Below are 42,687 nucleotides of genomic sequence, written 5' to 3' on the forward strand. Positions count from 1 at the left end.
ATGTTTCAGCTCTTTTTATGCAGCTGAAACATGTGTTTTATTTTGTGGTTTTTTCTTCTGTGGTTCAACTGGTTTGTACGCAAAATGTAAAAGAATACGGTTCTTATAGTTTTTGAAATTACGATAACCATAAGCCACCCGATTTAAGACTTTGATTTTATTATTAATGCCTTCAAAGCGGCCATTATTGTAGGTATAGTTAAAGCTGTTTTGAATGTGTGGTAAATGTTCACGTAACGTCTTTATACTCGTTTTCATATAACTAGAAATATTTACGTCAAGTTTCTCCTTCACGATCTCTTCGAGATCGTCAAAGTTTCTATCACCAAAGGCTTTAAAGAAGCGTTAGAGTAAATCATAATTCGCTTATAGTTCATCAGAATAATCTAACATGGTATCCACAACGGATTTAGATGGCAGTTGCCCAAACAGGGTATAGTGCTTGTACGCTGTACTTGAAAGATCTTCGTTAGGTTTCAGTATGAGTCGCCAGTATCGCTTGAGTCGACGGTATTTCTTTTGATCTTCACCATTTGATGTGTTAAATGCTTGAACGATCTTGATGCGCGTTTTATTCAACGCACGTGTCATTAATTGAACAATATGAAAACGATCAATAATGATTTTGGCGTTAGGAAACAAATCCTTAATCACCCCTTGATAACTGGCATTCATATCAATCGACACTGTCTTTACTCTCTTGCGCTGTTTAAAGGTATAGTACGTCGTAAAGTGGTTACGGATTGTCCGCCCATCACGTTGTGGAAGGATGTCTAAGATATTACCCGCAGCGACATCGATATAGATGAAGGCCAATTGACCTTTTGCGACCTTAAATTCATCGAAAGAAAGGTTTTCAGGTAACGGTCGATTGTATGTTTGAAGCGCTTGACTCGCCTTGTTAATTTCACGTTGAACCGTTGTTGGAGAGACAGCACAATCACGTGCAATATCCTTTATCGAACGAGCTTCAGCTGTCTTTATTACCGCCTGAAGGCACGTATCTTTCGAGATAAAACACCCTTTATTAACTAGCGATGTTTTCGCTACGAACGTTGTCTGACATTGTTTACAATAGAAGCGTTGTTTTCTTAATTCGAGATACGTCTTTTTCGTTCCTCCAGCAGGAATAACAATCGTTGATGTCTTCGTGCCATTTTTTATAATGGTGTAGTCTTCATTTTCGGCGTGACAGCGGTCACAGTGTGTTGGAGTATACGTGAGTGTACCCTTTAGGGAATGTGCAGGCATGACCGTTCTTTGTGCCCGTGCGGGCACAATCCTCTTTAAAAATAATATTTTCATCTTGAATATCAAAAGCAATTCTTATAGTATGAGATATAGACAAGTGAGTTCCCTCCTAAGGATGAGTTTTGGTCGACTTCAATTCTACAGGAAAACTCACTTGTTTTCTAAATTTAGAAAGAAAAAAGGTGCTAGCGAGTTATTTTAGTAAGCAATCTATGCCTCACTTAAAATCCCTTCACCAACACCAAATGTAAGAGGCTATTAGAAAGTAGCTGTTAATAAGAAATGTTTAAGTCGTAGATCGCAGAAAGCAAGCTGTGGTCCACGACTTTTGCTTTTTAGGGGAGTACAACGTTTAGGCGTAAGGGGTATTTAAAACAGGGTATAGTATAGTGAAAGGGGTGATTATTATGCTTCATTCTATCACGAAACTTGCCCCTCATATTCACATTGTACCGATATCAGAAGAGACCGATACTATTCATGTTATAGCATTTATTGAATCAAAAAGCGCCTCATGCCCGCATTGTCGTTACACAAGAGTGATTGATGATTTACCTATTCAAAATAAGGCGGTACGTATTTATCTTAATCGCATAGAGAAAGATACGCTGGAAAACATATCAACACCACAAGAGATACCATTAACTAAAAGTGAAAAAGCTCGAGTAGGAAACGCTAATAAAAAATGGGAGCAGGCTTGTCATATAAAAGAATTGAAAAAACAAGGTTATTCTCTTCAGAAAATTAGCGATATCGTGAACATAGACCGACGAACGGTTAAGAAATACGTTGAGATGACAGAACCACCATCTCTCAAGCGCACAAAACATTCAAAACCTTTAGATGCTTTTCAACAAGAGGTTATACAGTGGGAGACCGACGGTCTCACCATTCGTGCTATGTATCATAAATTAAAAGAAAAAGATTATACCGGAACCTATGGTGCTTTAAAATGTTATGTTGCGAGTATACGCAAAAAGAAAAAGGCTGACCAAACATTACAGTCTGATAGCTACTACGATAGAAAAGACATTAGAAAAATATTATGGCAAAATGATTTAGAAGATGAGAAGAAAAGGAAAATAATGAATGAGATACTAACGGAATATCCTAAGCTTAGACCGTTTTATGTGTTCATCATAAGTTTTCGACAAGCACTAAAGGACAGAGATAGTCTTGAGTTTCGCGAACCCATTTTATATGAGAAAGACCGACAGGATCCATTAACTACACACTTCATTTCAAGACTATTATCTGATTTCCCACCTACTTTAAATGCCATAAACTTGATGAAAACAATGGCTTCCTAGAAGGTAAGGTTAATCGTTTGAAAACAATTAAACGCATGTTGTGTATGGAAGAGCAAGCTTTCCTCTCCTACGTCTAAGAATTCTCTATCAACCATAATTTCAAAAAATAGACAGCCTTATATTTATTAGGCGCATGAACTACCCCGAAAATTGCGTAATAACCATTTCAATTATGCCGTATACACGGTGAGGTTCCCCAAAAGCCTTGTTATGTATGGTTTTTTTCTTTGTACATCACAGTGATGCACAAATGATGTTGCGATAAAATGGGATGAAAACGGATACAAAATTAAAAATAACGGTGTTACAATCAAAATATAAAGAGGTGAGCTACCATGCAACTTGATGATCGAAGTAGTTTATTCATTAACGAGTTAATTAGTAATCCTAACATCAAAACAAAAGATTTAGAAAGGAAATATAACGTAACGAGACGACAAGTAGATTACAGTATGGAGAAAATTAATTATTGGTTAACTACAAAGAACCTACCTGAAATTGAGAGAACAAGACAAGGTGTTTTTGTGATTGATCCAGTTATTATAAAAACTTTTCTATCAAATTCTGAAGAGGAAGCAGTGTCAAAGGTATTAAATAGCGATGACAGAGCTAATATTATCTTGCTAATTTTAGTTAGCGCTTTTGATGAACTATCGATTATTCACTTCACTTCAGAATTAAAAGTAAGTAAGAACACGGTACTAAGTGATCTTAAAAAAGCTAAGGATGTTCTTAAGGAGTATAACTTAGCTATACATTATTCGAGAAAAGAAGGTTATCTGCTAAAAGGTAAAGAGTTTAACATAAGAAAATTGTTAATTTTTGTAATTGATCAATTGCTTAGGTTAAACAATGGGGGGAACATCATTGAAGATATTTCTGATATGCAATCCAGTGAAATAGAAGGAATAAAAAAGAGTATTGAAAAAGCTGAAAATGAATTAAATTTAAAATTCACAGATGAAAAAATTATAAGTATGCCTTATATATTTTCGATTGTATTAAAGCGCATACAAAAAGGTAAGGTTATTAATCAAACAGCAATTAGTTATAAGGAACTCTCAGACACAAGAGAATTCTTAGTAACCGAGAATTTATTACAAAGCTATCCATTTATTCCGATGGTTGAAAGGTTGTATATTACTCTACATTTATTAGCCACTAATGTTTATTGGTCAGAACAGTTAACAACAGATGATGTGCCAGACCTAAGAAGTGCCGTGGATGAGATGCTATTATTATTTGAAAAATCAGCTTGTATCACCATTCAAAATAAAGATCAACTTATAGAGAAACTACTCTTGCATATTAAACCCGCTTATTATCGAATTAAATATCGATTGACCGAGGTTAATCAAGAGGATAGCTTAATCACCAAAAATTTAAGAGAGCTCCATCATTTAGTGAAAAAATCAGTTAGCCCGCTTGCTAGGTTTATTGGTATTGTGATTCCTGATGTTGAAATAGAGTACTTGACAATGTTAATAGGCGGTTGGTTAACCAAGCAGGGGGAAAAGATTGAAGCTAAAATAAAAGCGTTGGTTATTTGCCCGCAAGGTATATCAGTTTCACGTCTTATGTTCGGGGAATTAAAACAACTTTTTCCGGAATTTATTTTCCTGGATTCATTATCAATCCGAGAGTTTAATAATTATCCACTTAATTATGATATTGTATTTAGTCCAGTTTATTTAAAAACTGAAAAGAAATTATATATCACCAGTACTGTATTAGAAATGGAAGAAAAGATCGCATTAAGAAAACAAGTGATGATTGATTTTCATGGCGTTGCATCTCAGGGATTTAAAATTCACGGCATTAAAGATATTATCAATAAACACGCAACTATTCATAATGAAGAATTACTTATCCGTGATTTATATAACTATATAAATGATATTAATCAAGTTTCAACAGATATCACAGATGATAAACCGAGTTATCTGTTACGAGATTTGATAAACGAGGCAACCATCCAATTGGTAAATCATCAAGACACGTGGAGCACCGCAATTAAGTTTGCATCTGAACCTTTACTAAAGAAGGGTGATATAGAACTGCGTTATGTTTCAGCAATGATTGAAAATTGTAGTGATGATCCGTATATCATTCTTGGGAATGGGGTAGCAATCCCACATGCCAGTCCTGAATACGGTGTTAATAAAACATCAATGAGTTTGTTAAGTATTAAAGACGGTATTCATTTTTCATGTGAACACAAAGTGAATATAATCGTTATCATCGCGGCTGTAGATAAGGAACAACATCTTAAGGCACTTATGCAGTTAATGAAATTATCGAACAGTAAAAAAGATGTTAAAAGAATCATTGAAGCAAGGGAAAAAGAAAGCGTAAAAAAAATAATCGAGAAATATTCAAAAGAAAAGTAGATAGAGATAAATATTGGGAGGGACACTACTATGAGTCAGTTAAATTTTAATGAGTCACTTATTTTCACAAAATTAAAGATGGATTCAAAAGAAGAAATTATTCGACATATGGCAGAGAATATGGTTGAAAAAAAATTGGTAAAAAAAGGTTATACAGAAGCGGTTATTGAAAGAGAAAAAGAATTCGCCACCGGTTTACCTACGGGTAGCCTATCGGTAGCTATTCCACATACTGATGTAAAGCATGTGAACAAGAAGTCTATTAGCATTGCCACATTAAGAGAACCTGTGTTATTTGGTGTTATGGGAGACGATGATACTACGCCGGTAAAACTTATATTTATGTTGGCGATGGATGAAGAGCATTCACAACTAAGTCTTCTTCAAAAGCTTATGGCAATCTTTCAAGACGATGAGCTGTTATCAACGATACATCAAGAGGATAATAAAACAACAATTAAAAATATAATTGAAACTAAATTAGATTTAACAATGCAAGAGGGTGAATTAAATGTCTAAACAAAAACAGGTCTTGGTTGCATGCGGTGCAGGAATTGCAACATCGACAGTTGTTAATAATGCAATTGAAGAGATGGCGAAAGAAAATAATTTAAAATTAGATCTTAAGCAGATTAAGATTGCTGAAGTTGGTGGCTATGAAGATTCAGCAGATTTACTTGTTACAACCGCAATGACAAAGAAAGAATACCGCTTTCCAGTCATTAATGCACGATCATTCTTAACAGGTATTGGTGTAGAAGAAACAAAAAAACAAATCTTAGGGGAGTTATTAAAATAACAAAGTAAATAGAAGTAGACAAATGGAGAATTTTAATTGAAAGGAGGTGAATTAAATGTCTAAACAAAAACAGGTCTTGGTTGCATGCGGTGCAGGAATTGCAACATCGACAGTTGTTAATAATGCAATTGAAGAGATGGCGAAAGAAAATAACTTAAAATTAGATCTTAAGCAGATTAAGATTGCTGAAGTTGGTGGCTATGAAGATTCAGCAGATTTACTTGTTACAACCGCAATGACAAAGAAAGAATACCGCTTTCCAGTCATTAATGCACGATCATTCTTAACAGGTATTGGTGTAGAAGAAACAAAGAAACAAATTTTAGATGAACTTATTAAATAGGGGTAAGAGAGCGTCGGGGGAAAGTATTAAAAAGACGTAAAGGGGAGAGATAAAGATGGAAGGATTTGTAGATATTGTACAGGGGTTTTTAGGTTTAGGAGCGACAGTTATCTTACCGGTAGTTATATTTCTATTAGGTTTAGCTTTTGGTCAAAAACCTGGTAAAGCTTTTCGCTCAGGTTTAACAATAGGTGTAGCATTTGTGGGTATATTCTTGGTTGTTGATCTACTTGTTAATAACCTAGGTCCAGCTGCACAAGGCATGGTGGAAAGACTAGGTGTAAACTTAAACGTTATTGATGTTGGGTGGCCAGCAAGTTCTTCAATCTCTTGGGCATCATCAGTAGCTGCATTTATTATACCGCTAGGCTTATTAGTAAATGCGATAATGTTGGTTACAAAAACTACAAAATGTATGAACGTTGATATTTGGAATTACTGGCATTATACATTTACAGCGGCGATGATTTATGCTGTTTCAGGTAGTGTTGTCCAAAGTTTAATTGGAGCTGTATTATTCCAAATTGTTTGTTTGAAAGTAGCGGATTGGACTGCGCCAATGGTTCAAGATTTCTATGAAATGCCAGGTGTTTCTGTGGCAACGGGCAGTACAATTTCTTATGCACCAGGTATTTGGTTAGTTAAGCTATTACAGGTGACACCGGGAATTAAGAACTTAAATGCGGACCCAGATTCAATTCAAAAACGCTTTGGTATTTTTGGAGAATCAATTTTTATTGGTCTAGCATTAGGAGCTGTTATTGGTATCTTAGCAGGCTTTGGCATTGGTGATGTAATTGAAATCGGTATGGCAATGGCTGCAGTTATGGTCTTAATGCCTCGTATGGTAAAGATATTAATGGAAGGATTAATGCCTGTATCAGAATCAGCTCGAGGATGGTTGAATAAACGTTTTGGGGAGAGCGACATCACGATAGGCTTAGATGCCGCTGTGTTACTTGGTCATCCATCAGTTATCGCAACAGCACTAATTCTCGTTCCAGTGACTGTGTTGCTAGCTGTTATTTTACCAGGAAATGCCCTCTTACCATTTGGTGACTTAGCAACGATTCCATTCATAGTTGCGTTTATTGTTGGGGCAGCAAGAGGTAACATTGTTCATTCAGTTATTGTTGGAGCCATTTTAATTGCTATATCATTATATGTTGCCACTGATGTTGCGCCTATAATGACGCAAATGGCTCAAGATGCAAACTTTAATATGCCAGAAGGATCGGCACAAATATCTAGTATTGATCAAGGTGGAAACGTGGTTAACTATATTATCTTTAAGATTTTCGATATTTTTAATTAAGAAGTAATGCTCAATTAGCTTTTCAGTATACCTACCATTTAAAATGTTTTAAAACATAGATAATCAAGGGGGACAAAACCATGAAAGCGTTAGTGAAAACAGAACTTGGGTTTGGTCATTTAGAAGTGTTAGAGGTTGAAGAACCAATTGTTGGAGCAGATGAAGTGAAAATTAAAGTTGAATATGCGGGTGTCTGTGGCTCAGACATCCATACTTATGAAGGACATTATAAAGTGAAAACACCTGTAACATTAGGCCATGAATTTTCAGGCGTGGTTGTAGATACAGGTGAAAATGTAAAAAAATTTAAAATAGGTGATCGTGTTACATCAGAAACAACATTCTATATTTGTGGAGAATGTGAGTATTGTCAAACGAAAGATTATAACTTGTGCAACCATCGAAAGGGATTAGGTTCACAGCAAGATGGAGGATTCACAAAATATTTGGTAGCTCGTAAAGAGAGTGTGCATCATTTACCTGAACATGTGGATTTTCAATCTGCAGCATTAACGGAGCCGTTAGCATGTACATATCATGCTGCTAAGAAGGCGAATATTAATAAAGGTGATGTCGTTGTTGTTTTAGGACCGGGACCAATCGGGATCTTACAAGCACAAGTTGCCAAAACTTACGGGGCAACCGTTATAATAACAGGCTTGGATAATGATAAAATCAGACTAGATAAGGCTGAAGAAATTGGCATTGATTATGCTATTAATATACAACAAGAAGATGTAAAAGAACTTGTAAATACGTTGACAAATGGTTACGGTGCGAATGTAGTATTTGAGTGTTCAGGAGCAGTTCCTGCAGTGAGAATGGGATTAGATCTTTTACGGAAAAAAGGTCAATATGTACAAGTAGGTATTTTTGCAAAAAGTGAAATTCCATTTGACTTTGAAAAAGTCATTCAAAAAGAATTGAGCATTAATGGTAGTCGTAGTCAAAAACCTAGTGACTGGGAACCGTCATTAGTACTTATGAATAATCAATCAGTAAATGCTAAAGCATTAGTAACGCATAATTTTGATATTACAGAGTGGGATGATGCCTATAATGCAATTAAAGGTGGCGAGGCTATCAAAGTAACCCTTACGACTAAAGAATGAGTTGGAGGAGAATGCAGATGAATAAGAGCGAATTTATTGATAAGCTTGACTACACATTATTAACTCCGACAGCAAGTAACAGTGATATCGCAAAGTTTTGCAATGAAACAATTGAGTATGGGTTTAAAACGGTATTTGTTAACCCTTACTATATAAAGCAAGCTTATAATTCCTTGGCGGATTATCAGGTCAAGGTTGGAGCACCAATTGGGTTTTCTCTAGGTGGTATGAGAACAGAAATTAAAGTAGCTGAGACGAAACTAGCGATAGCTGATGGGGCAAGTGAAATAGATATGCTGATTAATTTAGGGGCATTGAAATCGAAAGACTATCAGATTGTAAAACATGATATTTCAGAAGTAGTAAAAGCTTCCGAAGGACTCTTAACCAAGGTTATAATCGAAACGGGTTTACTAACAGAGGAAGAAAAACGTGTAGCCACGGAACTTGTAAAAGAAGCGGGTGCTGACTTCGTTAAAACATCTACAGGTTTTAACGGGGGAGGCGCTACGGCTGAAGATGTAAAGCTATTACGAAGTATCGTTGGTCCAGAAATGGGAGTAAAAGCAGCCGGCGGCGTAAGGTCCAAAAAAGATGTAGAAGCAATGATTGAAGCGGGAGCAAATCGAATAGGGACAAGCAGTGCGGTACTCATTATTAACGGTGGCTACTCCGATAAAAAGTATTAGTTAGGAGAGAACAAAGTGAAAGTATATATTGGGTGTGACCATGGTGGAGTATATTTAAAAGCGGCGGTAAAAGAACATTTAACAGAAGAACACATTGAATTTGAAGATTTAGGTGTTCATGAGACTGTTTCAACCGATTATGGTCCAATCGCTAAGCGTGTAGCCGAGTTAGTCGTGGGTGATGTTGAAGCTTTAGGGATATTGATATGCGGAACAGGTATTGGCATGTCGATCATGGCGAATAAGGTAAATGGTGCTCGTGCAGCAGTGGTACATGATACTTTTTCGGCCGCAGCTACCCGAGGACATAATGACTCGAATATTTTATGTATGGGAGAGCGAGTTATAGGGCCAGGGCTAGCTATAGATGTTGTTAAGACGTGGTTAAGTACAACTTTTGAAGGCGGACGTCATCAGAGAAGAGTAGATTACATTAATAATTATGAAATAAAAGCTTGAGGTAATGTTGTTAGTTTAACGAGAGAACGCTATATCTCAGGGGAGGGGATAACATGATTGAAGCATTTTTAGATTATGCGCTGGGTCCACATGGGAGAGCAATCGGTAATTTTTATTTCGAAAACCAAATGATATTGAATGCTATTGTGGTAATTGGTGCATTGAGCTCAATGGTGCTTAAAAGAAGAGTCACATCAAAAACATGCGAGTAGATATTTTAGGAGGGAATCGGATGATGAAATTAGCGCCGTCAATCCTAGCTTCAGATTTTTCTAGACTAGGAGAAGTTATAAAAGAAACGGGAGATAGTGATGTTGATTTAATTCATATCGATGTCATGGATGGACACTTTGTGCCTAATATTACATTCGGGCCAGATGTAATTAAAGCTGTTCGATCGTATACCGATATACCGTTTGATGTGCATCTTATGGTAGAAGAGCCAGATCGTTATATAAAACAATTTGTTGAAGCTGGTGCGGATATTATCACGGTGCATGTTGAAGCCTGTAAACATCTGCATTCGGTTATTCAACTAATTAAATCTTACGGAGTAAAAGTAGGGGTAGTGTTAAATCCAGCAACACCAGTTGATGTCGTAGACCCATTTTTGGCAGAGTTGGATATGGTTTTATTGATGAGTGTTAACCCTGGATTTGGCGGTCAAACATTTATTAAGAGTACATTAGAAAAGATAAAGCAGTTAAGAAGAAAAATAGCTAATCAGTGCTTAGAAGTCGATATAGAAGTTGACGGTGGAGTGACGACAGAAAACGTAAAAGAAATATTAAATGCAGGAGCTAACGTTATTGTAGCAGGCTCTGCTATATATAATAAAGGAAATATTAGTGAGAGTGTTCGTGAATTTAAAAAACACATATAAAAATAAAGTTTAGTGTTGAGTTTTGGGAGTGATTTATATTGTATACACTGAAACTATATGGAAAAAGAGACATACGTTATGAACAAGCAGAAAAGCCACAAATAGAAAGTTCTGATGAGGTCATAGTAAAAGTGAAAGCGGTAGGGATTTGTGGCTCAGATATATCGCGTTATATGAAGCTAGGTCCATATGTAGAAGGCATGATATTTGGACATGAGTTTTCTGGAGTGATTGAATCTGTTGGGGAGACTGTAAATCATTTAAAACCAGGAGATCGAGTTGCTGGGTGTCCAGCACTTTATTGCGGTGAGTGTGATAGTTGTAAAAAAAGCGAATTTGCACGATGTGAAAATCTAACAGTTATTGGTTCGATATATCCGGGGGCATTCGCTGAATATGTGAAGTTACCAGCGGAAAATTGCGTTAAATTACCAGACAGTGTTGATTTTGATACTGCCGCTATGCTGGAGCCTTCAGCAGTTGTTCTTCATGGTTTTTACAAAACCGCTATACAACCTGGAGCTGATATTGCGGTGATGGGTTCTGGTAATATAGGTTTATTAGCGGTACAGTGGGCGAAAATTTTCGGGGCAAAGAATGTCTATGCAATAGATATTGATGAAGAAAAGTTGACATTAGCTAAGAGACTTGGTGCTAATCAAGTCATAAATTCTAAGGATGGTTTAGTGTATGACCAGATTATGGAATTGACAAATGGAAAAGGTGTGGATTTAGCATTAGAGGCCGCCGGATCAGTTATAACATCTGCACAAGTATTCTCATTGTGTAAAAAGGGAGGAGCCGTTGTTTTTCTTGGTATTCCTTATGGTGATGTAAAAGTTGAACGTTTTTATTTTGAAAAAATTGTTCGTAATGAATTAAAGGTTTACGGATCATGGAATGCAATCTCAGCCCCTTTTCCTGGAAGAGAGTGGGAGACGTCATTACAGTTTATGGCGGAAGAAAAAATATGTGTAAATGAAATGATTTCACATTGCTTACCATTAAGTAAAGGCCCGGAAATGTTTGAAGCAATTGCTAACAAGAGTGAACCAATTGATAAAGTGATATTTTATCCTGAGTTAACACGTTAGCTAAAAGTGACTAAGCTGCATATTTTAATATATCTAAAGAGGAGAATGTAAAATGAATCAACAAGTGGATCAGTTAGCGATAAATACAATTCGAACTTTAAGTATCGATGCTATTGAAAAGGCAAAGTCTGGTCATCCAGGCATGCCAATGGGTGCTGCGCCGATGGCCTATGCTCTCTGGACTAAACATATGAAACAAAACCCATTCAATCCGTATTGGTTTAATCGTGATCGCTTTGTATTGTCGGCAGGGCATGGTTCAATGTTGCTGTATAGTCTATTACATTTATCAGGCTATGATTTAAGCATGGATGATATCAAGTCCTTCCGGCAATGGGATAGTAAAACACCTGGACACCCCGAGTTTGGTCATACAGCAGGAGTTGATGCGACGACAGGTCCGTTAGGGCAAGGGATTGCGAGTGCAGTTGGTATGGCAATGGCTGAAGCGCATTTATCAGCAAAATACAATCGTGAAGCATTTGAGGTAATTGACCACAATACCTATGCTATTTGTGGGGATGGCGACTTGATGGAGGGTGTGTCATCAGAAGCATCATCATTAGCAGGTCATTTAGGTTTAGGGAAATTAATTGTATTGTACGACTCTAATGACATTTCTTTAGATGGTGATTTAGATCGATCGTTTTCTGAGGATGTTGCGAAACGATATGAGAGTTATAATTGGCAAGTCTTAAGAGTAGAAGATGGTAATAATATTGAAGCATTAAATGAAGCAATCACACAAGCGAAAAATAATAAAAATCAACCAACGATGATAGAAGTGAAGACTGTTATTGGTTTTGGTTCACCAAATAAAGGCGGAAAGTCTAGTTCACATGGTGCTCCATTAGGTAGTGATGAAGCAAAGTTATCTAAAGATACCTACAAGTGGACATTTGATGAAGATTTTTATGTTCCTGAAGATGTATATGCTCATTTTAAAGAAGCAGTAAAATTAAAAGGTGAAAAATATGAGGAAGAGTGGGAAAAGCTTTTTGGTGAATATAAAGCTAAATATCCAGAATTAGCAGAAGAGTTAGAGGATAATATTGATGATGTTCTACCTGAAGGTTGGGTAAATAACTTGCCAAAATATGAAGCAGGTGCATCTGTGTCTACACGTGAAGCTTCAGGGGAAATTATTAATTATTTATCTGAAGTATTACCTAACCTTTTTGGAGGGTCGGCTGATTTAGCAGGCTCTAATAAGACGGCAATTAATGATGAAGCGGACTTTTCAAAAGCTGATTATGCCGGAAGAAACATCTGGTTTGGAGTTAGGGAGTTTGCGATGGGTGCTGCTTTAAATGGTATTGCACTTCATAGTGGTTTAAAAACGTATGGAGGGACATTCTTCGTTTTCTCTGATTACTTGAGACCAGCCATTCGTTTGGCAGCATTAATGAAACTGCCGGTTACGTACGTATTTACACATGATAGCATTGCTGTCGGAGAAGACGGACCAACACACGAGCCGATAGAACATTTGGCTTCACTAAGAGCTATGCCAAACCTTTCGATTATTCGTCCAGCAGATGCTAATGAAGCGAGTGCTGCTTGGCAATTAGCGATAGAATCAAAGGATAAGCCAACAGGATTAGTTTTATCAAGACAGAATCTTCCTGTCCTAGCAGGGACAACAGAAAAAGTTTTTGAAAATGTATCCAGAGGGGGGTATGTTCTATCAGCATCTCAGCATGATACTCCAGATGTTTTACTGCTTGCGTCAGGTTCAGAAGTGCACCTGATAGTTGAAGCGCAAAAACAGTTGCGTGAACATGGAATAGATGCATCTGTTGTCAGTATGCCTTCATTTGATTTGTTTGAGTCGCAAACACCTGATTATAGAGAACAAGTCTTACCACGTGTAGTGGAGAAACGTATTGCAGTAGAGACCGGTGCGTCATTTGGTTGGGACCGGTTTGTTGGTTTAGACGGTAAAGTGATTGGTATGGATCGCTTTGGAGCATCAGCACCAGGGGATATTTTAATGAAGAAATTCGGTTTTACAGTTGATAATATTGTTAATGAAGTAAAAGATATTATGAATAGCTGATTTTTATTTAAAGTACTTGTCTCTAATGAAGCAGAGATAGATTACTAAAATAGCTTAAATACACTATTTTGATTATAAAGAAAAACACCCTGAATTATAAAGCCAAATGATTATATTATATAATTATGAGGCCTTGCGTCCCAATGGTTTTGAAGCATAAAAAAGGAAGTACCTCCCCGAGTCTTGTAATAATGGTAAGTAGCCAAACGACTGGGGGAGAACTTCCTATGCCTATTATACGACAAGAGAGTTTATTTGGCATTAATGAATGATATGCAAAGGAACCTGCACAATGATATGACGCTATCATTGCGGTCATTGATATTGACCGCATTTCCCGTGAGGTAAGTAAAAAATCACGTCTTGTAGTTCAGTAGGAGCTTAACTACGCTGCTATGATTATTTCTGTTTTTATAAGATATGTTGAGCGTATTCCTACAATTAAAGACTTGGTCAAACGCCTAAATGAAGATATAGCTTTCAAGATTAACTGTGGATTTCTTGTGTCTGATCATATCCCATCCGAGGCTTCATATTCACGCTTAATGACCAAGCTGAGTGATTCTCATTGTCTTGAAGAGATTCAAGAGCGTATTGTTCTATCTGCCATTCAAGAAGGTTTTATCGTCGACCATACTGTGGCGATTGATTCTACGCACTTTAATGCGCGAGATCAAGCACCACCTAAAGAAGATAAACCTAAGCCAGCCCCTAAGAAACGTGGGCGAAAATCAAAAGAAGAACAAGAAAAGTGGTTGCGAGAGAAAACTGAAAGAGAAGCGAAGCTTTCTCTTTACGAAAAGAAAATTGAAGAACAATTAGACGTTCCGAAGTGACTCAAGAACCTCGATAGGGTGTCAAAAAGAATGAACGCGAGCTCGTAGGGTACGATCAACACTTTGCTCCAACATGTTTCCGTGAACATTCATATCGTTACGACGGCTATGATCCAAAGAATAAAACTTAAAGTACACACGACCTAAAGAATGTAGTGACTGCCCTTTAAATGTCGAAGGCATTTGTAAAAAAGTGTACAAGGTTAAAATAACAACAGGTCTTCAGAAATATTCAGCTTCTGCTCGTCATTCACAGGCATAGAGAACGATTTCTAAACGTTATAGTTCTGTTGAAAGGATAAACGGCTATCTTAAGGTGTTTCTCCAGCTTAATAATGTTCGTTACCGTACAGGAAAACGTACAAAAGTTCACATTGATTTAGTGACGCTTATTTATAATGCATCAAAACTAGCGACAGATTGTTTAGGTTCATTCCTAAAGTAATTTCAAATAGCAAAAAAATTATTTAAGGTAAATATTAAAATTCTGGTCGCACTTGATTATAAAAAAGGAATTGTGAAATTGATTCATTTGAAAGAAAAATAATGCATTTTCCGTTTGTATACGTTAACATAGTAGACAATAAGTGAAGAAGTGAGGTAAGAAGGATGCAGAAAGTAGTTTTTTTTGTTGGGGTTGCAGGAACAGGTAAGACAACGGTGGCAGAAAAAGTAGTCAAAGACATACCTGCTGCTTTTTTAGATCGTGATACGGTAGGTGGACGCTTTGTTGAAGCGTTCTTAAAAAAAGAAGGACTAGACCCAGATGATCGTGATTCAGGCTTTTATAAGGAGCATTTGCGCGATTTAGAATATGACGCAACAAAAGATATTTGTATCGAAAATATTCGGGTTGGCCAAAATGTCTTTATGATTTCACCTTTCACATCAGAATTAAAAAACAGTGACTGGATTGAAGAAGTATTAGCATCAGCAGGTAAAACAAAAGATGATGTCGACGTTAAAGTAGTTGTGGTGACATTAGATGATGTTGACCAACAAAAATCTCGGATTCAAGGCCGCGGAACAGAAAGAGATACGTGGAAATTAGAGAACTGGCAAAGTTATGAGGCGCGTGTAGATTTTGTTCCTGAAATTAATTGGTATATCAGTGAGGATGATATCCTTATTTTCGATAATTCTGGCGATTTAACGGATAAAAAAGTGAAAACACTCGTTGATTTCATTGGTCGATAAAAAAACGCTCTTTTTTCAACATTCAATTAAGTAGAAGTGTTGCTTTTTAGTAATACTACCCATATAATGTACTGGTGGTAAAGCAACACACATTTTTTAGGCTAACTTAACGCATCATTAATAATTGAAATAAAGGGAGTGTACGACGGTGAGTGAACTAAATATCAACCGTGAACAACTAGAAAAGTATTCAATGATTGAACTTGCAGTGACTTTGTTAAAAGAAGAGAAAAAAGCAATGAACTACCGCGATATTTTTGAAGAGATTACAGCACTTAAGCCATTAGAAGGTGCAGAGCGTGATGATGCTTTTGCGCAGTTCTATACAGACTTAAATTTAGATGGACGCTTTTTATACTTAGGTCAAGGTATCTGGGGATTAAAAGTATGGTACCCAGTTGATCAAATTGATGAGGAAATAACTGAAGAACCTAAAAAGAAAAAGAAGAAAAAAGCAAAGAAAAAAGAGATTGAGCCGTCAATCGATAATCCAATTGAGGATGAAGAGGAAGACTTAACAGAAATCCCAATCGATTTCATCGTTAAGAGTGATGATACAGATGATGAAGACGAGGACGACCTGGAACTCGAAGATGACGATCTTTTTGATGAAGATGATGAAGATGATGAAGAGTATGATGAAGATGATGAACTCGATGAAGATGAAGAAGATGAGGGCGAAGAAGAAACAAAGTAGTCTTTCGTTTTTATCTTAACGAAGTGAGCCAATGAAGGGACATGTTTTTTTAAAAAAAGCATGTCTCTTCACTTTTTTATGATGCAGCTACTACACTACAGCCATTAGCACAAATTGCGATTGTTTTAAGCTGAAAAAAGTATAACAGAAACCTTGATTTGATTGGCTTTTACCCGTAAAATTTTACTTGGGCTCAATCAAGATCTATTTTTTCGTCTCCCGTAAGTTGGGAGGCGCTTTTTTTGTTTTATGACGCTGTAAATAGACAATAGAATGATTAATGGAGGGAATAACTATGACAAAGTATATTTTTGTAACAGGTGGGGTTGTGTCATCAATTGGAAAAGGAATTGTGGCTGCATCATTGGGTCGGTTATTAAAAAATCGCGGCCTAGAGGTCACGATTCAAAAATTCGATCCTTATATCAACGTCGACCCAGGCACGATGAGTCCATACCAGCACGGAGAAGTATTTGTGACAGATGATGGGGCAGAAACAGATTTGGATTTAGGGCATTATGAGCGCTTTATAGACATTAACTTATCAAAATTATCGAATATTACAACCGGTCGGGTTTACTCAAGTGTCATTAGAAAAGAACGACGTGGGGATTATTTAGGTGGAACGGTACAAGTTATTCCGCATATAACGAATGAGATTAAAGATCAGGTGTTTCGAACGGGAAAACAAACCGGTGCAGATATTGTCATCACTGAAATTGGTGGAACAGTTGGAGACATTGAATCGTTACCGTTTCTAGAAGCCATTCGTCAAATAAAATCGGATGTTGGAAGAGATGACGTGATGTATATCCATACAACGCTTGTGCCGTATATTAAAGCAGCAGGTGAGTTGAAAACAAAACCTACGCAACATTCAGTAAAAGAACTGCGTTCCTTAGGTATTCAACCAGATGTGATTGTTCTACGTTCAGAACATGAAGTGACAAGAGAGATGAAAGAAAAAATTGCGCTGTTTTGTGATATTAATGAAAGAAATGTCGTCGAGTCACGCGATGCTAAAACATTGTATCATATTCCATTAATGTTGAAAGATCAAGGATTAGATGATATTACGTGTGAACATTTTAATTTAACGACCAATGAACCAGATATGGATGAATGGATGCGACTGGCTGAGCGTGTGGCGAGTTTAAAAAAACAGGTGCGAATAGCGTTAGTCGGAAAGTATGTTGAATTACCTGATGCCTATTTATCTGTTGTAGAAGCATTAAAACATGCCGGGTTCCCAAATGAGGCTGATATCTCGATTGATTGGGTTCATGCCGATATTGTCACACGTGATAATGTGGCTGCTTTACTTAAGAATGCCGACGGCATTCTTGTCCCAGGAGGATTTGGCGATCGTGGTATTGAAGGGAAAATCGAAGCGATTCGCTATGCAAGGGAAGAACAAGTGCCGTTTTTAGGTATTTGCCTTGGTATGCAGCTTGCAACAGTCGAATACGCAAGACATGTCTTAGGTTATCAAGATGCCCATTCAGCCGAAATTAATCCTAGTACGACTCACCCAATGATTGACCTTCTCCCAGAACAAAAAGATATTGAAGATTTAGGTGGTACACTAAGGTTAGGTCTTTATCCGTGTCAGTTAAAAGCAGACACAAAGACAAAAGCAGCTTACGGACAAGACTTAATATATGAACGCCACCGCCATCGCTATGAATTTAATAATAGCTACCGTGCTGAGATGGAGGAAGCGGGGTTTATATTTTCAGGAACAAGTCCAGACGGTCGGCTTGTTGAAACGGTTGAGCTGAAAGATCACCCATGGTTTGTCGCGTCACAGTTCCACCCGGAGTTTAAATCTCGTCCAACGAATCCTCATCCATTATTTAAAGGGTTTATTGATCACGCGATGGTTTATCAACAGAGTTATACGAAAGAGTCATAGTATAATGATAAAAACTCTCTTTACGCTATTGCGCGAGGAGAGTTTTTATAAATACATAGGGGAAAAAGGGTTAATTTTAAATAAATTATGAGAAAAATGAAAAGAAAAGCAGGGAATTTCAAGTTGGCAACGAATAGTAAGTGTAGAAGCAATCATACATCTAAAGAAAAGGAAGCTTGAATAAAAGGAGCGAAAGGTGGAGAAATAAAGTGGCACGTGTACTAATTGTGGATGACCAAGCAGGTATTAGAGGGATGTTGAAGATGTTGTTCCAACATCTAAAGTATGATGTTTTAGTATGTGATAATGCAAAAGAGGCGTTAACGCTTATGCATGACGTCGATGTGATGATCACAGATTATCTCTTACCAGAGTTAACAGGCAATGAAATTGTCCAAAAGGTAAGAGAAGAAAGTCAGTTACCCATCGTTGTTATGAGTGGTCTTATTGATGAAGTGCGCGCGAAAATTGGTAAGACACCACATGTGTTTTATATAGAGAAACCATTTAGTATTATCGACATGGAAAATATCGTAAAAACAGCATTGGCTGGATGTGCAATTTCTGAACAATAAGAAACATTATATAGTGAAAAGTATGAGACAAAGGTCGAAAAATATCGTCAATTTTATGAAAAATATCATAGTAAACGCTTACAATATCAAGCTTTGTGTTGCACCTTTGTCGTGAAATTGGTATGCTTGTAGTGTAACCAATCAAACGTTGTAATTGACTGGCTATACAAGCATGTTTAATTTTGTCTTTTTAGATATGCTTTATACTAAATTTATTTCTTACTATTTTAAGGAGGAACAATTCATGCCATTAGTATCAATGACAAAAATGTTGCAAGACGCAAACCAAAACGGGTATGCTGTAGGACAATTTAATATCAACAACCTTGAGTACATCCAAGGAATCCTTCAAGCAGCTGAAGAAGAAAAATCACCAGTTATCTTAGGTGTTTCTGAAGGTGCAGGACGTTACATGGGTGGTTACGGTGTTGTAGTCGCTATGGTTAAAGCGGTAATGGAAGCACAAGGTACGACAGTACCAGTGGCGATTCACTTAGATCACGGTTCAAGCTTCGAACAATGTGCGAAAGCTATTCATGCTGGTTTCACATCAGTTATGATTGATGCTTCTCACGATCCATTTGATGAAAACATCGCGACAACAGCTAAAGTTGTTGAATTAGCACACTTCCACGGCGTATCAGTTGAGGCTGAGCTTGGAACAGTTGGTGGACAAGAAGATGACGTTGTTGGTGACATTATCTATGCTGATCCTAAAGAGTGTAAAGAAATGGTTGAGCGTACAGGTATCGATACATTAGCGCCAGCACTTGGTTCAGTTCACGGTCCTTACAAAGGTGAACCAAACTTAGGATTTAAAGAAATGGAAGAAATCAACAATCTTGCAGGTGTTCCTTTAGTTCTTCACGGAGGTACAGGTATTCCAACGAAAGATATCCAAAAAGCGATTTCTTTTGGTACGTCTAAGATTAACGTAAACACTGAAAACCAAATCCAACAAACGAAAGTGGTACGTGAAGTATTAGCGGCTAACCCTGATATGATCGACCCTCGTAAATATTTAGGACCATCTCGTGATGCGATTAAAGAAACTGTTATTGGTAAAATGCGTGAATTCGGTTCTTCAAACAGAGCATAATAGATGTTAAATATAAAGAACACTTATCCTTTTAGGGTAGGTGTTTTTTGTTGTGGGTAAGCTAAAAGACTGTAAAGGATATGAATGAAAAAGAAGCCTCTTTTTTATATTCAAGCTAGCAATGTCGATGAGCCTGTAGTAGACTATGAGTGATTCTGTGTACGTTTATATTAAAAGGAATCAAAAATAAACGAGCGTCATATATACCGCTAAAGAGGTGAGGAGATGAAATTAAGGAAATTCGAAACCAAAATAAGAAGAGATTTATTAAGGTTTTCATTTCTCATTATTTTCGTTATGGTAATTATTACTTTAATTACGGTCTTCTTTTTTAATCGCCATCTACAACATTATCGTGTGAATGTTACGATGGCGAAATATGAAGAAGAAGTAACGACCTTGTTTGAAAATCAAAACGAGCAGTTGTATGTAAACGAAGCAATGATTTTTCAGCGGTTTTTAAATAATGAGCTTGATGCAAGCCATTTATTTAGTGCCTTTTATCGATATAATGCGAACCAAAAAATTAAAAGTGATTTATTGGTGTACGATCCCCAGTTTAAGTTGCTTCTACATACTAATCCTGTATTTGAAAACGATAATCGCCTCGTGTATTTTCTGCAATTAGTTATGACAAATATGAGTGCTAATGAAGCTGAGGATGCAATCCGTGTGTTTCAAGGAAGAGACCAGACGTACTTACTTCATTTACAACCCATTAAGCAAGATGAGGCATTACTCGGATACAGTGTAGCACTGATTGAAGGGAGAGAATTTCAGTTGCTGCGTGAAGGGGTTATCGCGGATTTTGTTATGACGGATCAATACCGAAATATCTTAGTATCTAGTCAACCGAAAATAAAAGACGTTGTGACAGGAAAACTAAATGAGGAAGAGTTAATGGATGAAGGGCATTTATTTAAGAAAAGTAATTATGTGCACGCGATAAGCAATCCTGTTGATCACATATTTATCATTACCTACATACAAAAACAAAACTATACGGTTGTTTTTTTAAGTAGTCTTGTCGTCTTGTTTGCTTTTTCTGGAGGTATTTTCGTGCAGTCAGGTATTTTGGCTAAAAGAATTTCTACGAAGATCGGACGTTCGCTCTATTCATTATATGATGAATTAATGTTAGTGAGAGAATCCTTTCCTCATGAGATCAAACTTCAAACAGATGATGAGTTTGAGGACTTAGCAGACTACATTAACGATGTATTAAATGAACTTGAAGAAGCACATAAGCGTAACTTAGATTTAAAAGAATTAAACATGATGTCTGAACGAAGAAAGCTGGCGGCACAATTTCATCCGCATTTCTTGGCGAACACTTTAGAAACTATTCGATCAGCAATCTATATCGACCCGCATATCGCGGAAGAATTGTTGATTCGCATGAATGATATTTTAAGGTATAGTATTACAGATAGTTATGTGGATTTACCCCTGTCAGATGATTTGGTTTACATTGAGAACTATTTAAAAATAAATCAACTGCGGTATGATGAGTTTAATTATCACATTCACGTCGATGCTGAAGTGAATCAGTTGATGATACCTAAACTATTATTGTTGCCGTTGATTGAAAATAGTATCAAATACGGTTTTAAAACGCGAAGAGATTTAACCATTAAACTATCCATACGAAAAAGTAAAGCAGATACAGTGAAAATCAGGGTAATTGACAATGGTAATCTCTTATCAGCTCAAGCCGTGAAAGAATTGAATGCGTATTTAGCACATACGAAAGAAATCACGCGTCATCACGGGTTGTTAAACACGAAGCAGCGTATTGAGTTACTTTACCCTCATTCAACGTTTAGACTCAAAAGTAAGTGCGGGTTTACTATTGTAGAGATGACCATTCCAGGAGGTAAGTATGTATAAATTGCTAATAGTTGAAGATGAATCACTTATTAGAAAAAGATTAGTCTATGGGATGGATTTTGAATCCCATGGCTGTGTCGTTGTAGGAGAAGCAAGAGATGGTCAAGAAGGTAGCGAGTTGATTAAAAAATTAGATCCGGATATCGTTTTAACGGATATCAATATGCCCATCAAAGATGCATTTGATATGTTGGAGGAAACGATTGACTTTAGTTACTGTACGATCATCTTATCAAGTTATAACGAATTCGCTAATGCCCAGCGTGCCATAAAGTATGGTGTAACAGAGTTTATTGTTAAACCCATTAATGAAACAGAACTCTATCAGGCCATTGATCGGGCGGTTGAACAGGTTAAGCAACTACACTTAGTTAGAAGACTCTCGCATACAGAGCTTATTTTGGAAAAAAGTCAGCTGCAAGTCAAAGCTTCTTCCGAAGCTTCAGATGAAGTCGTGCGTCAGATGTTGCGTTATGTGGCAGAGCATTACAGTGAGAAATTTATTTTTGAAGATGTGTCTCGGGCAATTGGTTATAGTGCAGCTTTGTTACATGACCGATTCAAACGCGAAGTCAATACGACATTTAATGATTATTTAAATCAGTACAGGATTAAAAAATCGATTGAATTACTTCTAAAGGGTGACAAGAAGCTTTACGAAATTGCCGAGTTATGTGGTTTTAGTGAGTATAAATACTATAATAAAGTGTTCAAAAAATATATTGGGATGAGTACGACCGAATTTATCGAACAATTATAGGATTGTCCCCTTTACTATGTAAAAATCGGATATGAAAGCGCCGTCATTCCTATATAATTTACGTATAACATATTAAAGGGGCGATGAAAAATGAAAGCGTTTAAAAAGTTGGTTGGGCTTACGTTAGTAAGTATGAGTATGTTTTTAATTTTAGTTGGATGTTCACAAGACAATGGTTCATCACCGGATCGATTGGTTATCTATTCTCCGAACTCTGAAGGGTTAATTAATTCGACCATTCCAGCGTTTGAAGAAAAATATGGTATTCAAGTAGATTTAATTCAAGCAGGAACGGGAGAATTATTTGCGAAGTTAGACAGTGAAAAAGATTCCCCTGTTGCCGATATTGTCTTTGGTGGAGGGTATACACAGTATTCGATGCACATTGACTTATTCGAAGAATATGTCTCTCCTGAAAATGACAATGTGATTGCTGCTTATCAAAACACGACTGGTTTTTATACGCCATATACATTAGATGGTAGTGTGTTAATAACAAATCCAGATATTTTAGGTGACATTGAAGTGAATAGCTATGAGGATTTACTAAATCCAGAATTAAAAGGAAAAATCTCTTCAGGTGATCCATCGAACTCATCAAGTGCTTTTGCGCAGTTGACAAATATGCTTAAAGCAAAAGGTGGGTATGAGTCTGAAGAGGCATGGGCGTATGTAGAAGCTTTGTATACAAACATTGATGGTAAAATCAGTTCAAGTTCAAGTAATGTTTACCGTGCGGTAGCAGATGGAGAAATGGCTGTTGGCTTATCGTATGAAGATCCTGTGGCTAAATTGATTGAAGATGGCGGTAATGTTGAAATTGTTTACCCTGAAGAGGGGGTTGTATTCTTGCCAGCGAGTGCAGCAATAATTAAAGGGGCGAGCAATCAAGAATATGCTGAGAAATTTATTGACTTCATTATTTCTCAAGAGATTCAAAATGTTTTATCAACTACAACAACGAACCGACCTGTTAGAGAAGATGTAGAGACGAACGATGTCATGAAGCCTTTTGCTGAAATTAATGCCTTAGAAGAGGATATGGACTTTGTTTCAGAAAACAGACAAGACTTTGTTAATCGTTATAACGACATCTTTGTAAAAACACAATCAAATTAGTAAAGGGGTATACTTATGACACAAATCAACATTTCCCACGCTAAAAAAGTATTTGACGATGTGACGGTCATTCCTGACCTGAATATTACCATTAACGAGGGGGAGCTTTTTACCCTCCTCGGCCCATCGGGGTGTGGAAAAACGACACTTCTCAGAATGATTGCCGGTTTTAACTCGATTGAGGGTGGCGACTTTTATTTTGATGCCGACCGAATCAATGATAAAGACCCGAGTAAGCGAAATATCGGCATGGTTTTTCAAAATTACGCTATTTTCCCACATTTAACTGTGCGTGAGAACGTAGAATTTGGTTTAAAACAACGCAAGTTAGATAAAAAAGTCGTGCGTGAAACAGCAGAAAAATACTTAAAACTTATTCAAATGGAAAAATACATGGACCGTAAACCGGAACGGTTAAGTGGTGGACAACAACAGCGTGTCGCTCTAGCTAGAGCATTAGCGATTAACCCTGCTGTCTTACTTATGGATGAGCCGTTAAGTAACCTTGATGCTAAATTGCGGGTGGACATGAGAAAAGCAATTCGAGAAATTCAGCGTGAAGTAGGAATCACGACGGTTTACGTGACGCATGACCAGGAAGAAGCAATGGCTATTTCAGATCAAATTGCGGTCATGAAAGACGGAATCGTACAACAAGTCGGCTCACCAAAGGCGCTTTACCACCGACCAGCAAATGAGTTTGTCGCTTCCTTTATTGGACGGACAAATATTGTCATGGCGGAATTAAAGCATAGTAATGAAGGTGTGGCTGAATTACATTTACAAAACGGGCATGTGGTTGTCTATCCTAAGTTAAATCATTTATCTGATCAAACGGTAAGGGTAAGCATTCGTCCTGAAGATTTTATTCGGGTTGAACAAGAGGCAAGCCTAAATACCTTTGTTGGTAAAATAGAGGACAGTGTCTATCTAGGACTAAACACGGAATACGTTGTTGCATTGTCAGACGGGCATTTAGTGCAAGTGACCGAGGAATCAAGTTTTGAAGAAGATCTCACAGTAGGTGAGCAAATTGCTTTAACAATTAATACAGATAAGATTAATGTTTACTGTGCTGAGGGGTTAACGAACCTATCGGAGGTGAAATAATGAAGAATGATAAACGTCTTCGCTTGGATATGTGGGGAATTGCGGGCATTGTCATTCTTGTGACGTATATCTTATTTCTGATATATCCGGTGGGGAATATATTAAAGCAGTCTTTTTACTCAACAAGCATGGGGTTCACTTTAGATAATTTCACGAAATTCTTTTCTATGAGTTATTATTCCAATACCTTATTAAATAGTTTTAAAGTATCAATTACAGCGACAATCTTTGCGTTTATTATTGGTACGTTACTGGCTTACTTATTCGCTATGTTTGATTTTAAAGGCAAGAAGTTACTAAGAATTTTAATCATTATTGCTTCTATGTCAGCGCCATTTATCGGTGCGTATTCTTGGATTTTGTTACTTGGAAGAAGCGGTGTGATTACGCGATTTTTAAGTCAGTTTCTAGGTGTGCAAACTCCTGATATTTATGGATTTTCAGGCATCGTGTTAGTATTTACACTCCAGCTCTTCCCGTTAATTTTCTTATATATTAATGGTGCCTTTAAAAACATTGACCAATCTATCTTAGAAGCAGCAGAAGGCATGGGTGTAACGGGAATCAAACGTTTTATGACCGTTGTGTTACCTTTATTGATGCCGACGGTGTTAGCGGGTTCACTCCTTGTTTTTATGAGAGCATTTTCAGATTTTGGTACACCTATGCTGATCGGAGAAGGCTACCGAACGTTTCCGGTTCTCATATACACAGAATTTATTAGTGAAGTCGGAGGGGACTCAGCCTTTGCTTCAGCGCTAGCCGTTATTGCTATTGTGATTGCCCTATCGATTTTCATGTTGCAACAAATTGTATCATTACGCTTTGCTTTTTCTATGAATGCACTTCACCCGGTAAGTACGAAAAAAGTAAAAGGGCTTAAAAAATTCTGGGTATATGTTATTAGTTACGGTATTGTTTTCACAGCTGTTTTACCACAACTGTATCTTGTCTATACGTCTTTTCAAAATACAAGTGGGATGGTATTTCAGTCAGGCTACTCATTAAATAGTTATAGAGAAGCTTTTTCAAGAATGGGTAATTCTATTTTTAATACATTAAGAATTCCATTTTTTGCGATTATCATTGTCGTCTTGTTTGCAGTATTTATTTCGTATTTAGCCGTTAGAAAGCGGAATACAGTGACCGCAACCATAGACAGCTTAAGTATGATACCTTACATTGTTCCAGGGACAGTATTAGGTATTGCTTACTTAACCTCTTTTAATACCGGGGTAGGTGGTACTGGATTTTTAAGTATTACTGGAACAACGGCCATCTTAGTTATTTCTTTTGCCGTGCGCCGATTACCTTATACGATTCGCTCATCAGTAGCGGCGTTACACCAAATTTCGCCGTCGATTGAAGAGGCAGCTCAAAGTTTAGGAAGTAGTAAGTTAAATACGTTCTTTAGAATTACGGTGCCTATGATGATGCCAGGTATTATTGCGGGGGCTATCTTAAGCTGGATTACGATGATTTCTGAATTATCAACATCGATTTTGTTATACACAGTTAATACGCGGACAGTAACCGTTGCTATTTACACAGAAGTTATTCGAGGTAATTATGGTATTGCAGCCGCACTGTCGACTATTTTAATGATCTTTACGGTTCTTTCGTTACTGCTATTTATGAAAGTCAGTGGCAAGGATGATATCAGTTTATAAACAGGTGCTAGTCATGTTTGATTTACAAGCGCGTCCCTTCAATGATAACTCTATTATTGAAGGGGCGTTTTTTTTGATGTTGTAAAACGTTTTGTTGGGTGTTGATTAGGGGGGTTCTCGCTAGTAATGTACTTGGCCGTGTAGTAGACTTAAGATAGTTAAACTTATTAAAAATGTAACGAGTAAGTCAAAAAGTAATGAGAGGAGACATCATATGCTTGATTCTTTTGAAATTGAACTGATCGGTGTTAGTGGGCACGCGTTTTTCTTTGAACAGCAAAAGCGAGAGATTTTAGTGCGAGCAGAAGATCCGATTGATGCTTATTCTGTTGCGATTTTAACATATGATCGAACGACACAAATGGATATGTCCACACTCGCTATACGCTACGTATTTAAAGAAACGATAGAAGAAGATCCAACCGCTGATATGACCGAGTATTACTTACTCCGATTTGAAGATAATGCGATTCACTGTCAGGTGAAAATGAGTGATGTGTATCAGACGACGCATGTTTTGGGTGAAGAAGAATTATTTGATTTTTTATACGGTCTTATTAAAAAGCTCTATTTAGAATTTCCAAATGAGAAGCCATAAAGTGGCTGAATATCACTATTAATAAACGTCTAAGACAAAAAGAAATGAGGGTCTGTTATGTGTACGGTTATAACATGGGAGAGTCACGGTAAATATTTCGGTCGTAATATGGACTTAGATTATCATTTTGGAGAGACAGCGGTTGTTGTTCCTAGACACTGTCCGTTACATTTTCATCTAGCAAAAGCCCAGCCAACGCATTATGCATTAATCGGCATGGCGAGTATTGTTGATCACACGCCACTCTTTAGTGAAGCAATGAATGAATATGGTGTGGCTATGGCGGGACTTAACTTTCCATCTCAAGTATTCAAAGAGCCAAATCAAGATTATTTAAACTTAACCCCTTATGAAATCATTCCGTATTTGTTAGGGAAAGTTACGTCAGTGAAAGAAGCTAAAACGTATCTGAAGACACTTCAATTTGTGTCTATACCATTTAAAGACGGCTTACCTGTGCAACCACTTCACTTTATTCTAAGCGATCGTTATGAAAGTATTGTGATTGAATCAACATTAAGTGGCATCCAAGTGCATGAAAATACGCTAGGTGTGTTGACTAATGAGCCGGATTTTTACTTTCAGTTAGCTAATTTAACGCACTACATGCAGCTGAGTCCAAAACAACCAGTGAATACATTTGATGAAGCGTTACCCTTAACGCCTTTTGGTCAAGGCGCTGGTAGTATCGGATTACCTGGTGATTCCTCACCGACATCACGCTTTGTCCAAGCGGCTTTTTTGAAGGCGCATGCGAAAAAGACAGCCAGTGAAGAGGGAGATATCACACAAATGTTTCATATGTTAGACCGGGTGAAAATGGTTGAAGGGACGGTCGTTCTACCGAACGAGCGCTTAGATTTAACCACGTATAGTTCTGTGATGGCATTAACAAGTCAGACGTATTATTTTAAAACATATGCGAACAATCAACTACAGGCGATTCGATTACAAGGTGAAAACCTTGATGGCTCCAATTTAATCACATATGAGCTAACTCAAGACCAAGCGATCCGGTTTTTAAACTAAAGGTCTATGCGCGAGGGAAGGGTTCCTTTATGTAAAAATCAAAAAAATGTCATAAAATGATGAAATAAATCATTAAAAAATCATGAGAAAGACTAGATTTACTAGCAACTTCCCCTGTTTATTTGTATAATGAAAATGTCATGGATTTTTCTGTGTCGTATGAAATTAACTACAACGTAAAAACTAATAAATGACGAAACAATTGAACTTAAAGGGGAATATACAGATGGAAAAATTATTTGTTGAAGGTGGGAAGAAACTTAACGGCCGAGTGCATATCGGTGGTGCGAAAAACAGTGCAGTTGCACTGCTTCCAGCAACAATCCTTGCGGATTCTGAAGTAACCATTGAAGGATTACCGGATATTTCTGATGTAGAAACGTTAAGTGCTTTACTCGAAGACATTGGTGGTGTTGTCACTAAGGAAGATCATGCGATTAAAATTGACCCAAGTCAAATGATGGCGATGCCGTTACCGAACGGAAAAGTTAAAACATTGCGGGCATCGTATTATTTTATGGGCGCCATGCTCGGTCGGTTTAAAAAAGCGGTCGTTGGTTTGCCGGGTGGTTGTCACCTAGGTCCACGTCCGATTGATCAACATATTAAAGGATTTGAAGCGCTTGGTGCTGAAGTATCGAATGAACAAGGGGCCATTTATTTAAGAGCAAAAGAATTAAAAGGTGCCCGTATTTATATGGATGTTGTCAGTGTTGGGGCAACCATTAACATTATGTTGGCAGCTGTGCGTGCAAAAGGCAAGACAGTCATTGAAAATGCCGCAAAAGAACCAGAGATCATAGATGTTGCGACGCTGTTAACAAGTATGGGCGCAAAAATCAAAGGTGCCGGAACAGACGTGATCCGTATTGAAGGTGTTGATCAACTCTCTGGTTGTATGCATACGATTATTCCAGATCGTATTGAAGCAGGTACCTACACGATTATGGCAGCTGCTCAAGGTGAAGAAGTCTATATTGATAACGTGATTCCTCAACACTTAGAACCACTAATCGCAAAACTGCGTGAAATGGGTATTGATATTACAGAAGACGAAGAGTCGTTAATTATTCGACCGAAAAAAGCACTCAGTGCTGTCGACATTAAGACACTCGTTCACCCAGGCTTCCCTACAGATCTACAACAACCGTTCACCTCACTTTTAACAAAAGCAGAAGGCACAGCGATTGTGACAGATACGATTTATTCTGCCCGGTTTAAGCATATTGATGAATTGCGCCGGATGAATGCAAAAATTAAAGTCGAAGGTGCCTCAGCGATTGTTCAAGGTCCCGTTCAGTTACAAGGGGCAAAAGTGCGCGCGACAGACCTACGCGCAGGGGCAGCATTAGTTGTTGCGGGATTGATTGCAGATGGTGTCACAGAAATTACCGGTCTAGAACATATTGATCGTGGTTATGAAAACCTCATTGAAAAGTTGGAATCACTCGGGGCAAAAATTTGGCGTGAATCAATGACCAAAGAAGAAATGCTAACGTATCAAAATAATTAAATGTGTTAACCTATGTGCAGAAGGTCAACGGTGATTGTTGTTCGTTCTAAAAACCATCTCTGACGTGTAAAAAGATAAAACCTCATCTTGTGTGAGGTTTTATTCTGCGCATCCTTTACAAACACTATGTTATTTACTACAATGTAAAGTGATAGCTTCGCTATGTATTAACTAACCCTTATCCTCACTTGATTAAACACTCTCCTAGTCAGCGTTCTCAAAAAAAAGTTGCGTTACGAATAGCTTTTCAATCATTGATAATCGCTTGTTTGTGGTTTTTTAAACACTAAGTCTTTAGGATAGTAGATAAGTGTGCGCAGTGACAGAACGTTTAACAGATAAACGAAAGGTGCTTGAACGTTGCTTTAGAAGCTATGGACAAAACAAGTAAAATTCCATACATAACATAATTTAAATAGAATAGGTGATGATCAATGTGCCAGAAGTAACAATTTCAGAATTAGAAACAATGACGTTAAAAGATTTGTATGCGCGTGCACGGGAATTTAAAGTGTCTTATTATGCGAAATTAACAAAACGGGAGTTGATTTTTGCGATTTTAAAAGCTCAGGCAGAAAAGAGCGGCTTTTTATTTATGGACGGTGTGTTAGAGATTATTCCATCAGAAGGCTTTGGTTTCTTACGTCCCATTAACTACTCACCAAGTGCTGAAGATATTTATATTTCTGCTTCGCAAATTCGACGATTTGATTTGCGTAACGGTGACAAAGTTTCAGGTAAAGTCCGTCCGCCAAAAGAAAATGAGCGGTATTACGGGTTACTTCATGTGGATGCAGTGAACGGTGAAGACCCAGAAATGGCAAAAGAGCGGGTGCACTTTCCAGCGCTTACGCCCCTGTACCCAGATCGCTTAATGCATTTAGAGCTAGAACAAAAACAGTTGTCGACGCGCATTATGGACGTGGCAACCCCGGTTGGTTTTGGTCAACGTGGGTTAATTGTGGCCCCACCTAAAGCTGGTAAGACAGTGTTATTAAAAGAAATTGCTAATAGTATTAGTACCAATCATCCTGACGTTAAGTTAATTGTGTTACTTATTGATGAGCGTCCTGAGGAAGTAACGGATATCGAGCGTTACGTCGCTCCGGGTGTAGATGTTGTGGCATCCACATTTGATGAAGTACCAGAAAATCATATTAAAGTATCAGAACTCGTTCTAGAACGCGCCATGCGCCTCGTAGAGCATAAAAAAGATGTCGTTATTTTAATGGACAGTATTACCCGCTTAGCTCGGGCTTACAACTTAGTCATTCCACCAAGTGGCCGTACGCTCTCTGGGGGGATTGACCCAGCGGCTTTCCACCGACCGAAACGTTTCTTCGGTGCTGCCCGTAATATCGAAGATGGTGGAAGTTTAACGATTCTAGCGACGGCGCTTGTTGAAACAGGCTCGCGTATGGATGATGTTATTTATGAAGAATTTAAAGGAACAGGTAACATGGAATTACACTTAGACCGCAATTTAGCTCAGCGCCGTATCTTCCCGGCAATCGACTTGGCGCGATCAAGTACACGAAAAGAAGAATTGCTGTTAAAAGAAGATCAACTAGAAGCGATGTGGATGATCAGAAAAGCAATCCAAGATTCACCAGACTTTGTTGAGCGGTTTATTCGTCGCTTTAAACAGACAAAAGACAATACTGAATTGTATCAAAGTATTTTTGACGAACTTAAGCGTAAAAACAAAAACTAATCTTTTTTGTTTTTATATTGCATTGCGTACTTTTGGCTGTTATAATCTTAACGTATGAAAAAATGCCGTTTGGAGCACTGAGGTGTTGTAAGCGAGCGAAAATTTAACTCTGTTTCTAAAGATTCAGGGCAAAAGGAGTGTAAGACACATGAGAGAAGGCATTCACCCAGAATACCGAAAAGTTGTATTTCTTGATACAAGCTCTGACTACAAATTCTTAACAGGCTCAACTAAGTACTCTGCTGAGACTATTGAGTGGGAAGATGGTAACACTTACCCATTAATCCGTGTTGAGATTAGTTCAGATTCTCACCCATTCTACACAGGTAAGCAAAAAGCTGACAAAGCTGGCGGCCGTGTGGATCGCTTCAAGAAAAAATATAACCTTAACTAATCACGCGACATGTTCGCTAGAGATGAGCCATCCTTATAGGGTGGCTTCTCTTAACTTAAATGGATGAATAAACAGGCAGATCACACTTTTGCCTGTTTTTATTTTTTATAAATGAGCGTATGTAAGGTCATGAACATGGCAACAAGATAATTTAGGAGGCAACCGATATGTATATTATGAAACAAAGTGGTTGGGTAGAACTTATTTGTGGCAGTATGTTCTCAGGTAAATCAGAAGAGTTGATTAGACGAATTAAACGGGCAACGTACGGTAATTTATCTGTCCGTGTCTTTAAACCGGCAATTGATAATCGCTACCATGAAGAATCGGTCGTCTCACATAATGGTCATTCTATTCTTGCGCGCCCAGTAAACAGCGCAATTGAAATATTGGACCATATTTCTGATGATATTGATGTCATTGGGATAGATGAGATTCAATTTTTTGATGATGCGATCGTCTCCATTGTTGATCAATTAGCAGATTTAGGTCACCGTGTCATTGTCGCAGGACTTGATACAGACTTTCGCGGGGAACCGTTCGGTGTCATACCTGAGATGATGGCCATGAGCGAAATGGTCACAAAGCTTAATGCGATTTGTCCACAGTGTGGCTCACCAGCGTCCCGAACACAGCGGTTAATCGATGGTCAACCGGCGTCGTATGATGACCCGATTATTCTCGTAGGTGCTAGTGAATCGTATGAACCGAGATGTCGTCATTGTCACGAGGTACCAAACAAACCGGTTGAACATAAAATTATGCGGGAAGAAACAAAAACGAAGTGAGAAGTAGTGCTAACTCACGTTCTCTAACGAAAGTCTAGCCTGTTTAAAAGCCATACCAAAACACCGGTTAACGAAGGTCGCCCTTTGTTAACCGGTGTTTTTTATAGCGTAGACGCAGGGTGGAATGTGTTTAATCATTGATAATTAGAATGAGGTCGTAATGAAAGAAGCGTCTATTTCTTTTTTTATCGTCTCTATAAATTAAGGATAATGGGACCACACCAAAGCCCTTGGTTATCAAGAATTACTAGTTATGCTACAAGACTAATGAACGAGAGATTGCCGTGAGAAATTAAAGGGATCAGTGTCTGTTGTATAACTGAAGACTAATTCTAAAAAGATGACTAGCTAAATTTAAGACGCTATTTTCAGTGACAAGAAAAACACACACGTCATCAGGCCTCTGGTCATATGTTGTCGATGTGTGGTACTCGCTTTGATGATTGTATTAAAGTCAATGTTTATCTAATGGAGAATGGCATACTTTCATGATATGCATAATGTGTATCAACTATATTTAATGTGTCATTCCTAGTAAGCATGTGTGTGGCCGTGTATGAATGACCACTACAAGTGCAAATATTATAATGCCCAATCACGGCATAACAAATGATCCAAATCTGTGATGTTCATTACATTAAAGGCGCCTAGAGTCATCGACAGACTGGAGTGGGAAGAAGGCAATAAAAAAAGTTTTTAAAAGGTGTTGACAAATAAAAATACATCGTTTAATATATACCTGTAACCGATTACACCTATTTTTTTAAACCAGTGAGTAACCGATTACATATTTTTAAACTGAAATGAGTAACCGATTACACATGAGGGAGGCGTTGTTGTTGGCCACAATCAAAGAAGTCGCAAAACTTGCAGGAGTGTCAGTCGCCACTGTCTCTCGTGTATTAAATAACCAAGGATATGTTCATTTAGATACACGTGGAAAAGTAGAAAAGGCGATTAAGCAATTGAATTACACACCAAATGCGGTCGCTCGTAGTTTGTTTAAAAAAGCTTCTAACACAATCGCACTCATTATACCTGATATTGCGAATCCATACTTTCCGCAATTAGTTAAATGGATTGAAAAAGAACTAACAGAAGCTGGTTACGATTTATTATTATTTAACAGCAACAATGATATAGACAAAGAATTAAGGTTGCTTTACTTACTAGAAGCAAAATACATTGATGGTTTATTGCTTGTATCTAATTATTTAACAAAAGAAGATGTAAAAAAAGTGACGCTACCTATTGTCGCACTCGATCAATTTCTTGATGAAGAGATTCCGTCGGTGACAGTAGATAATTATCAAGGAGCTAAAGAAGCGGTGCGTCATTTAATTGATTCGGGCTGTCAATCGATTGGACACATCGTTGGTCCGCAGGATAGTTATACGTCCAAACATCGATTAAGAGGTTATCTTGACGTGATGGAAGAACAAAATAAAACGCCGCGCATTGTTGAAGGGGAGTATGACCTAACAACAGCGATGGAACAAACAGCGCTTTTATTAGAGCAATATCCAGACATTGACGGCATTTTCGCTGGGAATGATGTCATGGGGATTGGTGCCATTAAAGTGATTCAATCACTCGGTCTAAATGTACCAGAAGATATCGCCGTCATCGGTTTTGATGGTATTGACTGGGGAACAGTGATTACGCCAGAACTGACGACAATGGCACAACCGATTCAATCACTTGCACAAGCTGCCACCCAGCTCGTATTAGATTTGATTAAGAAAAAGGAAACAAACACGCATTATCAATATAAAGCAACATTAGAAAAGAGACAATCAACACATTGAAGGGATGGGGTATGACGTGATTACAGTAGTCGGAAGTTTAAATATTGATTTTATTACGATGGCTGATCGCTATCCGCGATTAGGCGAAACAGTTATTGGTCAGAACTTTAGTCAGGCATATGGAGGAAAAGGGGCAAATCAAGCCGTGGCTGCGGCTAAGCTTGGTAGCCCGGTTAACTTAGTAGGTGCTGTTGGTCAAGATGCATTTGGTGATGGGTACTTAGCTTATTTGAAAGAACAGTCTGTAACAACAACCAATGTGGAACGGGTTACACATCATACAGGAACAGCATCGATTACCATTGCACAAGAAGACAATGCGATTGTTGTCACACCAGGTGCTAATTATAGTTTGTCACCAGAAGATATAACGAAACATCAAGCAATCATTAAGAAAAGTAAACTCATTTTAGTTCAATTAGAAGTAAAAAACGAGACGATTGAACGCACGCTAGAAATTGCGCATCAAGCAGGGATTCCGGTTATTTTAAATCCAGCGCCTTATCGCCGTTTTCCTGATACGTGGTGGTCGATGGTCACGTATTTTACACCGAATGAACACGAACTAGAGCTTATGCTTAAAGAAACAACATTAGATGCTGAGAAAAAGAACAAACTGATTACGACGCGCGGGGAAAAAGGTGTGACGTTTTATGAGCAAGGAAAAGAAGTTGCCATTGCACCGCCAAAAGTTAAAGTAGCTGATACAACAGGTGCAGGGGATACATTTAACGGGGCGTTAGCACATTTCTTAGCACAAGATGCTCCACTTAAAGAAGCTATAAAAATGGCGGTCTATGCGGCGAGTATGGCAACGACAAAGCTAGGTGCTCAAAGTGCAATGCCATCCTTTGACCGGTTAGAGCGTTTCGTGAATCAACATGATGCTAACTGATCACTACCGTATCGTTAAACAAGCGCTAACCCCTGATATTTATTGCAAGCTAAGAGAAAGCGTTGGATTTCAACCGTATGCTTATGAAGATGTGGCCGTGGCGCTAGAAAATACGCTGTTTTCTGTCGTGATCTTCGATCGCGATCAACCAGTCGCTACTGGCCGTGTAGTAGGCGATGGCCGGATTTGTTTCTTTATTAAAGACGTGGTGATTGCCCCTGACTATCAAGGGCAATCACTCGGTAAGGTCGTGATGGCTGAGATCGACGCCTACATTGAGAATGTAGGCTGTGACGGGGCCTACATTGGCTTAATGGCAACACCAGGTACAGAAGGCTTTTATGAGTGTTGTGGGTTTATTCAAAGACCAACAGCGTCATTGGGTGCAGGTATGGTGAAATTTTTACACAAATCATGTGTTTAAATAAATTTAATGATTATATTAGGAGGAATTACAATGACAAAAAGACCAATTATTATTGATACGGACCCTGGGATTGATGATGCAGTCGCGCTTGCGATCGCTATGTTTAGTGAAGAGCTAGATGTAAAATTACTCACGACTGTTGCGGGGAATGTTGGTTTAGATAATGTAACAGACAATATGTTAAAAATACTTGATTATGTTGAAAAAGATATCCCTGTGGCAATGGGTGCTCATGAGCCACTTTTAAAAGAGATGAGCGATGCGAGTTCTGTACACGGGTTAAGCGGTATGGAAGGATTTGATTTTAAGCCTGCATCGAAGCGCTTATTATTAGAAGAACATGCAATTACGGCGATGAGACGGGTTATTTTAGAAAGTGATGAGCCGATTACGTTAGTGCCAATTGGCCCGTTAACGAATATTGCGTTACTATTTAAAGTTTATCCTGAGGTTAAAACAAATATTAAAGAGATTGTTTTAATGGGTGGGTCTATTACGCGAGGAAACAAAGGTGTGATGGCTGAATTTAATATTTACTTTGATCCAGATGCGGCGAAGATTGTCTTTATGAGTGGTTTACCGATTGTCATGGCAGGATTAGACGTTGGTATGAAAGCACTTGTCTTACCAGAAGATAGCGCGAAAATTAAAGATATGAATAAAACAGGTACGATGATTTATAGTCTATTTAAACATTATCGTGGTGGCAGTATGCAAACAGGCCTAAAAATGTATGACAGTTGTGCGATAGCTTATTTGTTAAAACCAGATCTATTTGAAGCTGTTGAAACATTTGTAGATGTTGAGACAAAAGGTGAATTAACAGAAGGCTGTACAGTCGTTGATTTAAAAGGTTATCTTGGAAAAGAGCCAAATGCGACAGTGTTAACGGATATTGATAGTGACGCTTTTAGACGCTGGTTTGTTGAATCAATCAATACGTGTATTTAATAATAAACTAAAAATAGAATGGAGTGTTTAACATGACAGATATCATTATGTACCTTTCGGCCATCGTTTCTGTTGCTTTAGTCATTTTTATGCTTGCGAAAAAAATGGATATTAAAATTACCTTGTTCTTCATGGGAATCCTTTTAATGATCATCGCTATGCTTTTAGGTAAAGACATTGTCGGTATTGAAGACGGAACAGGCTTTAAATGGATTGATCCTATTTTAGCGGTTGTGGAATCATTTAAATCAACGCTTACAAGAGCTGGATTTATTATTTTAATGTTAGGTGGTTATGCTGCCTACATGTCGCACATTAAAGCAAATGATGTGACGGTAAGTGTTCTTACTAAACCGTTAGGCAAAATTAAAAACGTTTACATTTTAGTGCCGGTTGTTTTTCTAATTGGTAACTTGCTTTCACTCGTTATTCCGAGTGCGTCAAATTTAGCGATTATTTTACTTGCGACACTTTACCCTATTTTACGTGCGGCGAAAATGCCAACATTAACAATTGGTGCATTAATCGCAACAGCTGCAACAATTATCCCTACACCGTTAGGTGGAGATAATGTTGCTGTTGCCAATGAATTAGCAACATATGCAGATTTTAGTGGTTTAACAGTAACAGAATATGTACTAAAGTATCATGCCATTGTCTCAATTCCTACATTACTGTTAATTGCTGTCGTTCATTATTTCTGGCAAAAACACTTAGATATGAAAGAGCTTAATAAAGTAACGGAAACAGACGATGTTGAGATTAAAGAAGTAGCGGCTATTGAAGGTGGTAAGCTATATAAAACAGTTTATGCACTTCTGCCAGTACTACCGATCATCTTGTTAATTACCGTCTTTGTTTTAGATGTCACAGCGAATATCCAACTTGCGCTGAGCGTTGAAATCGCAACGATTATTTCACTGATTGCAGCTATTTTATGTGAAATGATCCGCGTGCGTAAAATTAAGCCTGTACTTGATGGCACAGAAAAGTTCTTTACAGGTATGGGTGGCGCGATGCCAATTGTGGCCTTGCTTGTAGCGGCGTCTGTCTTTGTTCAAGGTTTACAATCTATCGGTTTAATCGAAGCACTTCAATCAGCGATGCTTGGTGCTGATGGTGCGGGTCAAGGTTTTGTCTTACCACTAATTCTTGTTGCTTTAACAGCGCTTATCGTTATTATTAGTGGTAGTGGTGTCGCCCTGTTTTATGCGATGGTACCTCTCATGGTCCCACTTGCAGACGCTGCTGGAATTAACCCAATTGCGATTACTGTCCCGATGGGCTTAGCAGGTAACTTATTACGTGCGGTATCACCTGTTGCTGCTGTCATCATGATTATTTCTGGTTCATTAAAAGTAACGCCACTCGCGATTGTTAAAAGAACAGCTGTCCCAATGTTAAGTGGTGTTGTGTTTATGTTTATTCTCTCGATGATCTTCTTCTTATAAGTAAGATATAAAGAAGCAGACCTTTAAAATGAAAATGGTTTTAAGTAGATATTTTTACTTAAGACCATTTTTCAATTTAATGATTTCTAAAAGTCAATCAGTGACAGTCTCTTACTGGATGGCCCTTTTTATGTGACAAAGTCTAGACAAGCTTTGACGTGACACGTGACCTGTTATATAATAAAGGGTAGACTTAAAGTCAGTGACTTAAATAAGATGGGGTGAATCACCGTGTTAGATAAATTACAAGCATTAGAAGCACGCTATGAAAAATTAAATGAACTATTAAGTGATCCAGATATTATTTCGGATATGAATAAACTGCGAGAATATTCTAAAGAGCAGTCAGACTTATCGGATATTGTCGCAACATACCGCGAGTATAAAGATGTCAGTGATCAATTGGCAGATGCCAAAGACATGTTGGAAAGTGAATCAGATCAAGACATGCGTGAAATGGTTCAGATGGAGATTGATGAATTAGCGCCACAAATTCCGCTTTTTGAGGAAAAACTTAAAGTGCTGATGTTGCCAAAAGATCCAAATGATGATAAGAACGTTATTATGGAAATTCGCGGGGCAGCTGGTGGTGATGAGGCTGCGTTATTTGCGGGTGACTTATTTAGAATGTACAGCCGTTTCGCAGAAGCGCAAGGCTGGAAAGTCGATGTGATGGAAAGTAGCTTAAATGGTGTGGGTGGTTATAAAGAGGTTATTATGATGATTAATGGTCGTGGGGCCTATTCTAAATTAAAGTTTGAAAACGGTGCTCACCGCGTGCAACGTGTACCTGAAACAGAATCAGGTGGCCGGATTCATACATCAACCGCCACTGTTGTTGCGCTCCCTGAAGCAGAAGAAGTTGAAGTCGACATTCACGAAAAAGATATTCGTGTCGATACATTCACCTCAAGTGGACCAGGTGGACAAAGTGTTAATACGACCATGTCAGCTGTTCGATTAACGCACGAACCAACAGGTATTGTTGTATCGATGCAAGATGAAAAATCACAGATTAAGAACAAAGAAAAAGCGATGAAAATCCTGCGTGCCCGTGTGTATGATAAGTTTCAACAAGAAGCGCAAGCTGAATATGATTCAACGCGTAAATCAGCGGTAGGAACAGGAGACCGTTCTGAGCGTATTAGAACCTATAACTTCCCGCAAAACAGGGTAACGGATCACCGTATTGGTTTAACGATTCAAAAGCTTGATCAAATTCTTGAAGGTAAGCTGGACGAATTTGTTGATGCGTTAGTTATGGAAGAACAAACGAGCAAGATGGAACAGCTAGGTGATTAAGATGAAACAGACAATTCAAGAAGCCCTTCACTGGGCTTCTCTTTTTTTAAAAGAACATGGTCGAGAAGAAAAAGTGGCGGAAATTATTTTGATGGACCTCTTAGCTGTCTCGCGCCTTGAATTTTTAATGCGCCTTCCTGAAGAACTTTCTGTTTCTGATGGGACGCGCTTTAAAGATCTGATTCAGACACATGCGACTACGGGTGTCCCGGTTCAACATTTAACTGGGAAAGAAACATTTTACGAACGATCATTTAACGTAACGAAAGATACGTTGGTGCCACGTCAAGAAACAGAGGAACTTGTTTACTATTTATTGGAAAAATTAGCGAAGCGTCCAGAGCTAACAGATGTGGTTGATGTCGGGACGGGTACTGGTATTTTGGCCATTACGTTAGCTTTAGAGAATGACGCTTTGAATTTAACAGCTGTTGATATTTCAGAGGCGGCGCTTGCGGTTGCCGCAATGAACGCAAAGAAGCTTCAAGCAGACGTGGCTTTTTGTCACAGTGACTTTCTTCAAGCGTTAAAAGAGGAAAATCACCAAGTGGATGTGATTGTTTCTAATCCCCCATATATTCCATATAGTGACTTAGAAAAGCTTCAAGATACGGTGAAAAACTTTGATCCGCATTTAGCGCTCTTTAGTGAAGAAGATGGATTATATAGTTACCGCCAGATCATTACCCAAGCAAAAGACGTCTTAAGGCCTCACGGCCTGCTTGCCTTTGAAATTGGCTACAATCAAGCGCGTGCTGTTACGGCCTTGATTAAGGAAGCCTTTCCTCATGCGGTTATTGAAACGAAACAAGATATGTTTGGTAAAGACCGGATGGTCTTTGCGGACGTCTGTGTTTAAACTTCAATGCCTTTGGTCATACTGCGACTATAAATGATTATAGGAGCGTGTATGACCATGAAAAAACAATCTTTAGCTATAATGCATGATAAAAATAAGAATAGAAAGCGTCAGCGCGCTTTAAATATAGGCATGGTGCTCTTAGTCGTTCTTCTTATGCTTGGTCAATTGGGTATACCAAATAAGGACAACGTATTAAGTTATGATGTGAAAATACCAGAACAAGCCATTCGATTAAGAATTCTCGCGCACAGTGACGCTGATTTAGACCAACAAATAAAGCACGTGGTTAGAGATGAGATCTCTTTATATGTGTCTGGATTAGTCGAAGGCATTGAGACGATTGACCAAGCAAGGGACACAGTCAGGGCTCACGTGTCGTCTATTGAAAATAAAATCAACAGCCTGTTAGAAGAAAAAAGTTATCCCCATCAAGCAACCGTGATCTACGGTGAAAATATTTACTTTCCAACAAAAGTATATGAGACACACGTTTACCCACAGGGAGAGTATGAAGCAGTGTTAATTACGCTTGGTGAAGGTAGGGGGGGAAATTGGTGGTGTGTTTTATTTCCTGCGCTGTGTTATATAGATTTTAACGGTGATATGACGGTTGTGCCAGAAGAAAAAGTGGAAGAGCTAGAGAATGAAGAAGAGAATGCGCGTGAGTTAGAAGAAACAGCCCACAATGATCAGCCAAAACTAGAGCCGCGTTTTTGGCTCGTTGAACAAATCTCCACACTTATACACAAGTTCAGTGGATAAGTGTGTGGGTAACTACGAGATTTATCCATAGTCACACTAGAAATAGTGGATAAGCCTGTGTATAATTTAAAAGGTAAGGGTAAAAAGGTTAGATGTGGATAAGTGGATAAATAATGCAAGACTAACTAAATACTAGATGAAAACGTTGTCCACACTCTGTGGGTAACGTGGGGATAAGTTGTTTATATTTTTTAAAGTGAGGTGTATATATGTCAACCGCATTTTTACTCTGGAATGATGAGAACATTAAGAAAGCAAGTGAATGGCTAAAGAATGGGGACGTCGTCGCATTCCCGACGGAAACCGTTTATGGATTAGGGGCAGATGCGACGAATGAACAAGCGATTCAAAAGATATTTGAGGCAAAGGGGCGACCGAGTGATAATCCCCTCATTGTCCATTTAAGTGATGTTGAACAAATGACGCGTTATGTGACGGAGATCACGCCAATGGCTAAACGATTGATTGATGCGTTTATGCCAGGACCATTAACGGTTATTCTTAAAAGTAATGGAAAAATCGCGAAAAATGTCACCGCGGGATTAGATACGGTCGGTTTAAGAATTCCTGATCATTTAGCTGCCCGAGAATTAATTAAAGCAGCGGACTTACCAATTGCGGCTCCAAGCGCCAATCTTTCTGGTAAACCATCACCAACGAGTGCTGTCCATGTATATCAAGATCTTGAAAATAAGATTACTGCCATTTTAGACGGTGGACCGACAGGGGTAGGCGTCGAGTCAACCGTCGTTGATTGTACGGGAGACCGAGCGATTATCCTTCGTCCCGGCGGTATTACTAAGCAGGATTTAGAAAGTGTACTTGATGTGCCAGTAGAAGATGCGACCATCTTTGAAACAAAAGAGACACCTAAATCTCCTGGTATGAAATATACCCATTACGAGCCTGAAGTACCCATGATTTTAATTGAGGGCAGTGCGGATTACTTTAGAGAAAAAATGACTCAACATGCTTTAGAAGGAAAAAAAGTCGGCCTGTTAGTAAGTGACGAACTTGGGCGACAACTAAAAGCAGATACCGTCGTAAGCGTTGGTTCAAGAGAAGATATTTCATCGATTGCTAATCAGCTTTATAATGCATTACGTAGTTTTAGAAAGCATGATGTGGATATTATTTTAGCTGAAACTTTTACTGAAGAAGGTGTCGGTCAAGCGGTAATGAACCGCATGAGAAAAGCCGCAACCTATATTGATCAAGAACGAGAAGTGTAAAAGAGTAACTAAAAACTAAGCGATAGCCTGAAAGCATTTTTTTAACGCACTTCCGAAAGAAGTCTCCCTCTTCAAGCGTGTGAAGGGCGTAGCCCAACGATAAGGGGGAGATGAATGTCGGTTGGGCGACAGCCCAAAGGTTTTTTATTTTGTCTTTTTTCTTATTATGGTATAATCAGTCTTATTAAGTATAAGGATTGAGATAACAATGAAATTAGACAGTAACAATCATTCAGTATTTTTGATGCATTACCATCTTGTGTTAGTTGTGAAGTATCGAAGAAAAGTAATAGATGATACGATTTCGGATTATGCCAAAGATAAATTTGTGTCATTGAGTGAAAAATATAATATCACATTAGTTGAATGGAACCACGATATTGACCATG

At 38.1% G+C, this 42,687-nt stretch carries 39 protein-coding genes and 2 pseudogenes; 40 read left to right on the plus strand and 1 reads right to left on the minus strand.

The window, feature by feature from the left end; translation table 11 throughout:
- Positions 1-15 precede the first annotated feature (15 nt).
- Positions 16-1,305 (minus strand): annotated as a pseudogene (locus tag BM163_RS10005) (ISL3 family transposase).
- Between the two features lie 353 nt (positions 1,306-1,658).
- Between BM163_RS10005 and BM163_RS10010 the strand changes: the two are divergent.
- The 40 genes and pseudogenes from BM163_RS10010 to BM163_RS10200 all read left to right on the plus strand — a co-directional run.
- Entirely contained in the window at positions 1,659-2,561 is a 903-nt protein-coding gene (locus tag BM163_RS10010) for a hypothetical protein (protein WP_089802726.1), read from the plus strand.
- Positions 2,562-2,896: 335 nt separating this feature from the next.
- Positions 2,897-4,951 carry a BglG family transcription antiterminator gene (locus BM163_RS10015; protein ID WP_089802728.1) on the plus strand — a complete coding sequence of 685 codons (2,055 nt, stop codon included), beginning with the start codon at positions 2,897-2,899 and terminating at the stop codon, positions 4,949-4,951.
- A gap of 30 nt (positions 4,952-4,981) precedes the next feature.
- Positions 4,982-5,470, plus strand: a complete 489-nt coding sequence (locus BM163_RS10020; protein ID WP_089802729.1) for a PTS sugar transporter subunit IIA — start codon at positions 4,982-4,984, stop codon at positions 5,468-5,470.
- Positions 5,463-5,750 (plus strand): PTS sugar transporter subunit IIB, encoded by a 288-nt coding sequence (locus tag BM163_RS10025; RefSeq protein ID WP_089802731.1) that lies wholly within the window; start codon positions 5,463-5,465, stop codon positions 5,748-5,750. Before BM163_RS10020 ends, BM163_RS10025 begins: the two co-directional genes overlap by 8 nt.
- 55 nt (positions 5,751-5,805) lie before the next feature.
- Entirely contained in the window at positions 5,806-6,093 is a 288-nt protein-coding gene (locus BM163_RS10030; RefSeq protein WP_089802733.1) for a PTS sugar transporter subunit IIB, read from the plus strand.
- Between the two features lie 55 nt (positions 6,094-6,148).
- Positions 6,149-7,408, plus strand: coding sequence for a galactitol-specific PTS transporter subunit IIC (locus tag BM163_RS10035; RefSeq protein ID WP_089802735.1), 1,260 nt, complete (start codon positions 6,149-6,151; stop codon positions 7,406-7,408).
- A gap of 80 nt (positions 7,409-7,488) precedes the next feature.
- The gene (locus tag BM163_RS10040) at positions 7,489-8,520 is read left to right on the plus strand and encodes a zinc-binding dehydrogenase (protein WP_089802737.1); all 1,032 of its coding nucleotides are present in this window, start codon (positions 7,489-7,491) and stop codon (positions 8,518-8,520) included.
- Positions 8,521-8,537: 17 nt separating this feature from the next.
- The gene (gene deoC / locus BM163_RS10045) at positions 8,538-9,209 is read left to right on the plus strand and encodes a deoxyribose-phosphate aldolase (protein ID WP_089802740.1); all 672 of its coding nucleotides are present in this window, start codon (positions 8,538-8,540) and stop codon (positions 9,207-9,209) included.
- Positions 9,210-9,224: 15 nt separating this feature from the next.
- A complete protein-coding gene (gene rpiB / locus BM163_RS10050; RefSeq protein WP_089802742.1) occupies positions 9,225-9,668 on the plus strand; it encodes a ribose 5-phosphate isomerase B in 444 nt (147 codons plus the stop codon).
- 53 nt (positions 9,669-9,721) lie between these two features.
- The gene (locus BM163_RS13805; protein ID WP_170243712.1) at positions 9,722-9,880 is read left to right on the plus strand and encodes a hypothetical protein; all 159 of its coding nucleotides are present in this window, start codon (positions 9,722-9,724) and stop codon (positions 9,878-9,880) included.
- Positions 9,881-9,900: 20 nt separating this feature from the next.
- Positions 9,901-10,551, plus strand: coding sequence for a ribulose-phosphate 3-epimerase (gene rpe, locus BM163_RS10055; RefSeq protein WP_089802744.1), 651 nt, complete (start codon positions 9,901-9,903; stop codon positions 10,549-10,551).
- A gap of 38 nt (positions 10,552-10,589) precedes the next feature.
- Positions 10,590-11,645, plus strand: a complete 1,056-nt coding sequence (locus BM163_RS10060; RefSeq protein ID WP_089802746.1) for a galactitol-1-phosphate 5-dehydrogenase — start codon at positions 10,590-10,592, stop codon at positions 11,643-11,645.
- Positions 11,646-11,697: 52 nt separating this feature from the next.
- Positions 11,698-13,704 (plus strand): transketolase, encoded by a 2,007-nt coding sequence (gene tkt, locus BM163_RS10065; protein WP_089802748.1) that lies wholly within the window; start codon positions 11,698-11,700, stop codon positions 13,702-13,704.
- Between the two features lie 227 nt (positions 13,705-13,931).
- A pseudogene (locus tag BM163_RS10070) lies at positions 13,932-14,985 on the plus strand (transposase).
- Between the two features lie 164 nt (positions 14,986-15,149).
- Complete coding sequence (locus BM163_RS10075; RefSeq protein WP_089802750.1) at positions 15,150-15,737, plus strand: P-loop nucleotide/nucleoside kinase family protein; 588 nt, start codon at positions 15,150-15,152, stop codon at positions 15,735-15,737.
- Positions 15,738-15,885: 148 nt separating this feature from the next.
- The gene (gene rpoE, locus BM163_RS10080; RefSeq protein ID WP_229675504.1) at positions 15,886-16,434 is read left to right on the plus strand and encodes a DNA-directed RNA polymerase subunit delta; all 549 of its coding nucleotides are present in this window, start codon (positions 15,886-15,888) and stop codon (positions 16,432-16,434) included.
- A 295-nt stretch (positions 16,435-16,729) separates the two neighbouring features.
- Positions 16,730-18,349 (plus strand): CTP synthase, encoded by a 1,620-nt coding sequence (pyrG, locus tag BM163_RS10085; RefSeq protein WP_089802752.1) that lies wholly within the window; start codon positions 16,730-16,732, stop codon positions 18,347-18,349.
- Between the two features lie 209 nt (positions 18,350-18,558).
- Entirely contained in the window at positions 18,559-18,924 is a 366-nt protein-coding gene (locus tag BM163_RS10090; RefSeq protein ID WP_089802754.1) for a response regulator, read from the plus strand.
- Between the two features lie 244 nt (positions 18,925-19,168).
- Positions 19,169-20,023, plus strand: a complete 855-nt coding sequence (locus BM163_RS10095; RefSeq protein ID WP_089802756.1) for a class II fructose-bisphosphate aldolase — start codon at positions 19,169-19,171, stop codon at positions 20,021-20,023.
- A gap of 225 nt (positions 20,024-20,248) precedes the next feature.
- Entirely contained in the window at positions 20,249-21,913 is a 1,665-nt protein-coding gene (locus BM163_RS10100; RefSeq protein WP_089802758.1) for a sensor histidine kinase, read from the plus strand.
- Positions 21,906-22,673 carry a response regulator transcription factor gene (locus BM163_RS10105; RefSeq protein ID WP_089802759.1) on the plus strand — a complete coding sequence of 256 codons (768 nt, stop codon included), beginning with the start codon at positions 21,906-21,908 and terminating at the stop codon, positions 22,671-22,673. Before BM163_RS10100 ends, BM163_RS10105 begins: the two co-directional genes overlap by 8 nt.
- Positions 22,674-22,763: 90 nt before the next feature.
- Positions 22,764-23,792 (plus strand): extracellular solute-binding protein, encoded by a 1,029-nt coding sequence (locus BM163_RS10110; protein ID WP_089802761.1) that lies wholly within the window; start codon positions 22,764-22,766, stop codon positions 23,790-23,792.
- A 15-nt stretch (positions 23,793-23,807) separates the two neighbouring features.
- Positions 23,808-24,902 carry an ABC transporter ATP-binding protein gene (locus BM163_RS10115; RefSeq protein ID WP_089802763.1) on the plus strand — a complete coding sequence of 365 codons (1,095 nt, stop codon included), beginning with the start codon at positions 23,808-23,810 and terminating at the stop codon, positions 24,900-24,902.
- Positions 24,902-26,572 (plus strand): ABC transporter permease, encoded by a 1,671-nt coding sequence (locus BM163_RS10120; protein ID WP_089802765.1) that lies wholly within the window; start codon positions 24,902-24,904, stop codon positions 26,570-26,572. Before BM163_RS10115 ends, BM163_RS10120 begins: the two co-directional genes overlap by 1 nt.
- A 214-nt stretch (positions 26,573-26,786) precedes the next feature.
- Positions 26,787-27,170, plus strand: a complete 384-nt coding sequence (locus BM163_RS10125) for a hypothetical protein (protein ID WP_089802767.1) — start codon at positions 26,787-26,789, stop codon at positions 27,168-27,170.
- A 57-nt stretch (positions 27,171-27,227) separates the two neighbouring features.
- Positions 27,228-28,199 (plus strand): choloylglycine hydrolase, encoded by a 972-nt coding sequence (gene bsh, locus BM163_RS10130; RefSeq protein ID WP_089802769.1) that lies wholly within the window; start codon positions 27,228-27,230, stop codon positions 28,197-28,199.
- Positions 28,200-28,425: 226 nt separating this feature from the next.
- Entirely contained in the window at positions 28,426-29,712 is a 1,287-nt protein-coding gene (murA, locus tag BM163_RS10135; RefSeq protein WP_089802771.1) for a UDP-N-acetylglucosamine 1-carboxyvinyltransferase, read from the plus strand.
- 436 nt (positions 29,713-30,148) lie between these two features.
- Entirely contained in the window at positions 30,149-31,426 is a 1,278-nt protein-coding gene (gene rho / locus BM163_RS10140; protein WP_089802773.1) for a transcription termination factor Rho, read from the plus strand.
- Between the two features lie 148 nt (positions 31,427-31,574).
- A complete protein-coding gene (locus tag BM163_RS10145; RefSeq protein ID WP_089802777.1) occupies positions 31,575-31,820 on the plus strand; it encodes a type B 50S ribosomal protein L31 in 246 nt (81 codons plus the stop codon).
- Between the two features lie 167 nt (positions 31,821-31,987).
- Positions 31,988-32,608, plus strand: a complete 621-nt coding sequence (locus tag BM163_RS10150) for a thymidine kinase (protein ID WP_089802779.1) — start codon at positions 31,988-31,990, stop codon at positions 32,606-32,608.
- Between the two features lie 839 nt (positions 32,609-33,447).
- On the plus strand, positions 33,448-34,416 hold the full coding sequence (locus BM163_RS10155; protein WP_170243713.1) for a LacI family DNA-binding transcriptional regulator: 969 nt from the start codon (positions 33,448-33,450) through the stop codon (positions 34,414-34,416).
- 16 nt (positions 34,417-34,432) lie between these two features.
- Complete coding sequence (gene rbsK / locus BM163_RS10160; protein WP_089802783.1) at positions 34,433-35,311, plus strand: ribokinase; 879 nt, start codon at positions 34,433-34,435, stop codon at positions 35,309-35,311.
- A complete protein-coding gene (locus BM163_RS10165; RefSeq protein WP_089802808.1) occupies positions 35,301-35,735 on the plus strand; it encodes a GNAT family N-acetyltransferase in 435 nt (144 codons plus the stop codon). The genes rbsK and BM163_RS10165 overlap by 11 nt, the downstream gene beginning before the upstream one ends.
- A gap of 33 nt (positions 35,736-35,768) precedes the next feature.
- Positions 35,769-36,689, plus strand: a complete 921-nt coding sequence (gene rihC, locus BM163_RS10170; protein ID WP_089802785.1) for a ribonucleoside hydrolase RihC — start codon at positions 35,769-35,771, stop codon at positions 36,687-36,689.
- Between the two features lie 32 nt (positions 36,690-36,721).
- A complete protein-coding gene (dcuC, locus tag BM163_RS10175; protein WP_089802795.1) occupies positions 36,722-38,140 on the plus strand; it encodes a C4-dicarboxylate transporter DcuC in 1,419 nt (472 codons plus the stop codon).
- A 231-nt stretch (positions 38,141-38,371) separates the two neighbouring features.
- On the plus strand, positions 38,372-39,442 hold the full coding sequence (gene prfA / locus BM163_RS10180; protein WP_089802798.1) for a peptide chain release factor 1: 1,071 nt from the start codon (positions 38,372-38,374) through the stop codon (positions 39,440-39,442).
- A gap of 1 nt (position 39,443) precedes the next feature.
- A complete protein-coding gene (prmC, locus tag BM163_RS10185) occupies positions 39,444-40,301 on the plus strand; it encodes a peptide chain release factor N(5)-glutamine methyltransferase (RefSeq protein ID WP_089802800.1) in 858 nt (285 codons plus the stop codon).
- A 57-nt stretch (positions 40,302-40,358) separates the two neighbouring features.
- A complete protein-coding gene (locus BM163_RS10190) occupies positions 40,359-41,066 on the plus strand; it encodes a stage II sporulation protein R (RefSeq protein WP_170243714.1) in 708 nt (235 codons plus the stop codon).
- 209 nt (positions 41,067-41,275) lie between these two features.
- Complete coding sequence (locus tag BM163_RS10195; protein ID WP_089802804.1) at positions 41,276-42,298, plus strand: L-threonylcarbamoyladenylate synthase; 1,023 nt, start codon at positions 41,276-41,278, stop codon at positions 42,296-42,298.
- A 208-nt stretch (positions 42,299-42,506) separates the two neighbouring features.
- A partial coding sequence (locus BM163_RS10200; RefSeq protein WP_177200262.1) for a transposase occupies positions 42,507-42,687 on the plus strand: 181 nt, incomplete at its 3' end.

Origin of the sequence: Halolactibacillus alkaliphilus (assembly GCF_900115465.1) — a bacterium.
GTDB lineage: Bacteria > Bacillota > Bacilli > Bacillales > Amphibacillaceae > Halolactibacillus > Halolactibacillus alkaliphilus.

Coding starts and splice junctions, on each gene's coding strand:
- BM163_RS10010 (WP_089802726.1), top strand. CDS start 1,659: ATGCTTCATTCTATCACGAAACTTGCCCCTCATATTCACATTGTACCG.
- BM163_RS10015 (WP_089802728.1), top strand. CDS start 2,897: ATGCAACTTGATGATCGAAGTAGTTTATTCATTAACGAGTTAATTAGT.
- BM163_RS10020 (WP_089802729.1), top strand. CDS start 4,982: ATGAGTCAGTTAAATTTTAATGAGTCACTTATTTTCACAAAATTAAAG.
- BM163_RS10025 (WP_089802731.1), top strand. CDS start 5,463: ATGTCTAAACAAAAACAGGTCTTGGTTGCATGCGGTGCAGGAATTGCA.
- BM163_RS10030 (WP_089802733.1), top strand. CDS start 5,806: ATGTCTAAACAAAAACAGGTCTTGGTTGCATGCGGTGCAGGAATTGCA.
- BM163_RS10035 (WP_089802735.1), top strand. CDS start 6,149: ATGGAAGGATTTGTAGATATTGTACAGGGGTTTTTAGGTTTAGGAGCG.
- BM163_RS10040 (WP_089802737.1), top strand. CDS start 7,489: ATGAAAGCGTTAGTGAAAACAGAACTTGGGTTTGGTCATTTAGAAGTG.
- deoC (WP_089802740.1), top strand. CDS start 8,538: ATGAATAAGAGCGAATTTATTGATAAGCTTGACTACACATTATTAACT.
- BM163_RS13805 (WP_170243712.1), top strand. CDS start 9,722: ATGATTGAAGCATTTTTAGATTATGCGCTGGGTCCACATGGGAGAGCA.
- rpe (WP_089802744.1), top strand. CDS start 9,901: ATGATGAAATTAGCGCCGTCAATCCTAGCTTCAGATTTTTCTAGACTA.
- tkt (WP_089802748.1), top strand. CDS start 11,698: ATGAATCAACAAGTGGATCAGTTAGCGATAAATACAATTCGAACTTTA.
- BM163_RS10075 (WP_089802750.1), top strand. CDS start 15,150: ATGCAGAAAGTAGTTTTTTTTGTTGGGGTTGCAGGAACAGGTAAGACA.
- pyrG (WP_089802752.1), top strand. CDS start 16,730: ATGACAAAGTATATTTTTGTAACAGGTGGGGTTGTGTCATCAATTGGA.
- BM163_RS10095 (WP_089802756.1), top strand. CDS start 19,169: ATGCCATTAGTATCAATGACAAAAATGTTGCAAGACGCAAACCAAAAC.
- BM163_RS10100 (WP_089802758.1), top strand. CDS start 20,249: ATGAAATTAAGGAAATTCGAAACCAAAATAAGAAGAGATTTATTAAGG.
- BM163_RS10105 (WP_089802759.1), top strand. CDS start 21,906: ATGTATAAATTGCTAATAGTTGAAGATGAATCACTTATTAGAAAAAGA.
- BM163_RS10110 (WP_089802761.1), top strand. CDS start 22,764: ATGAAAGCGTTTAAAAAGTTGGTTGGGCTTACGTTAGTAAGTATGAGT.
- BM163_RS10115 (WP_089802763.1), top strand. CDS start 23,808: ATGACACAAATCAACATTTCCCACGCTAAAAAAGTATTTGACGATGTG.
- BM163_RS10120 (WP_089802765.1), top strand. CDS start 24,902: ATGAAGAATGATAAACGTCTTCGCTTGGATATGTGGGGAATTGCGGGC.
- BM163_RS10125 (WP_089802767.1), top strand. CDS start 26,787: ATGCTTGATTCTTTTGAAATTGAACTGATCGGTGTTAGTGGGCACGCG.
- bsh (WP_089802769.1), top strand. CDS start 27,228: ATGTGTACGGTTATAACATGGGAGAGTCACGGTAAATATTTCGGTCGT.
- murA (WP_089802771.1), top strand. CDS start 28,426: ATGGAAAAATTATTTGTTGAAGGTGGGAAGAAACTTAACGGCCGAGTG.
- BM163_RS10145 (WP_089802777.1), top strand. CDS start 31,575: ATGAGAGAAGGCATTCACCCAGAATACCGAAAAGTTGTATTTCTTGAT.
- BM163_RS10150 (WP_089802779.1), top strand. CDS start 31,988: ATGTATATTATGAAACAAAGTGGTTGGGTAGAACTTATTTGTGGCAGT.
- BM163_RS10165 (WP_089802808.1), top strand. CDS start 35,301: ATGCTAACTGATCACTACCGTATCGTTAAACAAGCGCTAACCCCTGAT.
- rihC (WP_089802785.1), top strand. CDS start 35,769: ATGACAAAAAGACCAATTATTATTGATACGGACCCTGGGATTGATGAT.
- dcuC (WP_089802795.1), top strand. CDS start 36,722: ATGACAGATATCATTATGTACCTTTCGGCCATCGTTTCTGTTGCTTTA.
- prmC (WP_089802800.1), top strand. CDS start 39,444: ATGAAACAGACAATTCAAGAAGCCCTTCACTGGGCTTCTCTTTTTTTA.
- BM163_RS10190 (WP_170243714.1), top strand. CDS start 40,359: ATGAAAAAACAATCTTTAGCTATAATGCATGATAAAAATAAGAATAGA.
- BM163_RS10195 (WP_089802804.1), top strand. CDS start 41,276: ATGTCAACCGCATTTTTACTCTGGAATGATGAGAACATTAAGAAAGCA.